At 40.6% G+C, this 57,671-nt stretch carries 57 protein-coding genes and 2 pseudogenes (1 of these 59 running past the window's edge); 44 read left to right on the forward strand and 15 right to left on the reverse strand.

Annotated elements, in window-relative coordinates:
- The first annotated feature begins 231 nt into the window (after positions 1-231).
- From AC1WMD_RS16120 to lhgD, 20 genes are all read left to right on the forward strand, one after another.
- Entirely contained in the window at positions 232-1,056 is an 825-nt protein-coding gene (locus tag AC1WMD_RS16120) for an ABC transporter ATP-binding protein (RefSeq protein ID WP_494257991.1), read from the forward strand.
- Between the two features lie 832 nt (positions 1,057-1,888).
- Complete coding sequence (locus AC1WMD_RS16125; protein WP_043906567.1) at positions 1,889-2,257, forward strand: Na-translocating system protein MpsC family protein; 369 nt, start codon at positions 1,889-1,891, stop codon at positions 2,255-2,257.
- A gap of 306 nt (positions 2,258-2,563) precedes the next feature.
- Positions 2,564-4,096 (forward strand): NADH dehydrogenase subunit 5, encoded by a 1,533-nt coding sequence (locus AC1WMD_RS16130; protein WP_494257992.1) that lies wholly within the window; start codon positions 2,564-2,566, stop codon positions 4,094-4,096.
- On the forward strand, positions 4,071-6,737 hold the full coding sequence (locus tag AC1WMD_RS16135; RefSeq protein WP_494257993.1) for a DUF2309 domain-containing protein: 2,667 nt from the start codon (positions 4,071-4,073) through the stop codon (positions 6,735-6,737). Before AC1WMD_RS16130 ends, AC1WMD_RS16135 begins: the two co-directional genes overlap by 26 nt.
- 165 nt (positions 6,738-6,902) lie before the next feature.
- Positions 6,903-7,202 (forward strand): MFS transporter, encoded by a 300-nt coding sequence (locus AC1WMD_RS16140; RefSeq protein WP_043904791.1) that lies wholly within the window; start codon positions 6,903-6,905, stop codon positions 7,200-7,202.
- A 429-nt stretch (positions 7,203-7,631) separates the two neighbouring features.
- Positions 7,632-7,841: a hypothetical protein gene (locus tag AC1WMD_RS16145; RefSeq protein WP_494257994.1), complete on the forward strand. Its 210-nt coding sequence runs from the start codon at positions 7,632-7,634 to the stop codon at positions 7,839-7,841.
- A gap of 32 nt (positions 7,842-7,873) precedes the next feature.
- On the forward strand, positions 7,874-8,173 hold the full coding sequence (locus AC1WMD_RS16150) for a hypothetical protein (protein ID WP_043904789.1): 300 nt from the start codon (positions 7,874-7,876) through the stop codon (positions 8,171-8,173).
- Positions 8,174-8,293: 120 nt separating this feature from the next.
- The gene (locus AC1WMD_RS16155; protein WP_494257995.1) at positions 8,294-8,590 is read left to right on the forward strand and encodes a hypothetical protein; all 297 of its coding nucleotides are present in this window, start codon (positions 8,294-8,296) and stop codon (positions 8,588-8,590) included.
- A gap of 272 nt (positions 8,591-8,862) precedes the next feature.
- Positions 8,863-9,930, forward strand: a complete 1,068-nt coding sequence (locus AC1WMD_RS16160; RefSeq protein WP_494257996.1) for a PQQ-dependent sugar dehydrogenase — start codon at positions 8,863-8,865, stop codon at positions 9,928-9,930.
- Positions 9,931-10,141: 211 nt separating this feature from the next.
- Complete coding sequence (locus AC1WMD_RS16165) at positions 10,142-10,495, forward strand: DUF3221 domain-containing protein (protein ID WP_494257997.1); 354 nt, start codon at positions 10,142-10,144, stop codon at positions 10,493-10,495.
- 268 nt (positions 10,496-10,763) lie between these two features.
- Complete coding sequence (locus tag AC1WMD_RS16170; RefSeq protein ID WP_494257998.1) at positions 10,764-11,186, forward strand: NUDIX hydrolase; 423 nt, start codon at positions 10,764-10,766, stop codon at positions 11,184-11,186.
- Between the two features lie 528 nt (positions 11,187-11,714).
- Positions 11,715-12,467 carry an SDR family NAD(P)-dependent oxidoreductase gene (locus AC1WMD_RS16175; RefSeq protein WP_494257999.1) on the forward strand — a complete coding sequence of 251 codons (753 nt, stop codon included), beginning with the start codon at positions 11,715-11,717 and terminating at the stop codon, positions 12,465-12,467.
- Positions 12,468-12,613: 146 nt separating this feature from the next.
- Positions 12,614-13,384 (forward strand): SDR family NAD(P)-dependent oxidoreductase, encoded by a 771-nt coding sequence (locus AC1WMD_RS16180; protein WP_494258000.1) that lies wholly within the window; start codon positions 12,614-12,616, stop codon positions 13,382-13,384.
- A gap of 24 nt (positions 13,385-13,408) precedes the next feature.
- Positions 13,409-14,188: an enoyl-CoA hydratase/isomerase family protein gene (locus AC1WMD_RS16185; protein ID WP_494258001.1), complete on the forward strand. Its 780-nt coding sequence runs from the start codon at positions 13,409-13,411 to the stop codon at positions 14,186-14,188.
- A gap of 630 nt (positions 14,189-14,818) precedes the next feature.
- Positions 14,819-15,529: a FadR/GntR family transcriptional regulator gene (locus AC1WMD_RS16190; RefSeq protein WP_494258002.1), complete on the forward strand. Its 711-nt coding sequence runs from the start codon at positions 14,819-14,821 to the stop codon at positions 15,527-15,529.
- 17 nt (positions 15,530-15,546) lie between these two features.
- Positions 15,547-16,650, forward strand: a complete 1,104-nt coding sequence (locus tag AC1WMD_RS16195) for an ABC transporter substrate-binding protein (RefSeq protein WP_494258003.1) — start codon at positions 15,547-15,549, stop codon at positions 16,648-16,650.
- Positions 16,651-16,669: 19 nt separating this feature from the next.
- Positions 16,670-17,770 carry an ABC transporter ATP-binding protein gene (locus AC1WMD_RS16200; protein ID WP_494258004.1) on the forward strand — a complete coding sequence of 367 codons (1,101 nt, stop codon included), beginning with the start codon at positions 16,670-16,672 and terminating at the stop codon, positions 17,768-17,770.
- Positions 17,734-18,672 carry an ABC transporter permease gene (locus AC1WMD_RS16205; RefSeq protein ID WP_494258005.1) on the forward strand — a complete coding sequence of 313 codons (939 nt, stop codon included), beginning with the start codon at positions 17,734-17,736 and terminating at the stop codon, positions 18,670-18,672. The genes AC1WMD_RS16200 and AC1WMD_RS16205 overlap by 37 nt, the downstream gene beginning before the upstream one ends.
- Positions 18,672-19,466 (forward strand): ABC transporter permease, encoded by a 795-nt coding sequence (locus AC1WMD_RS16210; RefSeq protein ID WP_494258006.1) that lies wholly within the window; start codon positions 18,672-18,674, stop codon positions 19,464-19,466. Before AC1WMD_RS16205 ends, AC1WMD_RS16210 begins: the two co-directional genes overlap by 1 nt.
- A gap of 293 nt (positions 19,467-19,759) precedes the next feature.
- Positions 19,760-20,962, forward strand: a complete 1,203-nt coding sequence (gene lhgD, locus AC1WMD_RS16215) for an L-2-hydroxyglutarate dehydrogenase (protein ID WP_494258007.1) — start codon at positions 19,760-19,762, stop codon at positions 20,960-20,962.
- Between the two features lie 276 nt (positions 20,963-21,238).
- On the opposite strand, the gene AC1WMD_RS16220 is transcribed toward lhgD, so the two are convergent.
- Both AC1WMD_RS16220 and AC1WMD_RS16225 read right to left on the reverse strand, forming a co-directional pair.
- On the reverse strand, positions 21,239-22,063 hold the full coding sequence (locus AC1WMD_RS16220; protein ID WP_494258008.1) for a serine/threonine protein kinase: 825 nt from the start codon (positions 22,061-22,063) through the stop codon (positions 21,239-21,241).
- Positions 22,063-22,254, reverse strand: coding sequence for a hypothetical protein (locus AC1WMD_RS16225; protein WP_494258009.1), 192 nt, complete (start codon positions 22,252-22,254; stop codon positions 22,063-22,065). The genes AC1WMD_RS16220 and AC1WMD_RS16225 overlap by 1 nt, the downstream gene beginning before the upstream one ends.
- 86 nt (positions 22,255-22,340) lie before the next feature.
- Here AC1WMD_RS16225 and AC1WMD_RS16230 point away from each other — a divergent pair.
- A pseudogene (locus tag AC1WMD_RS16230) lies at positions 22,341-22,709 on the forward strand (transposase); the annotation flags it as partial.
- 124 nt (positions 22,710-22,833) lie between these two features.
- On the opposite strand, the gene hcp reads toward AC1WMD_RS16230, so the two are convergent.
- Positions 22,834-24,120: a hydroxylamine reductase gene (gene hcp / locus AC1WMD_RS16235; protein ID WP_494258010.1), complete on the reverse strand. Its 1,287-nt coding sequence runs from the start codon at positions 24,118-24,120 to the stop codon at positions 22,834-22,836.
- Between the two features lie 382 nt (positions 24,121-24,502).
- On the opposite strand from hcp, the gene AC1WMD_RS16240 reads away from it, so the two are divergent.
- From AC1WMD_RS16240 to AC1WMD_RS16265, 6 genes and pseudogenes are all read left to right on the forward strand, one after another.
- A complete protein-coding gene (locus tag AC1WMD_RS16240; RefSeq protein ID WP_494258037.1) occupies positions 24,503-25,018 on the forward strand; it encodes a PadR family transcriptional regulator in 516 nt (171 codons plus the stop codon).
- Positions 25,019-25,083: 65 nt separating this feature from the next.
- Positions 25,084-26,097 (forward strand): alpha/beta fold hydrolase, encoded by a 1,014-nt coding sequence (locus tag AC1WMD_RS16245; RefSeq protein ID WP_494258011.1) that lies wholly within the window; start codon positions 25,084-25,086, stop codon positions 26,095-26,097.
- 297 nt (positions 26,098-26,394) lie between these two features.
- Positions 26,395-26,760: an HXXEE domain-containing protein gene (locus AC1WMD_RS16250; RefSeq protein ID WP_494258012.1), complete on the forward strand. Its 366-nt coding sequence runs from the start codon at positions 26,395-26,397 to the stop codon at positions 26,758-26,760.
- A 506-nt stretch (positions 26,761-27,266) separates the two neighbouring features.
- A complete protein-coding gene (locus AC1WMD_RS16255) occupies positions 27,267-28,139 on the forward strand; it encodes an aminoglycoside 6-adenylyltransferase (RefSeq protein ID WP_494258013.1) in 873 nt (290 codons plus the stop codon).
- A gap of 135 nt (positions 28,140-28,274) precedes the next feature.
- Positions 28,275-29,450 carry an RNA-guided endonuclease InsQ/TnpB family protein gene (locus AC1WMD_RS16260; protein WP_494258014.1) on the forward strand — a complete coding sequence of 392 codons (1,176 nt, stop codon included), beginning with the start codon at positions 28,275-28,277 and terminating at the stop codon, positions 29,448-29,450.
- Positions 29,451-29,641: 191 nt separating this feature from the next.
- A pseudogene (locus tag AC1WMD_RS16265) lies at positions 29,642-30,247 on the forward strand (S66 peptidase family protein); the annotation flags it as partial.
- A 429-nt stretch (positions 30,248-30,676) separates the two neighbouring features.
- Here AC1WMD_RS16265 and AC1WMD_RS16270 read toward each other — a convergent pair.
- The 5 genes from AC1WMD_RS16270 to AC1WMD_RS16290 form a co-directional block, all read right to left on the reverse strand.
- Positions 30,677-32,080 (reverse strand): amino acid permease, encoded by a 1,404-nt coding sequence (locus AC1WMD_RS16270; RefSeq protein WP_494258015.1) that lies wholly within the window; start codon positions 32,078-32,080, stop codon positions 30,677-30,679.
- Positions 32,081-32,386: 306 nt separating this feature from the next.
- On the reverse strand, positions 32,387-33,169 hold the full coding sequence (locus tag AC1WMD_RS16275) for an ABC transporter permease (protein WP_494258016.1): 783 nt from the start codon (positions 33,167-33,169) through the stop codon (positions 32,387-32,389).
- Positions 33,170-33,175: 6 nt separating this feature from the next.
- Positions 33,176-33,979: an ABC transporter permease gene (locus tag AC1WMD_RS16280; protein WP_494258017.1), complete on the reverse strand. Its 804-nt coding sequence runs from the start codon at positions 33,977-33,979 to the stop codon at positions 33,176-33,178.
- Positions 33,976-34,953 (reverse strand): ABC transporter ATP-binding protein, encoded by a 978-nt coding sequence (locus AC1WMD_RS16285; RefSeq protein ID WP_494258018.1) that lies wholly within the window; start codon positions 34,951-34,953, stop codon positions 33,976-33,978. The genes AC1WMD_RS16280 and AC1WMD_RS16285 overlap by 4 nt, the downstream gene beginning before the upstream one ends.
- Positions 34,954-35,081: 128 nt before the next feature.
- On the reverse strand, positions 35,082-35,204 hold the full coding sequence (locus tag AC1WMD_RS16290) for a hypothetical protein (protein WP_494258019.1): 123 nt from the start codon (positions 35,202-35,204) through the stop codon (positions 35,082-35,084).
- A gap of 96 nt (positions 35,205-35,300) precedes the next feature.
- Here AC1WMD_RS16290 and AC1WMD_RS16295 point away from each other — a divergent pair, with 96 nt between their 5' ends.
- Entirely contained in the window at positions 35,301-36,539 is a 1,239-nt protein-coding gene (locus AC1WMD_RS16295; RefSeq protein WP_494258020.1) for a TolB family protein, read from the forward strand.
- Between the two features lie 443 nt (positions 36,540-36,982).
- On the opposite strand, the gene AC1WMD_RS16300 is transcribed toward AC1WMD_RS16295, so the two are convergent.
- Both AC1WMD_RS16300 and AC1WMD_RS16305 read right to left on the reverse strand, forming a co-directional pair.
- A complete protein-coding gene (locus tag AC1WMD_RS16300) occupies positions 36,983-37,627 on the reverse strand; it encodes a hypothetical protein (RefSeq protein ID WP_494258021.1) in 645 nt (214 codons plus the stop codon).
- 28 nt (positions 37,628-37,655) lie between these two features.
- Positions 37,656-38,279 carry a LysE family translocator gene (locus AC1WMD_RS16305; protein ID WP_494258022.1) on the reverse strand — a complete coding sequence of 208 codons (624 nt, stop codon included), beginning with the start codon at positions 38,277-38,279 and terminating at the stop codon, positions 37,656-37,658.
- A gap of 295 nt (positions 38,280-38,574) precedes the next feature.
- On the opposite strand from AC1WMD_RS16305, the gene AC1WMD_RS16310 reads away from it, so the two are divergent.
- The 3 genes from AC1WMD_RS16310 (at position 38,575) to AC1WMD_RS16320 (ending at position 41,814) form a co-directional block, all read left to right on the forward strand.
- Positions 38,575-39,120, forward strand: a complete 546-nt coding sequence (locus AC1WMD_RS16310; RefSeq protein ID WP_494258023.1) for a DUF1572 family protein — start codon at positions 38,575-38,577, stop codon at positions 39,118-39,120.
- Between the two features lie 884 nt (positions 39,121-40,004).
- On the forward strand, positions 40,005-40,781 hold the full coding sequence (locus AC1WMD_RS16315) for a MerR family transcriptional regulator (RefSeq protein ID WP_494258024.1): 777 nt from the start codon (positions 40,005-40,007) through the stop codon (positions 40,779-40,781).
- A gap of 1 nt (position 40,782) precedes the next feature.
- Positions 40,783-41,814: a C45 family autoproteolytic acyltransferase/hydrolase gene (locus AC1WMD_RS16320; protein WP_494258025.1), complete on the forward strand. Its 1,032-nt coding sequence runs from the start codon at positions 40,783-40,785 to the stop codon at positions 41,812-41,814.
- A gap of 318 nt (positions 41,815-42,132) precedes the next feature.
- Here AC1WMD_RS16320 and AC1WMD_RS16325 read toward each other — a convergent pair whose 3' ends face one another.
- On the reverse strand, positions 42,133-42,627 hold the full coding sequence (locus AC1WMD_RS16325; RefSeq protein WP_494258026.1) for a DUF6803 family protein: 495 nt from the start codon (positions 42,625-42,627) through the stop codon (positions 42,133-42,135).
- A gap of 318 nt (positions 42,628-42,945) precedes the next feature.
- On the opposite strand from AC1WMD_RS16325, the gene AC1WMD_RS16330 reads away from it, so the two are divergent.
- The 3 genes from AC1WMD_RS16330 to chrA all read left to right on the forward strand — a co-directional run bounded on the left by AC1WMD_RS16330 (position 42,946) and on the right by chrA (position 45,552).
- Positions 42,946-43,635 (forward strand): DUF2278 family protein, encoded by a 690-nt coding sequence (locus AC1WMD_RS16330; protein ID WP_043904785.1) that lies wholly within the window; start codon positions 42,946-42,948, stop codon positions 43,633-43,635.
- A 292-nt stretch (positions 43,636-43,927) separates the two neighbouring features.
- Positions 43,928-44,236 carry a PadR family transcriptional regulator gene (locus AC1WMD_RS16335; RefSeq protein WP_043904784.1) on the forward strand — a complete coding sequence of 103 codons (309 nt, stop codon included), beginning with the start codon at positions 43,928-43,930 and terminating at the stop codon, positions 44,234-44,236.
- A gap of 113 nt (positions 44,237-44,349) precedes the next feature.
- A complete protein-coding gene (chrA, locus tag AC1WMD_RS16340; RefSeq protein ID WP_043904783.1) occupies positions 44,350-45,552 on the forward strand; it encodes a chromate efflux transporter in 1,203 nt (400 codons plus the stop codon).
- Positions 45,553-46,227: 675 nt separating this feature from the next.
- Here the strand turns inward: chrA and AC1WMD_RS16345 are convergent.
- Together AC1WMD_RS16345 and AC1WMD_RS16350 are read right to left on the reverse strand one after the other, a co-directional pair.
- The gene (locus AC1WMD_RS16345) at positions 46,228-46,392 is read right to left on the reverse strand and encodes a hypothetical protein (RefSeq protein WP_043904782.1); all 165 of its coding nucleotides are present in this window, start codon (positions 46,390-46,392) and stop codon (positions 46,228-46,230) included.
- 299 nt (positions 46,393-46,691) lie between these two features.
- Positions 46,692-47,237 carry a GNAT family N-acetyltransferase gene (locus AC1WMD_RS16350; RefSeq protein ID WP_494258027.1) on the reverse strand — a complete coding sequence of 182 codons (546 nt, stop codon included), beginning with the start codon at positions 47,235-47,237 and terminating at the stop codon, positions 46,692-46,694.
- Positions 47,238-47,485: 248 nt separating this feature from the next.
- Here AC1WMD_RS16350 and AC1WMD_RS16355 point away from each other — a divergent pair, with 248 nt between their 5' ends.
- Both AC1WMD_RS16355 and AC1WMD_RS16360 read left to right on the forward strand, forming a co-directional pair.
- Entirely contained in the window at positions 47,486-47,635 is a 150-nt protein-coding gene (locus AC1WMD_RS16355) for an ATP-binding protein (RefSeq protein WP_260676158.1), read from the forward strand.
- Positions 47,636-47,767: 132 nt separating this feature from the next.
- Positions 47,768-48,565: a hypothetical protein gene (locus tag AC1WMD_RS16360; protein ID WP_052351476.1), complete on the forward strand. Its 798-nt coding sequence runs from the start codon at positions 47,768-47,770 to the stop codon at positions 48,563-48,565.
- Positions 48,566-48,928: 363 nt separating this feature from the next.
- Here AC1WMD_RS16360 and AC1WMD_RS16365 read toward each other — a convergent pair whose 3' ends face one another.
- Positions 48,929-49,474, reverse strand: a complete 546-nt coding sequence (locus AC1WMD_RS16365) for a TetR/AcrR family transcriptional regulator (RefSeq protein WP_043904780.1) — start codon at positions 49,472-49,474, stop codon at positions 48,929-48,931.
- Between the two features lie 383 nt (positions 49,475-49,857).
- Here AC1WMD_RS16365 and AC1WMD_RS16370 point away from each other — a divergent pair, with 383 nt between their 5' ends.
- From AC1WMD_RS16370 to AC1WMD_RS16395, 6 genes are all read left to right on the forward strand, one after another.
- Positions 49,858-50,598: an SDR family oxidoreductase gene (locus AC1WMD_RS16370; RefSeq protein ID WP_494258028.1), complete on the forward strand. Its 741-nt coding sequence runs from the start codon at positions 49,858-49,860 to the stop codon at positions 50,596-50,598.
- 97 nt (positions 50,599-50,695) lie between these two features.
- Positions 50,696-51,283: an SDR family oxidoreductase gene (locus AC1WMD_RS16375; protein WP_494258029.1), complete on the forward strand. Its 588-nt coding sequence runs from the start codon at positions 50,696-50,698 to the stop codon at positions 51,281-51,283.
- A 187-nt stretch (positions 51,284-51,470) separates the two neighbouring features.
- Positions 51,471-52,322, forward strand: a complete 852-nt coding sequence (locus AC1WMD_RS16380; RefSeq protein WP_494258030.1) for an aldo/keto reductase — start codon at positions 51,471-51,473, stop codon at positions 52,320-52,322.
- Positions 52,323-52,378: 56 nt separating this feature from the next.
- Positions 52,379-53,548 carry an MFS transporter gene (locus AC1WMD_RS16385; RefSeq protein ID WP_043904776.1) on the forward strand — a complete coding sequence of 390 codons (1,170 nt, stop codon included), beginning with the start codon at positions 52,379-52,381 and terminating at the stop codon, positions 53,546-53,548.
- A gap of 33 nt (positions 53,549-53,581) precedes the next feature.
- On the forward strand, positions 53,582-53,773 hold the full coding sequence (locus AC1WMD_RS16390; RefSeq protein WP_043904775.1) for an aldo/keto reductase: 192 nt from the start codon (positions 53,582-53,584) through the stop codon (positions 53,771-53,773).
- On the forward strand, positions 53,760-54,749 hold the full coding sequence (locus tag AC1WMD_RS16395) for an aldo/keto reductase (RefSeq protein WP_043904774.1): 990 nt from the start codon (positions 53,760-53,762) through the stop codon (positions 54,747-54,749). The genes AC1WMD_RS16390 and AC1WMD_RS16395 overlap by 14 nt, the downstream gene beginning before the upstream one ends.
- Positions 54,750-55,085: 336 nt before the next feature.
- Here AC1WMD_RS16395 and AC1WMD_RS16400 read toward each other — a convergent pair whose 3' ends face one another.
- Positions 55,086-55,943 (reverse strand): oxidoreductase, encoded by an 858-nt coding sequence (locus AC1WMD_RS16400; protein WP_043904773.1) that lies wholly within the window; start codon positions 55,941-55,943, stop codon positions 55,086-55,088.
- Positions 55,944-56,103: 160 nt separating this feature from the next.
- On the opposite strand from AC1WMD_RS16400, the gene AC1WMD_RS16405 reads away from it, so the two are divergent.
- Complete coding sequence (locus AC1WMD_RS16405; protein ID WP_043904772.1) at positions 56,104-57,531, forward strand: FAD-binding oxidoreductase; 1,428 nt, start codon at positions 56,104-56,106, stop codon at positions 57,529-57,531.
- Positions 57,528-57,671 carry the 5' portion of an MFS transporter gene (locus AC1WMD_RS16410; RefSeq protein WP_494258031.1) on the forward strand. Its footprint extends 396 nt past the window's final position, so only the first 144 of its 540 coding nucleotides appear in the window; the start codon lies at positions 57,528-57,530; the stop codon falls past the right edge of the window. Before AC1WMD_RS16405 ends, AC1WMD_RS16410 begins: the two co-directional genes overlap by 4 nt.

Here is a 57,671-nt window from a genome sequence, read left to right on the forward strand (position 1 = left end):
TCTCCCTTTCCAAACAGGAGACTGAATATTCAGTCTCCTGTTTGGAGGAAACTAGTTCCCTATTCATTCCAAATCCATTTCAGAGAAACCCTACCCCATTACATTACACAAAATTCTTGACGGTACCGATTACTAGAACGTTAAAAAGTAGATTATTATATTAATTTAGAATATTTGATAACACTAATTGATTTGTTATAATATTCTAAAAAAATAGAGGTGTCGTGTGAAATGGAAAATATCATAAGTATGAAAAATGTGTCCTTTATAAGAGGAGATCGAGTTATTTTAAAGGATATAAATTGGGAAGTAAAAGAAAAGGAACATTGGGTCATATTAGGTTTAAACGGTTCAGGAAAAACGTCCATATTAAATATTGTAACAGGCTATCAATATCCGACAAAAGGGGAAGTTTCTGTTTTAGGACATCCATTCGGGAAAACGAACTTGCCTGAGCTTCGAAAGCAAATCGGATTTGTTAGCAGTTCTCTTGACCGTTTTAATCAAACTTTAGGATCGGAAACGGTAGAGGATATTGTGATAAGCGGTAAATTTGCTTCGATAGGATTATACGAAAATGTGACCAGTGAGGACCGAGAGCAGGCTGAACAGCTTATGACATCTTTTCGAATCGATCACTTAAAGGGGAAAACGTATGATACATTATCACAAGGAGAAAAAAGAAAAGTACTGATCGGAAGAGCGTTAATGGCAAAACCGAAATTGCTTCTATTAGATGAACCGTCTATAGGATTGGATATTTTAGCAAGGGAAGAAATTTTATCATTAACGAAAGAAATTATTGCACATCAACAATGTCACGTACTATATATCACTCATTATATTGAAGAAATTATAGAAGAAATGACACATGTATTGTTGTTAAAAGAGGGACAAATTGTAGCGGCAGGACGAAAAGAGGAAGTATTAACAGATGAATTGTTATCAGAGACGTTTCAGTTGGCGATAAAAGTTCATTGGGAAAATAATCGACCGTGGGCTTCCATACATAAAAATATTAGTCGGACAGAATTTGCGAAGGCAGAATCAAAATAAAGGAAACTTGGGGGTGCCAAGTTTCCTCTTATTGCGTTATAATGGCAGGATTCACAGGATGGCTCAAGAGCGGTAAGAGAACAAAGCAAAAATAAAAGATTTGTAGGGAATTTCAAGTTCAATATCTTTCTTGATCCATTCTATTGCATCTTCAATGCCGTCCATATAGACTAAAAACGTTTTGAGCAAGTGATGATAAATTTGTTAGAAAATGTATGGAATCACATGGCTTTAAAATGTTAGATCGAGGCTATTTTTGTTTGTTTTAGAAATTAAAAAGTAGAACTATGTGCTAAATAATCAGCTAAATTAAAATAAAAAAGTTCTTTCCTAATTTAATAATCTACATACAAGTTATCATTAGATTATTCAAAAAAGAATTTACACAGTAATGTGGACTTGATCCAAAAAGCCTATATGGAATATTATTGCTTTTTTATGTTGACATACTGTATAATCGAAGGCAAATTATAAATTAGACATAACAACCGAGAGATATTTATTTTATCTTCTATTAAAACTAGGCTCTTTCACATATTGTCAGTCCTTTTTTTATGTAAAAATAACGGTGAGTCCAGGCTGTTATTTTTATGAATCGGCGGGGACAAAATTACTCATGGATGTTCATATTGGCTCTGTATGAAAAAGCATCCTAAGTAAAAAATTAATGTATTTCTTGACTAAGAGACTATATAAGTTGCAGTTTAGCTTTACATCCGACTGTCCGCTACCGCGTTATCCTAGATGAAGGTGGAGACGGAAAGAGAAAATGTTTGTTGCAACTTATGTAGATGAGGAATCTCCGACTTTTTTGCTAGAGGGGAGAATCATGATGAACAAATCAAAAGGCTTTATTGAATCGGAAATAAGTAAAGCATTAACGAAATGGGAGAAAGATTTCCTTGGGCGGGGTTCAGTATCGGTTAAGACAGATATTTTGCGAGATATGATTATTGTTTCTTTGCACGGCATTCTAACCCCTGCTGAATATTCACTTTGTGAGTCAAAAGAAGGAAGGTTATCGGTAAAAAGGAATCGATCCAGCTTGGTTGAATCAGGAGAGGAAGAGCTGAAGGAAATTATCCTAAATATAACTGGGGAAAAGGTGAAGAGTTTTCACACTGATTTAAGCACTCGTACAGGCGAACGGATCATGGTGTTCAAATTATTTAATGATCTTGAGAAAAAACTTTTAAAATAATATAATGATATTATCACTAACATTGATTACATAGTTATGTTGGATAATTGAATAACCAGTTTCAACGTGTCGGTAGACCTTCAAAAAATCCGTGGCTGTCGTGGATTTGTTGAAGGTAAACCGAACGAAGCATTAAGGTTTAAATAAAGAAGGTAGATCTTCAAAAAGTCCATTAAGGATTCGTTGAAGATAAACCGACTATGTGCGATCTATACAATGGGCATTACCTTTTTCGGTTAAAAAGGAGTGCTCTGTATGGATGACATAGTCGGTTTTTTTGTTATTTAAAGAGAGAGGAGAATCGCCTTGAGTGAAACATTGTTCATTGCCTTGTTTGCAACCCTTGTCGTTACTCTAATCAGTTCGGTATTTCTATTACACCCTCGTGTTCCTATCCGTTACGTTCGAATTCATGTCAGTTTGCTTATTTTGCCGATTGCAGTTGCTTTAGCAGGACTTGTTGGCGCCGATAAAAATGTGGCGATCGGGCCATGGCGCTCTGATATGCTTGCATGGTTGATGGCCTTGTATATTTTAATGTTTGGCTGGATGATACAGCGGTTTTGTATACGCTATTTACATGGCGACCGCGCGTATCGAATGTATTTTATGCTTTTAACGTTTACGGTTAGCGCCGCTTCCATCACATGGATGAGCGATGATTTGCGATTGTTTGTTCTTTGCTGGGGAATGCCATTGCTCGGACTTACGTTGCTTGTGATGCAGAAAAAAGAATGGCAGCCGGTAAGAGTAACGGTTATGCAAATGGCAAGGATGTTTTCGTTGAGCTGGATAGCTTTATTGGCAGCCGCCATATGGCTGTGGCAAGCAACGGGATATTGGCGATTATCGCTTGCGCTGTCAAAAGAAAGCCTTGCCGGTCTGGAATGGTGGGAAGCGGCCGGGGTGAACGTTTTGCTCGTATTAGCGGCGATCATTCCAGCGGGGCAGTGGCCATTTCAACGCTGGTTATTGGAGTCGACGGTGACTCCGACCCCGATTTCAGCAGTGATGCACGCTGGTTTGGTCAATGCGGGCGGTCTGTTGTTAACAAGATTTTCTCCGCTTTTTAGCGGTAATGGATCGCAAATGCTGCTGCTTATGATCGCCTCTGTGTCAGTGTTGATTGGCACGGGGATCAGTTTTGTTCAAGTGGACTATAAACGGCAATTAGTTGCCTCCACGATGGCGCAAATGGGAATGATGTTTATTCAATGTGCGTTAAGTGCATATGCAGCGGCAGTGATTCATTTAGTGCTGCACGGCCTGTTTAAAGCAACGTTATTTTTACAATCCGGCTCGGTTGTGCCGCGGCCACATAAAATGTTTCGCCCATCGCTGACGCTATCGAAGGCGTGGCTGCTTGGCGGAGCCATATTCGGATTTGCGTTAGGATTGATGTTTTGGATGACCTCGCCGGAAGAAAACACGAGGTTGCTGAGCGTGTTGCTTCTTGGCTGGTCGCTGGCGTTTGCGTGGGGACGGCTCGCTGTTTTGAAAGAAGGGCGATGGATCGGGTTGGCCGTATTAGCCGGATTGGCGCTGGCTTCCGAAGCGATGCATAGCGGTCTCATGGCGCTTTTATATAAAACGTTGCCGTCAAGTTCGAGCTCATCGATGATCACGGAAATGGCAGCCATTTTGCTGTTCGGGATCGGCGGATTAGCGAGCATATGGTTTTCCGCCCATCGTTCATCAGATTCATTTGCACGCTTATATATGTGGCTCGTCCATATAGGCGAACCGCGCTCAGAGTCGGTGGAAGGCCATCCGCATTATCTTGCAACTTATTTGCAGGAGGAGGGGATAGTGGATGAACAAGGCAACCGTATCGCTTGAACGTCCTAGTGTGCGCGTGCAACAGAGAGAAGATGTTGCAGCAGATATAAACGTAAGCGAGCTCGTCAAAAGCGCTAGCAAAGTTATTGCCCCGCTTTGGCCTATTGCCACTTTCGTCGCGCGCCATCCATGGATGGGGTTGGAACATCTTTCGTTTGAGGAAGTTGCCTATCGCTTCAAATTGTCGCGAAATATTGACCTTTATCCAACCATATCGATGCTGCGTGCGGCGCAACGGAAAGGGGAACTGAATCCGGAGTTTTTGGAAATGCGGCTTCAACGCTGGCTTGATGAACAGCCGCTAATGGTGCCGCGTGAGGAAGCAGAACGTGTTTTTCGCGCGATGCTTTGGCACGAAGAAATTCCGAACGAGGTGCTAACGTCTCCAGCCTTGCAAAGTTTGGCGGCGAAAGTGAAAGAGATGCGATTACGAGGAGATTCCAAACGTTTATTCATCCAGCCGCTAAGCGTTCTCCTTGAAGAACAAGGCGAGGGGAAATGGGCGCGGATGCTTGATCACCAAATGATGAAATGGTGCAAGTTATTTTTAGATGAATCGCAAGCTTTATGGACGATGCCATTTCGGGAAAAAGGGTTTTACTACGCATGGCGCAAGCTTGTGATCAACGATCCATCATTAAACAAACAACAGCGCAAACGATTGAACGATTTGCCGCATGATGCGGAAGACGCATTGCGACAAGCGTTGCTGGCGCTTGGCATACCGCATGGAGCAATGGAAGACTACTTGGAAGCGCATCTTCTTTCCTTGCCGGGATGGGCGGGAATGTTATTGTGGCGCTCGCAGCAATCCGGCCAAGCGCATGTGCTGCTGATGGATTATTTAGCGATCCGCCTTTCGCTTGAATGGGCGTTGATCGCACCACATTTGCCATTGGCCAAACGAAAAGAGGATGACGCAACGGTTCTCCTTCCGCTTCTGGCGGCTTGGATGCACTGGGGAGGATTGACGCCAGAACAATGGCTGCAATTGCCGCAAGCTGAGCAGCAAGCCCGTTTATCTCTTGTTGATCGATTTGACAAAATCGTCCGCAAAAAACTTTGGCTAGAAGCATGGGAAGATACACAAGAGGCGCAACTAAAAAACATGATCACGTCCTCTTTTGCAAACAACGCGCCGAAACAGGCAGCCGCTCAGCTCATCTTTTGCATTGATGTCCGTTCTGAACCTTTCCGCCGACATTTAGAACGGGAGGGCCCATTTGAAACATACGGGTGTGCTGGTTTTTTTGGCCTCCCCATCCGAACACGCGAACTGGACAGCGTCTATACACACGCTTCTTGCCCGGTGATTGTAGAGCCGCAGCATGAAGTTCGAGAATATGCAGCGGCGGTGAACCTAAAGGAATACCGCAGACGGCGGAACGTACTGTTTTCCATTAGTCATACGTTTAAAAAAATGAAACAACATCTGTTTGCAAGCATGTTGCTTCCAGAAGTAAGCGGACCATGGCTCGGTTTGCATACACTAGCCCGAAGCATAGCGCCAAGCGGGGCGGGACGCTTATTCCGCCGCATACAGGAAACATTCAAACGTAAACCGGCGACAGAACTTTCATTGCATCGGAATGACTCCTGGAAAGCAACCGACTTGCCAGTAGGGTTTTCTGCAGAAGAAAAAGTAAAATATGTGAAACAGTTATTAAAAGGAATGGGATTGACGTCTTCTTTCGCGCCTCTTGTTGTTGTCTGTGGTCATGAAAGCATGGCAACGAACAATCCGTATGCCTCGTCTTTAGATTGCGGTGCATGCGGCGGGGCGGCTGGGGGATTCAATGCCCGCGTGTTCGCAGCGCTTTGCAACCTTAAAGAAGTGCGAGAAGGCCTTGCAAAGGAAGGGATCGTTATTCCGGAGGACACCGTTTTTGCTGCGGCAGAGCATATAACAACGGTCGACGAACTTCGCTGGCTTTATGTGCCAACGCTTTCGGAGGCGGCACAAAAATCGTTTAATATGTTGCAAAGCAAGCTCAAAAAAGTAAGCCGTAATGCAAATATGGAGCGGTTGTCGAAGTTGCCCGGCTTAAACTACAAGAAGAGAGACCCGCTTGCCGAAGCATATCGCCGCGCCGAAGACTGGAGCGAAATCCGTCCGGAATGGGGGCTGGCAGGGAATGCAGCGTTTATTATCGGTCGCCGTCAGCTAACGAAACATTGCCATTTAGAAGGGAGAGCATTTCTGCACAGTTATGATTGGCGCGAGGATCCATTTGGAGAATCGCTTGCAAACATAATTGCCGGTCCGGTGACAGTTGCCCAATGGATTAATTTGCAATATTACGCATCGACTGTCGCCCCTCATTATTACGGCAGCGGCAGCAAAGCAACACAAACGGTCACCGCAGGAATCGGGATTATGCAAGGGAACGCGAGCGATTTGCTTGCCGGGCTTCCATGGCAGTCGGTCATGGCATCCGATCAAGAAATGTTCCATTCTCCGCTTCGGTTGCTTGTCATCATCGAAGCTCCACGACAATATATTGAGCACTTGCTCGAAGATGATCCTCATTTCCGTAGAAAAGTGAAAAACGGCTGGCTTCGCCTTGTTTCCATTGATCCGGACAGCGGGGTATGGGAAAAATGGGAACCATCGGCCATCGAAGACAATTACTTTTCATGAAAAGAAGTTAGTGTTTCAGCTTGCCGGCTTAGTCGGCAAGCTGTTTTTGTGCGCCCGGCATAGGTGCAGTCTATAGAGGGAAAGTCCCTAACTGCGAAGGCAGGAAGACAGAAGCAGCAGTTATCCTAACGCAAGGGTGTCTGCGGTGACACGGAATATGTTGGATTGATTGAATCATTGTTTCATGTGGTAATTCTTCTTTTTGAAGTTCCAACGGGCATGGTGGCTGATCTTTATGGGCGAAAACGTACCTTGTTGATCGGGAGCATGCTTTCCCTTTTTTATGCTTTACTCATGATGGTTGGTGGGCATTTCTTTGTTTTTACCCTTGCTTTCGCTCTGGCCGGTCTAGCTGGTACCTTCCATTCTGGTGCTCACAACGCTCTACTTTGCGATACGCTTCTTTATTCGGGGAAAAAGGAGGGCGGGGCATTCTTTGTTTATTTTAGAAATTATAAAAAATAGAACTATGTGCTAAATAATCAACAAACTAAAATAAAAAAACACCTAAACAGTCAAATCAAAAGAACGGGTGCAGATTTACGAGGAACGGATAACAAAAAAGAAATGGAAAGATATTTGGGATAATGTTAAAGTTTTTCATATTGAAAGTTTTTATTAAACAAACGAGTGTCTTCCATGATAATGAAAAAGCCAATAACTCGCAATGTTATTGGCTTTGTGTGTTCCTATTGGGAAAGGTTAGCGGAGGCTCTCTTCTGTCCAGGCTTCCAATAGCTTCGTTTCTCTCTCTAGCGTAATTCCTGCTTTTCTTTCTCCTTCTGTTCTTGCAGTTTCCCATACCAAAATGTCATTTCTTCAAATAAAAATGATGATCAAGTTCTTGTATTAGAGCGCGGCACTATTGTAGAACGCGGTACCCATGAGGAATTAATGAAAAAGCAAGGGAAGTATTATCAAATGTATCCACTACAGCAAGAGAAAAAGCCAATAACAAACAAAGATGAGCTAGCTGCTCTAGCAGGTTGTGCCGTATATTTTAAAGTTCGTGCATTACTTTACTTCTTTCTTTCATGGATAAAAAGCGACAAACCTAGTTTAAATTTTTACTATAAACGCCACTTTTGGACATACTGTAAATGACGATGCTAACGGATGAAAGGTGGAAGTGATATATGACAAAGGAAAACGAAAGGATAAACTCCGTGGATGCTTCTTCCGTGCAGGAAACAATGGAAGACATTTGGCGTAAAACGTGCGGGACATGGAAAAACTGTAATGAATCGAACGTTGAGTCTTTCTTATCCAAGTGCTTGGAGCACAATATTGACCCGCAGTACTGCATGAATTGGATTACACAACACAGTGATCAAATTCCAAACCAATCGGCAGTTTTGGATAAAACTCGTGAATGGGTAAATCAACATACTTCTACCGGTTCACCTATCTCCGCATCAAATCAAATGACAGACTAAAGACTAGGGAGTCAAGTGACTCCCTCACATTTTCTTATTGTCTCTCTCCATTGGAAAATTAAGATATCAATTACAGCGAAAAGGCTAATGAGTATAATCGACAAGAAGGAAGTGTTTTGTATGTGGATCATTAAGACCCAGCATAAGAACGAGGATGGGGCAACCGTTGCGCTTGAATTGGAAAGTGAAGACGGTCAATTCGATGTGAATGTCAGATGGGACGGATGTATGGAAGTTCATGTTTATTCTGTTACGGAAGAAAATCGCGAATTGCATGATACTTTTCACACTTGTGATTTAAAGGGATTTATTGAAAAGTTGCAGTCTCTAAATGGAGTGTGTGCGGAGTTTTTTGGTGAAGGAAGCTATTGGGAGGAAAAAAATAGCGATAAATCAGACGGTAAAAACGAATCATAACAAATTAAATGCGTAGCGTCCGTTTAGATTTACAGATCGCGTTAGGCATATGGTAACGCTTCCTTATTTTTACCATCAAAATGAAAGGTTGTTATCTCTTAAATGAATAACTAAATCTGTTATCCATAGTTAAATGGAAGGAAAGAAGATTATTTAAGTAGAAATTCATTTTTATCGTAGCGGCCAAGTTCGGTGTAGATGATGGGGTGGCGCTTCACCTTTAGCGGAATGACAAAAGCTGTAGATTCATTTTTATCGGGAGGGAAAATGTTATGAAAAAATATCCTCTTATCATGATCAGCATCATTTTTCTTTTAATAGGCTGTTCGAATGAAAAACAGGGAGAAAACAGACCTCAAAAGGAACAACAAACAAATAGCAACGGCAATATGGAAATCATTGCCCAAGATTTAAGTGTGCCATGGGCGATCGACTGGGACGGGACATCTTTTTATATTTCGGAGCGGACTGGCTCCATTGTGAAAATTACAGGTGACAGAAAGATTAGGCAGAATCTACATTTAGAAAAGCGACTTTCAACGGCATCTGAAGCTGGTGTATTAGGTTTTGTGCTTCATCCCGAGAAAAAGAATTACGCCTTTCTTTACTATACATATAAGGATGAAAACGGGCAATTCAATCGTGTTGTAGAAATACGGGAAGAAAATAATGAATGGTTTGAGCAAAAAGTTTTGCTTGATCGAATTCCAAGCGGAAACTTTCATCATGGCGGAAGAATCAAAATTGGACCGGATAAAAAACTGTACATCACAACTGGGGATGCTACAAATTCGATGATTGCCCAAGACAAGACATCTCTTGGAGGGAAAATTTTACGAATGAATCTTGACGGCACCATACCGGACGATAATCCTTATTCCAACTCCCTTGTCTATAGCTATGGACACCGCAACCCACAAGGCTTGGCATGGGATGAAACGGGTCAGCTTTATAGCTCTGAGCATGGCTCCAGTGCACATGATGAAATTAATCTGATTAAACCGAAAGGAAACTATGGATGGCCGCTTATTCAAGGAGATGAAACGAAAGACGGGATGATCGCACCATTGTTCCATTCGGGTGATCATACTTGGGCGCCATCTGGAATTGCCTATCATAATGGGATTTTGTATGTTGCACAGCTGCGGGGGGAAGGTGTTTTAGCGTTCGATTTAAAAAATAAAACATATAAACAAATCGTTTCCAATGTTGGCCGCGTGCGGGATGTATTCATATTGGAAGATCATTTATTTTTTGTCACAAACAACACAGATGGAAGAGGGGTTCCGGCCAATCATGATGACAAATTAATCAAAATTCCGATTCCGAGAGCTTTTTGACACAAAATTTTAAGTTGACACAAAGGAATTTTATACATTAATACTTGAACTCAATGACTTAGCTTTGTTTGTAATATTTTTTTACTGTGATTCTTTCGTTGTGTGTAATAGGGATAGTTAATTATGGTGTTATGTCAAGAAAACGGACACGTTAAACAGGGAGAAATAACCGACAGGTGTCTGTCACCTGTAAGAGCTAGGAGATAAGCGTATGAAAAGATATATTTCAGCGGGTATTATTTTAGGTATTATAGTATTATTATTTTTCTTTAACGAATATAGAACTAACCAATCTCTTAATCAAGAAGCTACTTTGGAAGGTTTTATAATTATCAAAGAAGGCGAAGTATATTTAGTTGAAGATCCAGATTTTGTTCAGGAAGACGCAAATAAATTAACAATACAGGAATTAAGAAGAAAATATAATATGAGTAAGTTATGGATTAAGGGGTTTGGTACTTTAAGGGGAATAGAAAATGGACAAAAGGTAACAGTGTGTTATTCAGAAATTTTAGAATCGTATCCGGCCAAAGTCAAAGTTTTAAAGATTAAACCGAAACCGTAATTAGTCGTTCATTTTAACAGACGCAAAAGTGAAATAAGGGAGTTGTTTGCTGCAACTCCCTGCTTTAAGAACGACGTGGGAGCTATTTATTGTATAGATATAGAAATAGATTTATTTGTAAGATGCTGTTTTATGAATTTAAAATAAATTTAAGCAATACAATAAAAGGTAATGCGACCAATAAATGGTGATCGTTGAAATTGGTAGGGTTATAACTAATTGCGAAAGTAGAGTTAATAAGTTTTATAAATAGAGAAAGGTGCTTCCAATGACAAATGCAAATAAAATGGTTGTAGCTGTAAAAGGTCTTATTTTATATGAAGGTAAGGTATTAATTGTACAACGTGCAAAAGATGATGAAATCGGCGGAGGAACGTGGGAATTAGTTGGGGGTAAAGTAGAATTTGGAGAAGATTTGGAAACTGCACTTGTACGAGAAATCAAGGAAGAAGTTGGGTTAGATGTTACAGTTGAAAAGATTTTATATGCAACCACCTTCAAAACTGACCCAACAAGACAGGTAGTGATTCTTACCTACTTATGTAGGAGCAATAATAGAGATGTCGTTCTCTCAAAGGAACACATTGATTACCGCTGGTCGACTAAAGAGCAATTGAGATTGCTATTGACTCCAGAAATAATTAGTGATTTTGAGAGAAATAATGTCTTCTCTTTGGAAGAATTGGTATGAAAAATTTGAAAAGCGGAGGCAGCGGAATTCTTTTTAGAATATTTAGAAAAGATTTTGAATATTTAATATTCAGGTGTATAATAGTGTTATAACATACCAACTGGTTAGTATTTTTGGGAGAGGGCAATTCTCCCACTCCTAAAGGCGAGAGCTTCTTTTCCTCATCGTTTATGAAAGAATGGCGGGAAAAGGTAACAAACTTCATGGAAGTGTATATGCCTGCTCGAACGAGTGTATGAACAGCAACAGAACCTGCAAGAAAGACGTTGGGGTGCAGCTGAATGTTTTATGTAAGCGTGTTCAAAATTCGTCAATGGCTTTGCTCGTGCGATTCAATCGCATGGGGGTGCAGGATATCTGGGATTTTCCGATTGCCGCTTCATGGGCAAACGCAAGGACATGGAGACACCGCTGACGGCCCTGATGAAGTGCACCGAGCCGAGATGGCCAAGCTAGGACCAATAATATAGGCCAAAAAGTTAATCCACTCTTTTGGCAGAACTAACAAAATAGAAAGGATGTGTATGCATGAGACTGAAAGGAAAGATCGCAATTGTTACTGGTGGCGGAGGAGGAATTGGACGCGCAACAGCCATCCGCTTTGCCAAAGAAGGAGCGAAGGTGGCCGTGAGTGACATAGACTCCTTAAGTGGTGAGGAAACCGTTAGCCTTATTCAGCAATTTGGGGGAGAGGCTATTTTTGTTAAAACGGATGTATCGGACTCCAGTCAAGTAAAGGAGCTAGTTCATATAACAACAAGTACATTTGGCGGATTACACATCATGTTCAACAATGCTGGAATCGCGAATTCTGAAGTGAGAAGTGTTGATTTGACAGAAGAGGAATGGAACCGGGTCATTGACGTTAATTTAAAGGGCGTATTCCTTGGCATCAAGTATGCTGTTCCTGAGTTAAAAAAATCTGGCGGCGGAGCGATCATTAATACTTCTAGTTTACTAGGATTAAAAGGGAAGAAATATCAAGCTGCTTACAATGCATCCAAAGCTGGTGTCATCCTGCTAACGCAAAATGCTGCACTGGAATACGGCAAGTACAACATCCGTGTTAATGCAATAGCACCAGGTGTCATTGATACAAAAATTATCGATGGCTGGAAGCAGGACGCAAGAAAATGGCCAATTATCTCTAAGGCAAATGCTCTTGGTAGAATTGGTACTCCGGAGGAGGTAGCAAATGCTGTTTTATTTTTAGCATCAGATGAAGCTTCATTTATTACTGGTGCTACCCTTTCCGTTGATGGCGGCGGACTCACATTTTAACAAAAGAATAGTTTATCATAAAAGTATTATGTAAATTATAACGAATTCGAAATCAGCGACTTCAGTATTGTAACAAAATCAAGTTCAAAAAAGAGATAAAAGTACTCATCTGTGTAAGTGATAGTAAAACAAAGGGAGGAAGGAAGATGAGATTTTCACAAACCATTGCCTTAGTAACAGGGGCGGGAAGTGGCATTGGTAAGGCAACAGCCCTTCGTTTGGCTAGGGAAGGCGCGAAAGTTATTTTAGTCGGCAGGACAAAAGCGAAGTTGGAAGAGACCGCACAGGAGATTAACCGCAACAGCGGAATTTCAATGGCTGACATTTTCCCTGCGGACGTAACCAATGGAGAAGATGTCCGGAAATTAGCGGAGTATGTAGAGCAGCAATATGGGGATTTGCATGTTTTAGTGAACAACGCTGGCGGTTCTACCCACACGAAGATTTTACAAATGTCCGAACAAGAATGGGATTATGTTCAACGTGTCAATTTAAAAAGTGTCTTTCTTGTCTCGAAAGCACTTGGAAAAGTGATGGCAGAAGGAGCAAAGCGGGAAAAACGTGACCGAGCGATTGTAAATGTTGCTTCCCTTTCCGGACATCAGGCTGGTGCGGAAATTCCCCATTATAGCGCTGCCAAGGCAGGTGTGATTAATTTTACCAGATCGCTCGCCCTTGAGTTATCACCATACGGAATTCGCGTCAACTCCGTATCTCCCGGTTTTGTAGAGACGCCGTTAACAGAAGATGCGCTGCAAAATGATCGTTTTGTTAAGGCCATTCAACGAAATACAGCCCTGCAAAGAGTCGGCACACCAGAGGAAATTGCCAATGTCATCGCTTTTGTGGCCTCGAGTGAAGCATCTTATATGACTGGATCTGATTTACTTGTTGATGGCGGCTGGCTGATAAAATAACGAACGAAAGAGAGGAAGATTGGCATGTCTCAAAATCATTTAGTTATTGAAAAATTAGGACCTGTGTTGTCGCTCACATTAAATCGTCCGGAAAGCTTAAATGCTTTCAGCCCAGAAATGATTTTGGGTTTAACAGAAGCTATCAAGAATGCCGAAAACGATGATGATGTCCGGGTGATCGTCTTATCTGGTGCAGGACGGTCATTTAGTGCTGGCGGCGATGTAAAAACGATGGGGCAAGCAAACGGCGTCCAAGTTTATGAACATATCGGCAGGCTCAATAAACTCATTTTGACGATGAAGAAAATAGAAAAACCGATTATTGCCGCTGTTCATGGCTTTGCGGCTGGTGCAGGGGTCAATTTAGCGTTAGCTTGCGACCTAATTGTCGCAGCGGAGGATAGCAAGTTTGCTTTAAGCTTCTCTCAAGTTGGTCTCGTATCTGATGGCGGAGGTTCTTATTTTCTGCCGAGGTTAATTGGTCCGCATTTGGCTAAACAGTTCTTCTTTACCGCAGAGCCGATTCCAGCCGAAAGGCTCTATCAATTAGGCGTCATCAATTATCTTTTCCCATTAGAAAAACTTCAGGAAGAAACAATCAACCTAGCATTAAAATTAGCGCATGGACCAAGTAAAGCATTCGGAAAACAGAAGAAATTAATTGAACATTCCTTTACGTCTACACTCGAAGAAATACTGGAGGAAGAACGACTGATACAAACATTAATGGTTCAGACAGAAGATCACAAGGAAGGCGTCGCTGCCTTTAAAGAAAAAAGAAAGCCGGCATTTAAGGGCAGATAAGATGTTCAACTAACTGAGCATGGCAGGCCGGAGGGATTAAAAAAGATACCGGTCTCAAAAGGCCGGGATATAAAAGCTTGTTGGTACTTGAAGGATCAACTGATTAGTACTAAATTATGAGAACTGGAGGAGAAATACCTCCAGTTTTTGCTTGCAAAAAAAACACACTCTAATTCTAAAAACCGTACGTGACAGTTTTCCGCACACAGCTCAAGTCGTCTTTTTACCGAATAAGCAGTTAAATTACACATGGATACTAAAATCCTGTAAATCCGCTCCAATAGATGACAGAACGGATTGGCATGCGGAAACTTCAACTATCTCTGCGCACCAGTTTTTTTATAATTAAAAAAATTTTGAATTATAGAAGGGATATTGAACGTTTGGCAGAAATATAAATATACAGATATCAGATTGTCTGATAACAGACCGTCAATGGACAACTTGTTGCATCATCCGCATTTCTGATTGACGAAAAAGTGCTGCTGATTTAAGACGACCTAAATGCGTTAGCCGGTTTTTGTGGCTGAAAAGCGGCACTCTAGGATCAATGACCGCTCTAATGTAACCGCTTTCAAAAAGGTGGTTGCGGTCCCAACAGCCGCTTACCTTGCAGGAAAGGAGGATGACATGAGAAAAGTTAAACCCATCCGCCGAAAAAAAGTTTCGGAAGAGATAGTCGAAGAAATCAAACGATTGATCGAACAGGGCGAGCTTCCGTCAGACAGCAAACTACCTTCGGAAAAGGAATTGAGCGACATGTTTGGTGTTGGTCGCTCCAGTATCCGCGAGGCGCTGAGCATGCTGGCGGCCGCCCGGATCATCGAAACGCGGCAAGGTGAAGGCACCTTTGTGCGTAAAGTCGACCTCAGCGACTACATTCATCCGTTAGCTCTTTCGATCGTTGCGAAAAAGGAACAAACGCTGCATTTGCTTGAGACTCGCAAAATTATCGAATTGGGCACCGTCGAGCTGGCCGCTTTGCGGGCCGATCAGCATGATCTGAAAGAAATGAAGAAGGCGCTGCTTGATTTTGAGTACCAGCTGGAAATGGGGGAAGCTGGAGTCGATGCCGATTTTGCCTTTCATCGCGCGGTTGCTATCGCATCGAAAAACCCGGTTTTGATTCAAGTGATCGACAATCTATCGCCAGTGCTGAAACAAAGTCTGAACTATACTCTCTATCAAAATATGGGAAATTTCGAGAAACGAAGAAGCGTACTTCAGGAGCACAAGGAGATTTTCGCCTGCATCGAAAAACGTGATGTGCAAGGGGCGGTTGCCTGCATGCGGCAACACCTGGAAAACGTTCGAAAAAAACTGTTGGAGCTAAAAGAGTAAAAAATGGGGGGATTGTTATGAAACGATGGATCATGATTGGACTCGTGATGGTGATGGCGGCATTGGCTGGGTGCGGAGTTCCCAACGCGAAACCGCCCGGTGAGGCGAAACCGGCCAACAAGTCGTCGGACAAGGTGACGGAGATTACGGTTGCCGGGAACGGTGGCAAGATTGAAAGAGCGATCCGCGAAGTGATTGCGCCGAAATTTGAAGAAAAATATGGCATCAAAGTGAATTTCGTACCGGGGTTGTCAGGAGAAATTCTGTCAAAAGTCGAATTGCAGAAAAACGCTCCTCAGTACGACGTCGCGATGTATGTACCGCTTGATGTGCAACGAGCGGCTGACAAAGGGTTGGCCGAGCAATTAGATCCATCGGCGATTCCTAACATGGCTAAAGTCGACCCGCGGTTTGTCACGGTGGATAATATTGGAGTACCCGTATTCGGTTTGGTAATTGCACCTGCATACAATACGAAAACCTTCGAGAAGAACGGCTGGGCACCGATTACGTCTTGGAACGATCTGATTCGCCCCGATTACAAAGGAAAAACGGCGTTCGCTGACATCGCCAACGATTGGGGATTCGCTCTTCTTTATAACCTTGCGAATGCGAACGGCGGCAGCCTTGACAATCTGGAACCCGGTCTGAAAAAGGCGAAAGAACTCGCCAGCTATTCGGATACGTTCTACAAAAACTCCACCCAGATGATGCCGGCCGTGCAACAGGGGGCAGCCGACGTAACGGTGATGGGCAGCTATGCGATCGCCGAACTGATCGAGTCTGGAGTGCCGCTGAAAATGGTGATTCCGAAAGAAGGGGCACCGTTACAAGCATTTAGTGCGACGGTGGTGAAAAATGCCCCTCATAAAAAAGCGGCAATGGATTTTGTCAATTTTCTGATTAGCGAAGAGTCTCAGAAACTGATTGCGGAAAGCGGTTTCTATCCGGTTTTGAAAGGAATGAAAGTGGCGCCAAAATATGAAAAGTCGATCGGCTTGAAGGACAGCGATCCTGTTTTCCGACCAGATTTCAAGAAGATGGCTGAAATCCGGGAGCAATGGACAGATCGATGGGCGAAAGAAGTCACACCGGAATTAGGAAAGAACGTGAAAAAATAAGGGAAGAGGAGGCGGATATATGCAAGCGCTTGCTAATGACGTGGAAATACGTGGCGTTTACAAACGAATCGGCCGAAACGTAATCCTAGACGGTATCGATCTGGAGGTCAAGCAAGGTGAATTACTCACCTTGCTTGGCCCTTCCGGTTGCGGTAAAACGTCAACGCTCAACGTGATTGCCGGTTTTCTCGACATCGATCAGGGGGATGTGTTTATCAAAGGACGTCGAGTGAATGACGTTCCCGCCTACAAGCGCGATTTGGGAATGGTGTTTCAAACGTATTCGTTGTTCCCGCATATGACCGTGTATGAAAATCTTGATTTTGGCCTGTCCCTGCGCAAAGTGCCGAAAGACGAGAAAAAACGGCGTATCCAGAAAGCACTGGAACTGGTGAAAATGGACGGGCTGGAAGACCGGTATCCGCGCGAACTGTCCGGCGGCCAGCGGCAACGTGTTGCCATAGCCCGGGCGCTGGTGGTGCAACCGAAGCTGTTATTGCTCGACGAGCCATTAAGCAATCTTGACGCCAAGTTGCGTCATGAATTGCGGGCCGAGATCAAACGGTTGCAAAAAGAAGTGGGGGTCACCACGATTTTTGTCACGCACGACCAAGAGGAAGCACTTTCCATGTCTGACCGGATCGTCGTGATGAACAAGGGTAAAATTGAACAGGTCGGAACGCCGACCGAAATCTATGCTCATCCGCGCACCGAATTTGTCTTTCAATTTATCGGAAAATCAAGCCAATTGCAAGGAAGAGTGAAATCGATCGACAGCCGGATGGTCAGTGTGGAACTGGAGGATGGCGGCCAAGTGCTGGTCGAAGCGGAGAATGTGATGGGATCGGATCGTACCTGTACGGTAGGGGATGCGGTCAAGCTATACATCCGCCCGGAAAAGTTGACGATACATTCGGTGGAAAACCCGACTCCTGACTACAATTTACACACCGCTACCATTGTCCAGATGAATTATCTAGGCTCGGCTTGGGAAATTGAAGTGTCACTGCTAGGTGAACGGATGCAGGTGTTGCATCCTTCCATCGAAGCGGGCTGGACGATAGGAACTGAGGTGATGGTCGGATGGAACCCATCAGATATGATGATCGTCAAGAAATAGCCAGCTTGCGGTTGCAGCCGGCTGTATCAGGCAAACGCAGGAATTTCAAAAAGTATCTGTATGCTGTGCTGCTGTTGCTGCCATTGTTGCTGTTTATCATCGGTTTCTTTGTGGTGCCGATGCTTTATATCCTGTATCTGAGCTTTATTGACACAGAAGGACCGGGTGGGACCAATGCAACCTATAGCATTAGCAACTATGTTCGCTTTTTCACCGATCCCTATTACTTGCATTCGCTCTGGCTGACGATCAAAGTGAGCCTGTATACAGTGATCGTGTCATTGTTGCTCGGCTATCCGGTGGCACTGACGATGGCAAAATGCTCTCCCCGCATCCGGGGATTGCTGACCCTGTTGGTTGCGTCGCCGCTTTTGATCAGTATCGTGGTTCGCAATTTTGGCTGGTATTTGCTTCTGTTGCCAAACGGCACGGTCAATCAACTGTTGATAGATCTTGGCATCACCGAGTCGCCGCTGAAACTTTTGTTTTCGGAAGCAGGGGTGGTTATCGGATTGTCGAACGCGTATATGCCGTTTATGATTTTGTCCATCGCCACCAGTTTGTATAACATTGATCCGTCACTCGAAAAAGCGGCCGCCATTCTCGGCGCCAGTCCATTCCGTTCGTTTCTATCGATCACTCTGCCACTCAGCCTGCCTGGCATTGTGTCCGGTATAGTGCTAGTGTTCAGCATGTCGATGAGCGCTTATGTGACTCCCGCCCTGATGGGGGGAGCGAATGTGCCAATGTTGCCGGTGGTGGCATATGACCAAATCATCCACCTGTTGCGCTGGACGTACGGATCAGCCGTCTCGTATGTATTGCTCGGCATCACATTGGCAATTGTTACGATTTTTACGAGAATGATGGAAAGAGGACGGTACCGGGAGGTGTTTCGCTAATGAAAATTTCTCGAAAAATCAGGGTTGCGGTAGCTGTGATTAGCCTGGTTTATATCCTGATCCCGTTGCTTGTCACGATTCCGGCTTCTTTTACTAGCGCAAGCTATCCAAGTTTTCCACCGCACGGATTTTCGCTAAAGTGGTATATGAAATTGCTAGAACGGCCGGAATTTGTCGAGGCTTTCTGGAACAGCGTCAAGTTTGCTTTTCTGGCGGCATTCTTTTCTGTGCTGCTGGGGACTCTGGGCGCACTTGCGATTGCCAAGTATAACATTCCGGGGAAGAGTTACCTAGTATCGTTGCTGACTGCCCCATTGACGGTACCGCAATTGGTGCTGGGGGTCGCCTTATTGATTTACTTCACGCCGCTTTTGTTGGCAGGAACGCCAACCGGATTTTTGATCGCGCATATTGTCATCTGCGTGCCATATGTGATCCGGTTTGTGCTGACCGGACTGAGCGGTTTTGATTACACGTTGGAGCGGGCGGCAGCGATTCTCGGAGCCAGTCCGGTAATCATTTTTTGGAAGGTGACACTGCCGCTGATCCGGCCAGCGATCCTGTCTGGGGCCCTGTTTTCCTTTTTGACTTCGTTCGATAACGTAACTGTCTCGCTGTTTATGGTATCTCCCGATATGCGAACGTTGCCACTTGAGATTTTTTCGAACATGCAGGATGCGTACAGTCCAATCGTTGCTTCTGTGTCAAGTGTTGTGATTTTGATTTCGGTGGTCCTGATCCTGATCCTCGAAAAAATTCACGGTGTCGGACGCCTGTTAGGAAGCGCCCATTAATCGACGGCGTGCAATCGACAATGGCCGGAAGGTATTTATATATGAAACTGCCTTTGATATGCCCGTTGACGAATAAGCGATTGCAGATGTGGCAGCAAAAGTACGCCGAGAATTGGAAAAAAACGCTTTTTTGACACTCGTCTGTCCTGGGGGCACAATCACCGTGGCGGCCAAGAAGCGGAACTGCTCAAACAAGCATGGTGTATGTCTCTAATCTATTTCAAAACGACAATTTTCCTCAATCCACAATTTGCATTCTTAAAATTTAAAATAGATAAGAAGGGGGGATCTGTATGAGCCACATAGCCGTCATCGGTGGAGGTATCGTTGGGTTGGCTGCCGCATATGCCCTCAAACAAGCCGATTCAAGCGCCGAAGTAACCATCATGGAAAAGGAAAATCAATGGGGGACGCACCAAACTGGTCATAATAGCGGCGTTATCCATTCGGGCATTTACTATAAGCCAGGCAGTTACAAAGCACGATTTGCGAGGTTGGGCGGAGAAATGCTTATCAATTTTTGCCGCCAATATGGCATTCCTTTTGAACGATGCGGAAAAGTGATCGTGGCGACGAATGAACAGGAGCTTCCGCTTTTGAAAAACTTGTATCACCGCGGATTGAAAAACGGGCTCGATCTGGAACTGATCGATCAAGATCGTTTGCGGGATTTTGAACCCCATATCAGCGGCATCGAAGCCATCCGTGTGAAAGAAACGGGCATCGTCGATTATACCAAAGTTTGTGAGACAATAGCGTCATTGCTGAAAGACGCCGGTGCCGAGTTGCTATTAAATACAGAAGTAGAACGAATCGTAGAAGGCAGTCAAAAAGTCGACGTTATTACCAATCGCGGTGCCCGAACCTTTGACTTCGCAGTCAACTGCGCAGGGCTCCATAGCGATCGCATCGCACGTGCCTCTGGAATTATCACCGATTTGAAAATTGTTCCGTTTCGGGGAGAGTATTACAAGTTACGTCCTGAAAAACGCCATCTTGTGAAAAATCTAGTTTATCCCGTTCCGAATCCGCAATTCCCGTTTCTCGGCGTCCATCTTACGCGGATGATCAATGGCGAGGTTGAAGTTGGACCGAACGCCGTGCTTGGTTTCAAACGTGAAGGGTATAAGAAGACAGATATTGACGCGAAAGATGTGCTGGATATTTTTTCTTTTAAAGGCTTTTGGAAGCTTGCCTTTAAGTATTGGCGCGAAGGAGTGGAAGAAATGGTTCGTTCGTACAGTAAAAAAGCTTTTCTGAAAAACCTGCATCGTTTGCTTCCGGAAGTCGAAATCGATGATTTGATTCCAACAACTGCGGGCGTGCGTGCCCAAGCGTTACGCGCTGATGGCACGCTTGTGGATGATTTTTACATTATTAATACGAAACGTACGGTTCATGTGTTGAACGCTCCTTCACCCGCCGCGACGGCTTGTCTCCCAATTGGTGAAGAGATCGCCCGCCGGGTGGCGGATTTGGCGTTGATCGCTGGTTAAGAGGAGAAAATGATAAGACTAACACAAAAACCCGCTTGATTTTCAGCGGGTTTTATCATCGGCTCAACACCTGACGATCAAAAGTTTTTTCGTTTTGATTGGTCTTTTCCACCATTCCATGTAAATCTGGCAGCCGCATAGCATGCGCCAACATAAATAAACGATTGGGCAAAACTGCCCAATCTCGAAAAACATCCTTGATACTTTGATAAAAGGTTGAAATGGACTAGTGATAACGGTTTTTGTTGGTTCACCCACGCGCCAGCATTTATACCACTATGAAACAATAATGCGTTTCGGCCCATTTCCAATCAGCTGATCTACATCGTTTATTAGCGTGTAAATATCATCGTATGGTTGATCAATTTGCAGCATTTTCCGCAGTATGAAACGGGCGTCTTCGGAAATGGACAGCTCCTCTTCCCAACTTTTTTCTTCCTGTGTTTTCGGCTCGTACGAGGAATATAACAAAAATAGGGTAAAGTGCCCTAATGCGTAAAAGTCGCTTTTTGGATGAGTATCGCGCCGCAGCTTTTTTTCGGACACATACGTTTCGATGTGAGGAACGGACTCACCAAAAAAACGCGCTAATCCAAAATCGATCACAAATACGGTACCGTCGCGCAACAAAATATTTGGAATGCGCAAATCGCGATGGACAATGTTGTTGGCATGAATATATTCGACTACGGCGAGCACATCCCGCAGTAATTGAAATGCTTCTCGTTCTGTATACGTTTTTCCCTTTTCGAAAATAAGCGCTTCGACTGTTTCTCCTTGGACATAGTCCATTACGAGATGGGGCGTTCCATTTTCCAGGAACGTGTCATATAACGATGGAATTTGCGGATGCTTAAGCCGCATTAATATATCCGCTTCCCGCTGGAAGGACAGCTCACTTTCTTTCCTTCTTGTTTTTCGGCATTGTTTGACAACGACTTTCCTGCCTGTCTGTAAGTCGTTGGCCACGTAAGCAATGCCATAGCTTCCCATCCCAAGCTCTGCTATAATTTGATAGCGGCGCCGAATAACCTTCCCTTTTCGATACGGCCGTTCGAATAAGCGAGCAAGCGCGGGGTGACGATACAAAAAACGCATCATTAGCTTCCGAAAAAGCTTGAAAAGAAACTGCCGCTATGATGTTTCTTTTTATAATACTTATGACCGTAGTGGGAAGGATGGATATTCGTATAATGCTTCGGATAATGGTCACTGCTGCTGTAATGCATTTTATGGTATTGCTGATGAAGCAAGTGTTCTTTCAACAGTGCTTTGATAATTTTCTTTAACATATGATCTTCTCCTTTACGATAAGATTACTTTATATTTATATACGAAATAGAAATAAGGAAGTTTCATGATTCATGTCCGCATTTCCAGAAAGACTGGCCAAAACTGGAGAACGGTCAAACGCACGTATCACTGTACAGCTTGCATGGGATGCCCGTTTCAGGCCGAGTGCGCGAAAGGAAAAGAAACAAAAACCATCACCGTCTCCCCCTAAAACCAAAAACAACGGCAGGAAATTTGGGAACGGTTGGCAACAGAGGAAAGAGCCACGAAGCAGGTACCGGAAGCGACAAACCGAAGCAGAGCCAGTGTTTGGGTAAATCAAGCATAATCAGCAATTTCATCGGTTTTCACTGAGAGGCCTCCCAAAAATCACCTTGGAGTGGGGTCTAGTTTGTGCTGCCCACAATCTGAAAAGTGGGCGGCAACCACCGATCCGACAAGAAAAAAACAGTAAGAAAAAGAAAGAGTCAGAAGCGATTTTTTTGACAATATCCAATAATATCCAAAAAAGAAAAAAGAAAGAAGAGGCTAGCTTCAAAAGGTTGATTCAGCGACCTTTTGAGCCAGCCTCTTTACTTTTAAGCAAGCATCGCCTGCATATCTTCTTTAACATCACCGATCAGTTTCAATCCGAACATGTCTTGTAATACGCGCAAAACACCTTCAGAAATAAAATGCGGTGCTTTCGGACCGATGCGAATGTCTTGAACGCCCAGACTGAAAAGACCGAGTAAAATTGCAACCGCTTTCTGCTCAAACCAAGAAAGAACAATGCTTAGTGGAAGTTCGTTCACTTCACAGCCTAATGCGTCTGCAAGTGCCATTGCAATTTTTACTGTCGAAATCGAGTTGTTACATTGACCTAAATCAATGTAGCGAGGGATGTTCGTTCCAGGCACTACTCCATAATCAATATCGTTGAAGCGGAACTTTCCGCATGATGTCGTTAAAATAACGGTTTCTGGCGGCAGTGACGTTGCTAATGAACGGTAATATTCACCGCCTTTTCCAGGTGCATCACACCCAGCAATCACAAAAAATCGCTGAATTTTACCGTCTTTTACCGCTTGAATAATTTCTGGAGCGATGCCGATGACCGTCTCATGATGGAATCCAGTTAACAATGTTTCATCGGATTCAATATTCGCTTCAGGAAGTTCTAACGCTTTTTCGATCAATGGAGTAAAATCATCGTTTTCAATTTTTCGGACATTTTCCAATCCAGCGACATCATACGAGAACATTCGATCGGAGTACGTTCCTTTTACGGGCATGACACAGTTTGTCGTCGCTAAAATAGCACCTGGGAATTTTTCAAATAAGCGACGCTGATCGTACCATGCTTTCCCAACATTTCCTTTTAAATGTGGGTATTTTTTTAATTCAGGGTAACCGTGAGCCGGTAACATTTCGGAGTGTGTATAAATATTGATCCCTTTTCCTTCCGTTTGCTTAAGTAATTTTTCTAGTGCAAGTAAGTTATGTCCTGTAACAAGAATACATTTGCCTTCAATTTTATTTTGCGTCACACGCACCGGTTGAGGAATACCGAGTTTTTCGGTATGCGCTCGGTCGAGCAATTCCATGACACGGATCGCTGCTTTTCCAACTTTCATGGCCATATCGAGATGTTCTTGAACGTTAAAGTTTGAATTTGTCAATGTCATATAGAGCGCTTCGTGTGTTGTTGCATCAATGAAAGGATCTGTGTATCCGAGTTGATGAGCGTGTGTACGATACGCTGCAATTCCTTTTAAAGCAAATACGATGGTGTCTTGTAAACTTGCAATTGTTTCATCTTTTCCGCATACACCAACGACGGTGCAGCCTCCCTTTGGCGTTTGTTCACATTGATGGCAAAACATTGCTTCCCCTCCCTAAATAATAGTTTGACACTTTAAAAATACAAGAAAAGGCTTCCAACATAAGTGATTTATATCACACTTCAAATCGAAATATGGAGAAAAAATGAATGATGGCTAACAGTGAGTATATAGTAAGTAAAAGACGGAAGACCAGAGTTGGTCGAACAAATGACAGAGGGATTAAGACAGTTACTTAAGTAAGTCTGCAACAATCAGCGGCGCGATTGTGGGATAAGTATCTATTTTTCACGACTTTATCTTCGTTTCATTTATCAAAAAATTAACAAAATATGTATTGACATAAATAACTAGAACAATTATTATTAAATTATCCAATGTTGGATATCCAAGTTAGGGGGTATGAGCCATTTCAAAGTTAATCATCTTAGGACTTCTACGAAATAAAGAAATGCATGGGTATGAGATACAGACGATTATTCAAGAGAGCAGAGTCGATCAGTGGGCAAATGTACTGTCAGGTTCAATCTATTATGCATTAAATAAGATGGAAGAAGAAGGAACAATTAAGGTCGTAAAAGAAGAACGAACTGGAGCACGAATTCGAAAGGTTTATGCCATCACTGAGTCCGGTGAAGAGCTTTATCAAAAGTTATTAAGAGACAACTTAAAGCTTCAGCCACATTCATTAAAATCTGACTTTATGCTCTCATTGGCAATGATTCATCAATTACCAAAAGAAGAAGCACTGTCCATATTAGAAGAAAACCTAGCTAATTTAGAAAAAATAAAGGCTGAATGGGAAACGGGAAAAGCAAACAAATCAAAAACAACTGCATATAATCCCATTATGGAGTATGCTTTTGATCATACGATACAAATCATTGAATCGGACATTCAGTTAATCAAAAAAACAATTTCGTATTTAGCTAATCACTAATTTTTTTTAAGTAAATATCCAATATTGGATATCCAAGCTATAATAACAGAAAAGGAGATGTACAAATGAATTTATTTGTTAAAGAAAGACTGATTGTTGATGAATCTGGAAACGTAAAAAAGAACAGCATCGTGTCTCTTGAAAAAGTGAAAATAGGAGGCATTGAGCAAGCTATATTAATCCGTGGTGAAAATATAAACAACCCTGTTTTGTTTATGATACATGGTGGACCTGGTCAAAGTGAAATGTATTTATCCCATGTACTAAACAGACCGCTAGAGAAGCATTTTACAATCGTTAATTGGGATCAACGTGGCGCAGCAAAGTCTTACTCCAAACGGATTAAACCTGAGTCAATGAACTTGGCGCAATTTATATCTGATGCCGAAGAAGTGATTCATTATGTTAAAAAGAAATTAAATAAAGAGCACGAGAAATTTTATTTACATGGCCACTCATTTGGTACATTGCTTGGCATGTTAATGATAAAACAATATCCTCATTATTTTCATGCCTACATTGGATTAGCTCAAGCAGTAGGTCTCCAAGATAATTTGATGATTTCTTATGATTATGTTATGAAAAAAGCGATAGAAACCGGAAATCAAAAAGCAATCCGTGAATTAAAATCTATTGGAAAGCCGCCTTTCAACAATTTCTTAAAAGGACTTTGGAAGTATTCTGTCTGGCTTGAAAAGTTCGGAGGTAAAATGCATAGTCGCAATGGTAGAGAAGTATTTAAATGGATATTTTCCGCACCTGAATACAGCCTAGTCGATAAAATCAATTTCTTCAGAGGCGCTCTCTTCAGTGTAAAACATCTTCATCAAGAACTTCTCCAAACAGATCTACGTCGTCTCGTACCAAAAGTTGAAATTCCAGTCTATTTTTTCTTAGGAAAACACGATTACTCTTGTCCATTTGAACTCGCAGAAGACTATATGAATCATCTTGATGCACCGTATAAAAAGATCGTTTGGTTTGAAAATTCCGGTCATATGCCTCATTATGAAGAACCCGAACGCTATTACGAGCAATTAGTTCAAGTTCTAGCAAATGAAAACAAAAAGGCGGGATAATTACCAATCTGTTGAGTGACCAAAAAGTCGTTTAATTTTCTTACTCTACTAAGGGCAGTTTAGTTGAACATGGATTACCAACCAGATAGAATAAGATAAAATTGGTACACTGAATGGGGGAAGATTATGGAACGATGGCTTGATGTTCAAACACTTATTTGGCTATTTCCAATTATGTTTATTCTGCATGATTTGGAAGAAGTTATTATGATTGAAAAATAGATAAAAAAGAATTCAGATGTCATTTATGAAAAATTGCCAAGAAAAATTGCCAACAGAGTAATTAAGCAATTTTCAATGTCAACAGCACAATTTTCTGTTTCGGTATTGGTTATTTTTCTATTTGTTAGCAGTTCTACTTATATGGCAAGTCAATATGTTAATCAAGGTCCATTTGCCAACATTCATTTCTTTACTGTTTGTATAATGATTTTCTTTCTTCATGTATTTACTCATATTGGCCAGTCTATTTTTTTCCGTTCCATTACTCCTGGTGTTATAACATCAATAGTTATCGTTTTTCCATATAGCATAGTATTGTTTCACTCATTATTCGAAAATCAAGTCATAACTTGGGATACTATTTTTGTCAGCTTTCCTTTTTGTTTCTTAGTTTTCCCAATTGTACTTATTGCTCATTGGATTGGAAAAAAAGCCGTATAAAATTCTATATACTTATTGTGCTAACGGGAATCGTAAGTTAAACAAAAATTTCGGATTACTCATTAACGAAATGCGATACTTCAAGAAGGGGATATCGCTTTTTCCCCATGGGAGAACAGAGTTTCTTCCATCATCTGTGGTGCCGCGGAATGCGGCATGGGTGGCTAACAGATGCGATTACTCAACAAGGTAATTTCTTTTTATGTACTGCATTGTTCGTTGCAGACCCAGTTCGAGAGTTACAAGAACAAATGAGAGTACAAAAACCCTATATTGACTGGTTATTGTCTGATGATGGAAAATCAAAGAATACGGAAAAAATCAGAAGAATTTAAGAAACGACCAGCTTTCATCGTAAAATATCCCACGGTAATGTTAACCAAAAATTATAAGTGAGGAGAAGTTGGTCGTCAAAGCCTTACAAAAGGTTCTCAACAGCGAAAAACCGACGGGGTGAGTCATTCACCACTCGTATCGAGGATAAAAAAAGGGTGATATATGTGAAAATGAGAACAGAACAAGAAATGTTGGATTTAATCATAACATTTGCTAAGCAAGATCATCGTATACGTGGAGTACTAATGAACGGTTCTCGTGTTAATCCAAATATAAAAAAAGATATTTTTCAAGATTATGATATTGTATATTTAGTTACCGATGTTGAACCATTTAAAGAGGAAAACTATATTTTACCTCACTTTGGGGAAGTAATGCTTATGGAAAAACCTGAAGATAAAATTTTTCCACCTCCCATCGGCGATGGTCGTTATACATATTTAATGCAATTTATGGATGGAAACCGAATTGATATGCATTTTATTCACATCAGTAAAGTGGATGAACTAATTAAGGATAGTTTGACAAAGGTTTTACTTGACAAAGACCACAATATTCCAGATATCCCACCTCCAAGTGAACAAAGTTATCTTATTAAAAAACCAACGGAAAAATTATATAACGATTGTTGTAATAGTTTTATATGGGGATTAGGATCCCATATTCCAAAAACCATTTGGAGACAAGAATTACCATTGTTAATGCGTTTAATAGATGTTGTTTTACGCGAGCCATTAATTCAAATGCTTGAGTGGCATATAGGAATTAAAACAGATTATAAATACTCGATTGGAAAAGGAGGAAGGCATTTAAAAAAGTTCTTGGAGCCTGAAATTTGGCATGACTTTGAGAAGACATATACAGATGCTAATTATGATAATATTTGGAGTTCATTATTCTTATTTCATGACTTATTCAAAAAAACGGCTGAACATGTTGGACAAGTATATGGTTTTCAGTTTCCTGAAGAAGAATGTAAAAGAGCATTAGAGTTTCTAAAACACGTAAAAGAATTGCCGCAAGACGCAAAATCAATTTTTTAACATATTTACCGAGAAGTCTCCCTTCCTCTAAACGGAGTGAAGGAGGGAGATGAATCGGGAAGTTGTTGATTCCCAAAAACGAACATATGTGCTATAATCAAACCATCCATCAAACAAAGAAAGAAGGGAATGCTCATGCTTCGTGGCCAAAAAGTGTTCTTCCGGGCATCGAAAGCGGATTTGGACCGATTGTATGCCTGCAATCGGGAATCCGCCCGTGTTTGGAATGAATGTCTCCACTTAGCCAAAGAACACTTCCTCCAGCATGGGTGCTGGATTACCAAAAGCGAGCTGCAAAAACAAACGAAAAGAAAGTTCCATCTTCACAGCCAATCGATTCAAGCCGTCTGCCGCAAATACCTCTTCGCAAGACAATCTGCTCACCACGCGATCCAACAAGGACATGCTGCCCGCTACCCCTACAAGAAAAAGAAGTACTTCCCAACGAAATGGGCGAAAGACGGTTTCAAGGTTTACGAAAACGGAAAAATCGAACTGTCGATGGGCATTCATCACGGAAAACGGGAAAAGCCGATCGTCGTGTATGCGTCGCATCTGCCCAAGGGAACGATCAAAGAAATCGAATGCTGCTGGGATCAAGGTCTTTATTTGGCCGTGACGTATGAAGATGGACAAAAGGCAAAAGCGTACAAACCGGGTTTCTCCGTCGGAGTCGATCTTGGGGAAGTGCATACCATAGGTGCGTTTTGCGAAAACGGTCAAGCCCTCCTTATCACCGGAAGAAAAATACGCTCCCTTCACCGGCTGCGGAATAAAAAACTGGCCGAGATCCAGCGCCGTCAATCGAAATGTCAAAAAGGATCACGCCGATGGAAAAAGTATGAGCGGGCGAAACAATACGTGTTATCGAAATCCGAAAGACAGCTGCGGGATGCGCTCCATAAAACGACCAAACAGTTTGTCGACTGGTGCCGTGCCCAATCGGTTTCCGATGTGTATATAGGAAATGTTGAGGGAGTCGAGCGGCACACGCGAAAGAAAAAGCGGGTAAGCCGGAAACAAGCACAGAGACTCTCGAATTGGTCATTCGGGAAAGTGAAGCAGTATCTCACTTATAAGCTGGCTCCACATGGCATTCGCTTGCATGAAATCGAGGAGTCATATACCAGCCAGACATGTCCTGTCTGCCAAAAGAGAAAAAAAGCATCTTCCCGCCAGTTTGTGTGCCGGTGTGGGTATGAGGAGCATCGGGACGTTCATGGAGCGCGAAATATCTTAAGCAAAGCGCTGCATGGTACCTTTGTTCATTGGGACGTGCAAACGAAGCTGACGTATCTACGGATTGCGTAAGCAAGAAGTAGTAGAAGGGTTGGACCGCCCCATCGGTGTGATGCCGATGTTGCTTACTGAACCCATCAAGAAGGCTTCCGATGAATTCGTCGAGTAGAAGGAGACCGCCTTCTTCTACGCAGAAGCTTCTTTGATGGAGATGGTAAGAAACTCCCACCTCTTAACGGAGTGTAGGTGGGAGAGGTTCATGAGGCGAATACTCCGATGATACAACAGCAATGTGGGAAACTGTTTTATCAACGGAAACAGGAGCTTCAGTTACCCAATACTCTTCGAGTAAATATCAAAAGAAATGGCAACATGATAATCCATCTCCATGTGTTTTTCATCTAACAGAAGATACATATTGGAAAACGATTCCGAATGAAAAGGTAAAAATCAAAGGCCGATTGCTTGGTGGTTGTATTGATGTCATTAGACATCTTATTGGTACTCCATATGGCAGAGTACAAGAGTTTAGGAAGAAACATTTTGATAACGAGCCTTTAATATGGTACTTGGAAAACTGCGAGCTAACTACTACCGATTTGCGACGTTCATTAGTTCAAATGAAACTAGCAGGTTGGTTTGATCATTGTTCAGGTATACTATTTGGACGTAGTGCGGCAAACCATCCAGTCGATGATTATACTGTTGAGGATGTATATAAAGACCTCGCTGATGAGCTTCAAATTCCAATTATTTATGATATAGACTGTGGTCATGTACCTCCGCAAATCACATTTATAAATGGAGCGTTTGCGGAAGTGGAAGTTGAAGATGGTAAAGGAGTAATTGTGCAGCATTTTAAGCCGTAATTATTTGAAAAAAGGGAGTTGTGAATGGAATAATTGCAAGACAGCGGATCTTCAGTAAAATCACCAAATAGAAAAATAAAACAGATAGCCACTCTTTTTTAGAGTGGTTATTTTTTATGTAAATGAAAACGTGTGGTTAAACGACAATATAAAAAAAAATAGAACTATGTGCTAAATAATCAATTAAACAAAAAATACACAAACAGCCAAAAAGGGAAGAAAAAACGAAATGTGCTAAGAGTTCTCCTGCATAACGACCAAGAATTCCAGTATACCGACTGCCAATACCATACTAGTACAATATGGGGACTAAAGTTATGGGGCGATTTCCGGTGAACTGTGTACAAATATGAGAACAGCCAAGGCTTTCTTAAAAGCGCTTGGCTGCTTGTTTATCTCTTGTGATTGATTTTTGTACCAGAATCTATTTTAGTTTGCTTTTTTCATCATATACGCTTGCTCTTGGTGTGAATCTTTTCGGCGCTTCGTTCTATAGATAAAATAAATGCTTAAACCTATCATCATCCAAATGCAGAAATACAACCACGTTTCAAACGCAAGACGAGTCATTAAGAAGATACAACACGCAATCGTCAATATTGGCAGATATGGAACAAGCGGAGCCTTAAATCCTCTTTGCAGATTTGGATGTGTTTTGCGCAGTATAATAACGGATAAGGCAACCATCACAAATGTTAACAAAGCGCCAATATTAATTAAGTTGGACAATGCTCTCAAATCAATAAATCCAGCAATTGCCGCTCCGGTAAATCCTGCAATCCATGTCGAAAAAACAGGCGCTTGAGAGTGTGAATGAACTACGGAGAACGGTTTTGGCAGTAAACGATCGCGACTCATAGAGAACAGAACGCGCACGGTTGCGTAAAGATAAACAAATATAACTGTTGTAATGCCGGCAATGGCTCCAACTGATATAACTCCTGCAACAAAATTTTGTCCGACTGCATGAAGGGCAAATGCCATCGCGTCGGAAACATTTAATAAATGATACGGAACCATTCCGGTTAAGACTAAGCTAACAATAACGTATAAAAGAGTGCACACCACTAAAGAAACAATAATGCCGATTGGCAAATCACGCTGCGGTTTTTTCACTTCTTCTGCCGCAGTTGCAACTGCATCAAACCCTAAAAATGCAAAGAACACCGTAGCAGTTCCCGCGAGAACTCCTTTCCATCCAAACGGCATGAATGGATCCCAATTTTCTGGTCTAACATAGAATATTCCGACAATAATAAATAATAAAATGATGGATAATTTGATAGCTACCATCGTATTATTCACTTTCTTGCTTTCCTGCACACCTTTTGACAGCACCCATGTCATCAGTAAAATAATGCAGATAGCCGGCAAGTTCACCATTCCGCCTTGCTGGGGTACTGCGCTTAGCATTTTCGGGATATGCAAATGAAATCCTTCTAACAATGAGCAAAAATACGCAGACCATCCATTTGCCACTGCTGCAACGGACAAAACATAAATTAAAAGTTGTGTCCATCCTGTTAAATACGCAACTACTTCTCCAATTGTCACATACGTGTATGTATAGACACCTCCGGAAACAGGAAGAGTCGATGCTATTTCTGCATAACAAAACGCTACAAATCCACACACCAATGCTGCCAACATGAACGAAAAGATAATCGAAGGACCTGCATCATTTGCTGCCGCGACACCTGTCAACACAAGAATGCCGATCCCAACAATCGCTCCGATACCAAGCAATATTAAATCATAGGCGCCTAATGTTTTCTGCAATGTTTTCTTTTGACTTAACAAATGAGTAATTGACTTTTTTTGAAGTAAATTCATGACGTCTCCTCTCTCTTATGCAAATAGTTTAAAATGCCAAGCAATTTGCTATTATATCATATTTCTACTTTTTTCGACATATTTTTAAAATTTCCTATAATTGACTAATTGACTAATTGACACCAATTAGTTTTTCTATTTGTTTTTATGACAATGGATCATTCAGACTGTTGACAAAATAGGCTTCAAACGAATGTCTGAAGCCTATTTTTATAAAATGGTCAACCAGAAATTCGGTCAATTTTGGATTATGATATCCAATACACGAGAAGCCCCACCTCCAAGCGAAGTGTAGGTGGGAGAGGTTCATGAACCCGTTGATCGATAATGTTTTACTCCGATATGCCATACAAATAGACAAGGAACAATAAAGACGCTTCCCATTACGGGAGTTAACATAGAAAGCACCTCATTTCCTTCACTCTTACCGAGAATATACATGAGTGGGATGTAATTGACAGTACCGAACGGTATGACATAAGTAAAGAATTTCGCAATCCACTTTTGATAAATATTCAGCGGATATTGGGCCATCTCCCTGCCACCATCGGTAAAGATGTTTGTCACTTCAAGGCCTTGAATCGTCCAAAAGCACATGGTCGCTGCAAGGATGTAGATTCCTGTAAAAATCAGTACCCCACTCATCACCATCAGGCAAAGGGTAATCACTTTCATCAGATTCCAGTCGATCGATAGATTCGTTAATGCCCAAATCAAAACGATGATACTTTGCAGCAATCTTCCGAATCTCGTAAACTCAAATTTCGATCCAAGTACTTGAACGACTGTGCTTCTCGGTCGCACAAGCAGACGATCAAATTCACCATTCACGACCAGGCTAGAAAAAGCATCAAATCCCCGCGCGAAGCATTCGCTAATGGAAAATGCCATATGAATGACAGCAAAACAAAGAGCAACTTCAAAAAAATGCCATCCTTTGATTTGGCCGAACCGCTCAAACAAGAAATAAAGACCCGCAAACACAGAAAGCGGGATAAAAAACTGACCGAATGTTAACAGCCAAAACGATGTACGATATTGCATTTGTGATTTAAATAGAATTTGTAAGTATTTAAAATAAAGGCTCAACGGATATTACCCTCCTTGCACGACAACTCTTCGCAACACTTTGTTCATCGCAATTCTTCCCAGCCATACGAGAATCATAAGCCAAACCAACTGTTCGAAGATTCCTATGATCGCTTCATTCTGCGGAATATGTCCTGAATAAACCCGAAATGGAAAATCAGCTGTCAAGCGAAACGGAAGCAAATAGGCAATGTTTTGAAGCCATTCTGGCATAAGAGGGATCGGAATAATCAACCCAGCAAAAAATTCCCCAATTACCCCAAACACCAATAGAGAACCAACAGGGGACATCGTAATAAATACGGAAATATATATAAACATTGAGATCGCAACAAGAAGAAGTAATCCTAAAATTAATGACAGTAGAAATAACACACCTGCTGCAAGATTTGGTGGAATGGTCATTCGGTAAGGTTCAGACAAAAGAAATGCGACAATCAGAATCGGGAAGCATCGGAGTAATGCGCTTGACAACCGCTGAGCAAGAAGCTTTGCATACCAAAATCCGTACATATCACAAGGTCGGCAAAGCTCATAGGCGATATTCCCACTGGTTATAAGATTAAATAGCTCGTTATCACGAAACCATAGCATAATAAATGCTAAAAAAGCTTGCTGTAACCATATGTATGTGATTAATTCCTTTAATGAAATAGGTGGAGTATAAAGAGAATGATCGTAAAACGCTTCAAATATCATAATGTACATAAATCCCCAGAAAAATTGCGTAGCCACTCCAGCCAAAGCCGCAGCCCTATACTGCAAACCATAGAGTAAACGCAACTTTAATACCGAATAATATACTTTCATATTTGATACTCCTTATAAAGCTCAACAATAATTTCTTCAATTGGTCTTGTTTCGATGGCCACATCAATAAGTTCTACCTTATTGGACAATTGTGCGATCACCTCGGAAATCAAGATGGACTCGGTATCGACACTTAAAACAGCACGTTCGGGTGACCAAGAGAGCATGGTTGTCCCTGGTATATGAAAAGGATGGGGATTTTCCTGATACTCGACCGTAATCGTTTTTTGCGTGCCAAATCGTTTGCGCAATTCAGCCAAACTTCCATCGTATAATAATGTTCCTTTTCCAATTAAAATCACCCTTTCCGCTAATGCTTCGATATCACTCATGTCATGAGTCGTAAGGATGATCGTAACGCCTTTTTCTTGGTTTATTTTTTTAATGAACTGGCGGACGGCGATTTTCGACACGGCATCGAGGCCGATCGTCGGCTCATCCAAAAATAAAATTTTCGGACTGTGCAACAGGGAGGCAGCAATTTCACAACGCATGCGTTGTCCTAAGCTTAGCTGGCGGACCGGCGAATTCAAAATGTTTTCAAGCTCGAGCGCTTCAACAAGCAGATGGAGATTATGTCGGTATTCCGCTTGCGAAACTTTATAAATATCCCGTAACAGCTCGAAAGAATCAATCACAGGCACATCCCACCATAACTGTGACCGCTGGCCGAACACGACTCCAATATTCTTCACATATTGCACTCTGTCTTTCCACGGGGTAAATCCCATAATATTGCAATTGCCTTTGTCAGGTACCAAAATACCACTCATTATCTTAATGGTAGTCGATTTCCCAGCACCATTCGGGCCAATATATCCAACAATTTCCCCTGGTTCAATCGAAAAAGAAATATCATTTAGCGCCGGAACAATGGTATGCTCCCGATAAAAAAGTGCTTTCATTGCTTGACGAAGTCCCGAAGCACGCTTGGCAATCTTATAAGACTTACTGATTCCTTCTAATTTAATCAACCTATATTTCCCTCCTAACACGTTGAGTCAAGAGAGAACATCTTAACATCGAGGATTGATTTTTGTCAATAATTTTTTGAATATTAAATATGTATTTCAAAATAACGTTTTGTGATTTAACCATTGAACTAAATCGACACTTCTGCGAACAGATAGATATAAATATCGATATGAGAACCGATTTCAATAGCATCGAGAAGTTTTGCCGATTTGGATGCATACACTTGATGCATAATCGAGTATACATCCACATATAATCCTCGCCGCAAAATAAACCCAATCAATACATATTATCAAACCCCATGGAAACATTAGAAGTAGACGTTGCGAAATGGTGGTGTATGAAAATGTACAGGTTCTTGGTTCTTGCAGTTATATTGCTGTTTCAATTTCCATTGTTCATACATGCAAATGTAGACAATATCAATGATCTAAAAGCAGCTTTTATCCGCGAAGGGAATCTTTGGATTCTCAATAATGGAGAGGAAAAACAAATAACCAAATCAGGTCAAGTATATGCCCCCAAATGGTCCCGCGATGGAAAATGGGTGTTATACCAAAAGCAAGTTCCATCAGAGATACCAAATGAGAAAACAGAATCAGAAATTTGGGCTTACAACATTGAAACCAATGAAACAAAGAAAATATTTGACAATGGATACAATCCGCAATGGGCACCTCATCGAAATATCGTTGCTTTTCAAGATCATAGGACACTTGATATCTCGACATTTAAACAATTTTATAACATAGCATTAGGAGTAAGCAGTTATACATGGTTGCCAGACGGAAGCGGTTTTCTTCTATCATCAAGTGCAGTTCTTCGTCCTGATGGCTGGACGAATCCCATCCTGTTTAAAAAAGAACTTAAAGATGATTGGGATAAAATCAAGCTAATTGGTGAAGTTGAGCCCTTTTTTACGATTCCAAAGGAACTAGGAGAAGGAGACAAAAAAATTATATCGATCAATGCAAATCATTTCGAGTTTTCCCCCAGCAGCAAATGGATATCTTTTATCGTTTCACCGACTGCTTCATCGTCGATGGACAGTAACATGCTCTGTGTAATTTCCTCTGATGGGAAAAACTTTGAAGTGTTAGGTGAGGTGATTTTTGGGGTAGGTTTACCAAAATGGGCACCAACTAAAGATATTTTAGCCTATATTGCAGGAGGGGGGAGAATTGTTTTTGGATTTAAAAACAAAGATTTGAAAGTACGAGAATTTCCAGTTTCAGCATCACTTACTCCGGAAAATTATGCCGAACTAAATTTTACATGGAAAGATGATCAAACGATTATTACTTCAAGAGTGAGGGAAAGCGAATGGTCTAATGATTTTTCAAAACACCCGTTACCATCTCTTTATTTCGTAGATATTAAAAACAACAAACAAATAAAAATAACCGATCCTCCGAAGGGAAAAGGCGATTATGATCCTTATTATATCAAAACCATCGATCAACTCGTCTGGTTTAGATCAGAATCCATCGTTGGAAAAAAGGATCTTTGGGTTGCGAACCCTGATGGGACAAAGGCTAAAGAATGGATGAAAAATGTTGATGCCATTGTGTTTTATGAAAAATGAAGTACAAACTATCAATAACAATCCACTTAGGAGGGGCATTGAATGAGTTCCTCAATAATTGTCTTAATTATTGTTTTGGTTGTTCTTGTTGATTTCTTTTGGCTTGATTTCAATGGAAGATGAAAAGTTGGAGTAAAATCCAAAAGATTATATTCTTTGTATTTTTTATTGTTATTTCACTAGCTATATATTTGGGATTAAGTACAGAATACTTTTAACATATTTACCGAGAAGTCTCCCGCTTCTTAACGAAGTGTAGGTGGGAGAGGTTCATGTTGGAATTTGTACTGTATTTTGGTTGTTACAACGAGGGGCATTAATGGAATAAAAAATAAGGTAAGCAAACATATTAAACACAACTAATATGTGCTTACCCTTAATTATTTTAGGTCTTGATAAACGTCATTTCCAAGTTCCTTATTTATATTATGCTTTAGAACTTACTAAAAGGTCTTGTGCCATTCTTTATCATCTAATGGTACACCTTTTTTAACATAACTAATGGAAATCATTCCATGTTTTAATCCAGCATTCTTTTGAATAAATGATACAATCTCGTTAAAAATTTCTTCATCCTTTTTAGCCGGCTTTCTAGGTACAGATAGGATAATAGTAGGTGCCGCATCGTATTCTTTATAACTACTTGGCTCATTTGGATTAACGTTATATGTTATTCCAGTTCTTTCATCATAATCTACCCACAATTTGTCCAACGCTCCAAGTTTTTGCTCAATATAAGGACGTATATTGTTTTCTAATTCCTTTTCCCACTTCTCCGCAATATAGGAGTCTTCCATCTGTTTTGTTTCTTCATTGTAGTAGACTAAAAACTGTGTATGATCCTTTTTGTTCTCTGCTTTAGCAGCGTAATCAAATGTTGGGAAGTTGCCCATATTATCAAATAGTGTATCATAAATAACAATTTCATCTTTAAATGTATTTTTTATATATTCCTGCGCTTGTATTTTTACCTTTTTCACTTCATCCTCATCTGGCTTCATGCTTTGTACAAATGCGAAAATAAGAAACGCTATACCGAATGAGAATATGCCGAACACGCCGATACCAATTTTTATTTTTTTATTCATAATAATCCTCCATTACATTCTAACGATTTTATTTTTCGCTAAACGCAATCTGTATTCCAATAAACCCTAATAACGAGCCTTTTATAATGTTCATTCGCTTTGCAATAAACGAATTAGCAAGCAAGACATGGCGCAGCTTCTCTGAAAACACGCTGACAGCGACAAAAATTACTAAAGCCTGAACCAGAAAAATCATCCCTAAAATAAACATCTGCAACGTAATATGTCCCATCGATTTATTCACAAATTGAGGCAACAATGCTAAAAAGAACAATGATACTTTTGGATTAAGCAGATTCATGAGAATTCCTTTTTTATATAATGATGGATACTTTAGAGGCTTGTAATGGTTAATAGCAAAGCCTGTTTCTTTTTCCTTAAATGATTGCCATGCTAAATACAGCAAATAAGCTGCGCCCGTATATTTTACGACGGTAAAAGCCAAAGCGGATTGATAAATGATTGCTGAGATCCCAAGCGTTGCAGCCGTGATATGTACAATAAGTCCTGAACAAAGTCCCAGCGCCGTTGCGATTCCCGCTTTTTTATCCTGTGAAATGCTTTGAGCAATCACAAACAGAATATCTGGCCCGGGCATTAACGTCAGCAATATCGCCACTCCTAAAAAAGACATGACTAGTGCGAAATCCATTTACAACACCTCTCTTATGTTCCTCTCTCTAGGGAATGATATTGAACATTAAAAAGCTATATGATCAAACATGACTAAACATTCAATGTATCATATTAGAATAAATACCAAAAATTATAATTCCCCTTGATATATTTTATCAAAACATTTAGATTATTGTGTAGATATTCGATAAGTTGGAATTGGCAAGCTGCATGGAGTGTTGCTGATGCAGTGTTGAATAAATAAACTAACATTTCTTAGGGATTCAAACTAATGTTAGAGGATTTCATTTGTGTAGTAAACAAAGGGAGGGATGGCTTTGGGGAATTTCGAAAAACAATATCTTTCAATCGTAATTGAGCAATTTAAACATTTCAAAGAACGAGCAGAAAAGGCAATTGCACAACTGTCAGAAGAAGAATTACATTGGAAGCCTAATGAAGAATCGAATAATATTGCAATCATAATTAAACATTTAAGTGGCAATATGCATTCCAGATGGGTTGATTTTTTGACGACTGATGGAGAAAAGCCTTATCGAGATAGAGATAGTGAATTTATTGATGATTTCCAAACAAAAGAACAACTCATGCAAAAGTGGGAAGATGGATGGAAATTACTTTTTAATACTATTGAAAATCTGAAAGAAAATGATTTACATAAAACTGTAACTCTAAGACAACAACCTATAAGTGTTCTTCAAGCTATTCAAATTGAAGTAGCCCATATCAGTTACCACTTAGGTCAAATAATTTATATTGGAAAACAAATAAAAGATAAGGAATGGACAATTTTAAGCATCCCTAAAAATGGTTCAAAAGAGTTTAATAAGATGGTTGCAGAAAAAAATTCATACTAAGTCTTGTATAATACGAAGAAGCGGTCTTTGATAGTTCTGTCTGAAAGCCACAGTAGTAAATTGAACATCACGGATACAACTTATTTTATCTGTTGAAGCCGCGGAACAATTCGGTCCATATTTACTGATGCCCTCCCCCCCGGAGTTTATCGAAAGGATTGATAGGATAAAGAAGAAAGGAGAAAGAGAGCTGTACTACTACCGATTGAGAAGAAGCTCTTTGTCTTTTTTTACAAAATCTGCATCAAGATTGATTTCAAAGGTTCGATTTATCGGCGTGTCATTTAATAATAGTCCTTTTGACAATGTTTAGTTCATTACAGAGTTAATGAGCATAAACTGTATTCAATAGCATATTTTCTGAAACATTTTAACGTTATTTCATGTCTAATAAATGTTACAAAACAGGTAAGAAAATCTCCTCACATTTCGGACAAACCTGTTTCAAGCTATTCGATGATCATTTAGGCTCAAGCGATTTGATTGATGGGGCACATTTTGAATTTTTGGAAATGTAATATTTAAGAATCTATGAAAGGATTGGATTCTTCCCAATGTTGGATATGGAGAAAGTATTGTAATGAGTAATTTTTCTTCCAAGAACGAGAGCTTTAATCAAAGACCACAATAAATGCGTTGAAGGAAAGAATCGAATCTAAACGCCAGCGTCTGTCTAAATGACAGGCGTTTTTATTTTGCTCCGGAGTGATGAACGTGAAAAAGCAGAAGAAAAAATGAAAAGAGAAATTGAGCCGTCGGGAACTGATCGACTTGATGGGAATGAATCGTCCGACGTACAAACAAGTCTTTTTTAAATTTTTATATTTTTCTTGACATTAAAGTTACTTTAAGGTGTAACTTTTATTACAAAGGATGTGAATGAGATGAGCGAGTTCATGACGATACAAACTTTTTCCAAAAGGACTGGTATTTCAAAAAGTGCTTTGAGATATTATGAGTCAGAGAATTTACTGAATCCAATCAGAAAGGAAAATGGTTATCGTCTTTATTCCGAAGACCAGATAACAACCGCAAAATTGATTTCAAGCTTGCGCCTAGCCGGTATACCAATAAAAGATATTCAAGTGTATTTAAAAGAAAACGAAATGGTCCGTCAACAAATGATAAAAAATTGGATTAAGACTTTAAAGCAAAAACATCATCTTTTAAGTGTAAGTTTACGTTATTTAGAAAGTTACCAAGAAAGTGGCCAAGTTTACCTGCTAGAAAAAAATGCTGAAAAAATAATATGGTTTGTTGCTGAATCGAATCCCGGTAAATTTGGGAATCATTTTAGACAAAGAAAAAGGGAATTGGAGCGCTTGAACATTCCCATTAATAATGGTTATTTGAGGTATTTATCAGGCAAGGAATCCATTAAAGCGCAAATTGGATTTGGTGTATCTGGCGATGTAGAGATAGAGGGACTATCCGAAATAGACTCTATTGAGATAATGCCTCCATGTCTTTGTATAGCATTGCCGTACACTTCTCCCATAACAGAAATACAAAAAGGATATGCACAATTAATGAATTATGCAATGGAACATGGCTTGATTCCCGCAGGGCCAATTATTGAATGGTATCGCGGGGAACACTTTGAAGATTTGGATTTATTAATGCCTGTTGCGCACATTTCAAAGATGGAAGGGAGAAGCTAAAGTGGGCAGAAGCGAGGAGTTAGTTATACAGGTAATTGAGTTGAAAGGCAGTTATTATCAAATAGGATTTGAACAAGGGCGTCAATTAAAATCTAAAATATTGGCAGATGTAAATGATCTTGATCATTTTAGTAACAAAAAATCCCGAATTTTTAAAGCAAAGAAATTATTAGAAAAGTTCTCGCCTAATTTGTTAAAAGAATTAAGAGGTTTAGCAAAAGGTTTAAATATGTCATTAAACGCAGCAATAGAACGGTATAGTGGTTACGATGTATCATTTCCAGAAATGGGATGTACTACATTAGTACAAGACTCATATTATGTGCGTAACTATGATTTTAGTCCAACATTATATGATGCAAGACTTGTATTTACTCATCCTGTAGATGGTTATGCGAGCGTAGGTTTTAGCCAACAAATTATAGGCAGGCTGGATGGGATGAATGAGAAAGGGCTTGTGATAGGACTGCATTTTGTGAATCATATGCACAACCAAGAAGGATTTATTGCTACAACGATTGTTAGAATGATTCTCGATCAATGTGCTAGCACGGAAGAAGCCATAGAACTCATTACTAAAGTTCCACATGGATTTTGCTACAATTATTCCATTACAGATGTTAGCGGGAATAGCGCCATTGTCGAGGCATCCCCACAACAACAAATAATAAAATATACCCATCCGCTTATATGTACCAATCATTTTGAGGCAGAAGAATTGAAACAGAAAAATAGAGTAGAGATACATGGTTCTATTCAACGTAAACAATATCTTCAAGCATTATTGAAGGAGAAACTAGATCCTTTGTCTGCTTTTCATCACTTTAATAGCGAAAAATCACCTTTATTTTTCGATGATTACAAAAATTATTTTGGTACGTTGCATACGGTTTTATATTCGCCAAAGGATTTGAATGTCATCATCGGTGTAGGAAAAAATAGTAATCCTTTTATCTTTTCTTTTAAAGAATGGTTACAGGGGTCACTGAATCTCCCTAAAACGATAAGTGGGACAATCGCGCAAGGAGAATAACCTTGGACTTGGAATATTCCGCAATTGAAACCAGGTAATTTTCTTCTGTACGATTTTACGATTTAAGGAGAAAACCGCTCATTAACAAGCAAATAAAACAAAAAAGTATGCACTGGACTGCTTTCATTTTAACAGCTTAGTATAAACTCAATAAGGAGTTGGTGCGATTGACAACAAAAATCATTTCTTCAAATGTTTCAAATTTGCAGATTGACCTTTTATTTCTTTGCACGTTCGGGAATCGTTTCTGCAATAAGTTGAATTAGAAATGTGGGGAGGGTGTCCCAAAAGTGATTGCTTTTGGACACCCTCCTTTTTTTACATATGCATATGCATCTGATGAGAATGGTTGCCCCCGATTGATGGATCGAGCATTCCAAAAATCATAGCAATATGAGCCACTACTAAAAATACGCCAACGAAAGTGGAATGATATTTCAACTTTTGTTCCTCGCTCCATCTCCGTCCGATTATGCCTAAATCGATTAGACTTAATCCCAATAACGGAATAACTCCCATTAAATAAAATCCTACCGCAATGATATCAATCCATCCGCGCCATTCCCCATTCAATGTAAATGGAATGACGGCATTGACAAATAAGTAAATAAAAATTCCTAAAAAGTAGACACCAACAATGATGCTGCATATTTTGTTGACTTTACGGATCATTCCATCGAAACGGCGAGTAAAAAGAATTGCCAGCTCCGTTATTGCAATGGTCTCCGCAAGAGCAACAGGAATAGCCATAAATAAAATCAAATTCCAAGGTTGATTCACCGCTAACAGTTCCATGTAATGCGTCATGTTCATCCAATCACCCCTGCATTTTGTTTATACATCCACGTCTATTAACATTAATCACAATTTGTGCATTTTCTTTGGAAAATTTAAGAATATTTTGTGGCAAAATTCACTGAATCTATCCGTGTTTTCAGCAAAGAAAAAATGGTTCTTACATTCTTTTGGTGAATGAAAGGCTTTTTCTGTTTTTTGGAATTTGTTGAAGGTTTTTATAATGTAAATGCTGAATTTTGATTATTAAAGGAAATTGGAGTTACATTGTTTCAATTAACACGAAAGCAGCGCTAATAGGAGTTCCAAATATAAATGAACAGGAGATGATGGAATTTGTCTTTAAAAAATTATGGAGTTCTAAAGGGGAAACCAGTCGACTCTATGATGGGAAGAGGACAAAATCCTCATTATCAAGTTCTTGTCAAGGATGAGGAAGGTATTAAGTATCGAATCGCTATTAATATTAAATCACAATCTTATCCTTCAGAAGTATTATATTTTGTTGGTGAGGATTTTCATTCGGAAGATATTACAAAGTTACCTGACTTAGAGTTTGGTTTTACTCCTATAAAAAATAATAATCCAGACATTGGGCTTGATTATATAAGAGGAAGTTTATTCGATCCTAGAAAAATGATTCCCCTCCCAGCTGATGTAGAGGGTCCAGATAACGATTTGAACGAAAAGATTCAACATTATATTAAGCAAGCTATTGATAAGAAGGCAATCATATACGCTTTTGGAGAGAGATGGGGCCCAGAGCAAAATAAGCCTGATAAGTATTTTGGTTTTTCACCTGGTAATGGTATACATGATATTCATATGAACCAAGGAAATGTGGGGAGATGGAAAAAAGATAACGGGATATGGCAAGATGGGGGGATTCTCATACATTTTGAACAAGAGAAAAGGTGGGTAGCAATTTTTCTAGCTTTCCAATCTCAATCCTGGTGTACAGATGAAAAGGGGAATGCAATCAAACCGGTAGAAGAATGCAACCATAAAAATGTTAATAATCAGTAAACAATGTCTTAATAAAAAATGTTTTCGACTGGACAATACTATCTAAGTTGGCAACAAAAAGTGTTTACTTTTTTAGAGTAAACACTTTTTGTCATATATCCGACCCACGATTAAGTAGATCATCAATGATATGAACGACATCTCTTGCATTAGTAGTAATGACTTTTACGCAAAAGGTTGTTATAAGAAAATTAACATTACCTTAATATCGTTTTTCTTGAAAAACACCGCATAGACGTAATACAATGATATCGATTTTCGATATCGAAAATTGATAATGAAGGGGATCACGATGGAAAATAAAGTGTTACGTAAATTGTTTCTTGGTTTTATTCAAATACACATTTTACATCATGCGAAAAAAGAGCCCATATTTGGTTCATGGATGTTAGAAGAACTAAAGAAACATGGTTATCAGATGAGTGCTGGAACATTGTATCCTTTACTGCACGATATGGAGTTAAACGGTCTATTAGAAAAAGAAGAAAAAAATGTTGAAGGAAAGATTAGAAAATACTACAGAGCAACTGAAAAAGGAAATGAGGTACTTATGAAAGCGAGAGAAAAAGCTTATGAACTATTTAAAGAAATAAAGGATTAACGAGCTTAAATATTTTGGTGAAATAATCGTACACGCTTTGGGTTTGGCGATATTTGTAACATATATCGGAGTAAGAAGATATTATACTATTTATCATTAGGGGGGAATAAGAGATGGACCAAGAAAATGAGATGCAGCGGGAACAAAGAGGTTCTGTTTGGGAAGTATTGAAAACAGCTACTCGACTAGGATTGACGTCTTTTGGTGGGCCTATTGCTCATTTAGGATATTTTCGAGAGGAATATGTGAACCGGCGAAAATGGTTAGATGAAAAAACATATGCTGATTTGGTAGCGCTGTGTCAATTTTTGCCAGGTCCAGCGAGTAGTCAGGTTGGAATGGGGATTGGGTTTATACGAGCCGGTTTTTGGGGCGCTATTGCCGCTTGGATTGGATTTACTCTCCCTTCTGCCATTGCGCTTATTTTGTTTGCCTACTTTTTAAAAGGAACTTCCTTCCGCGAGACAGGCTGGCTCCATGGATTACTGGTTGTGGCAGTTGCTGTAGTCGCTCAAGCGGTGTGGGGCATGGCCAAAAACTTTGCGGCCGATCGGACGCGTGCCACCATTGCAATCGCAGCGGCTATGTTGACTTTAATGATTCCAAGTGTTTTTAGTCAAGTGGGAATCATCGTAAGTGCTGGTATCGTAGGATGGTTTTTGTTCCGAAACACGCCAGATTCAAAACCAGTTCCGATTTCTATCTCGTCTAATAAAAAGGTAGCCAGTACCTTACTCATTTTATTTTTTGCTTTGTTAGGGTTGCTTCCTGTAGTCCGACAGTTCACTGGCTCTAATCTGGTTGCACTCTTTGATAGCTTCTATCGATCTGGCGCTTTGGTATTCGGCGGAGGACATGTTGTGCTTCCCTTGCTACAAGCAGAAGTGGTTCCTACAGGATGGTTAACAGCCAATCAATTTTTAGCTGGGTACGGAGCAGCACAAGCAGTACCCGGGCCATTGTTTACCTTCGCATCGTACTTAGGAATGGCTAGTTTTGGATGGAAAGGAGCTGTAGTGGCAACTCTTGCTATTTTTCTTCCTTCTTTTCTGTTAATCATCGGAGCCCTTCCTTTTTGGAATTGGCTTCGTCATCATCCCCATTTTCAAGCAGCACTGTACGGCATCAATGCAGCGGTTGTGGGCATCTTACTTGCAGCACTATACCATCCTGTATGGACGAAGGCGATTAAAAGCCCGTTAGATTTTTGCCTTGCTTTAGCTGCCTTTGGATTATTAACGGTCTGGAAGTGTCCGCCTTGGATTGTCGTTGTATTTTCCGCCGCCACAGGGGCTCTTCTTTCCTTTGTTTCGTAAAATATCCACCAGCAAAGCCGGATTCGCTTTTAAGGGAACCCGGCTTTTTTCTAAATTTATTCGATCAATTCAATTATATTCTGGGAACAACCTATTGAACGGCTAAAAGAGTTACGGAATTGGTTGAAGCCAAACGGGCTGATTGCCATTACACTCCAGCCTCGCTCCAAGGGGCAACTAATAAAATGGCGCGCCAAGAAGGGGAAAAATTAGTACAGTATCTCAAAGAGGCAGGGTTCTCACCAATTCGACTGGAAGTGAAAAAATGAAGCCGGTTTCATCTGTATGCGCTATCGGTGTTAATCCATCGAGTAAAAGATCCAATGGCAAATAGTTTTTTGGTGCTTACGCAATTTCGGTGATAGGGAGCGGCTCATGGAGAAAATTATTTTTTGGTTCTCTTCATTATTTCAAACGAACGACTATCCGTTTCAGCTCTTCGGAATAAGTGTTAAAGTTTGTCCTTTCTTCGCCATAAAAAGTCTCCTCCCAAGTAGACTCTTAGGAACATCAAATCAGATGTCCTTTTTTTGTTGTCTACTTGTAGGGGAGAATACCACTTCTCGTTAAAGAATGACTTTGAATGAGTACAATTATTACATGTTACACGTCCTGGTATGTAAGTGAATGAATTCTTCATGCATATGCTTTATCTAAGAAGAACCGTGTTTTATTTTATAATTCACTCATCAGTATCGTTAAAGCCATCCCAAAAAATCCAAAAACCATTCCTATGAGCCATCCGATTCCGGGACTTCCTAACCAAGCTCCCAATCCTCCGCCGAGAAACATGCAGCCAACAAACACTAAACCTCCAACGGTCCATTTTCGCTGCTTCATAATTCCCCCCCTTTTTTAATTAAAATATGTAGCTAAATAACCTTTCTTGCACATAATACGTTATAGATATTAGAGTCTCTTAAGGTTATATGAACAAAATATCTCTTCAGCAACCATTTAATTGGGGACGCTTACAAGAGGTATGTAATGAGTATTTCCGTTCGCAGCCAAGTGAAGTGGGAGAAGGAGGGGAGTTGCTTCTTTATACATAAGCGGCAAGGCACTGTTATGGGAGAAGTTATAGTAAAAGAGAGGGAAAATTCCCTCTCTCTACGAACAGCATGAAAAAGAAAGCATGTTTAGTGCGTATTCCTTAATACTGTAATAAACCCATCCAGTATTTGATGACTGATGTTAAACCCTTTTCGGAGATAAAATTTTAGCGCATCGTCATTTCCGTTTGATACAAAAATAAATATGTCCTTGATGGATTCAAATGAACTTAGCCACTCCATCGATTTTTCGAATAAAACGCTGCCAATTCCTTGATTGCGATATCCTTCTTTTATATAAAACTGCGAAAGACAGCCAACATTATCGGTTGGGACAGAATCAAAATCAAAAAATGCTTCACACGGCAAAGTTGCAAAATTATTGGAATAGATTGTTTTTGGAGAAGTATTGCTATATGCATATCCAATAATTTCATTGCCATCTTTCGCTACAATGATGTAGTTCGCTTTAGCTTTTTCGATCGATGGAATCATTCTCGTTTCAAAACACATACCGTCAAACCACTCTGGATGGATCGATGCTTTAGATTTTTGATAGGCCATTAATTCATTGCATAAATCTTTAATACAAGTAATCTCGTCTTCGGAAATCGTTTCATAACGAATACTCATGTTCCAACTTCCTTTCGAAGAGATTAAGTAAAAAATAAGGAGAAAGGTATGCCTCTCCTAGAAAAAAATTTGTGAGCAGTTCAGAAACAGATGTCGTTGAGGCTCAGTAACTACCCGTCACCTGCGCTTCGCCTAGAGGTGGGGGCTTTAAGCGACTTGTATGTTTTCGCCGAACGATAAGCAACATACAAGAACTCTTTACGCTTCCCTTCGTTCCGAAGGAGTTCGTTCTACCATAATGATAGCACATATATTCGCTATCACCAACCGAAGTTCATCTTGATGAGCTAACAGTAAATGTCTTTTTTCAAGTCGTATCAAAACGATATGAACAGGGCTCAATGATTCTCACATCGAATAAATTCTATATCGCTCGAATAGGGGAAAGTATTCGGTAACGATTTATCAACGACTACGATTTTAGATCACGCCATTACTTCTAAAAACATTAAAAACAAGATTATGAAGGAATCCCAAGCGTATTTGAATTTCATCAGCCCCGTAGTGGTCCAAGGTATTGGGAGGTTGTGGTGGATGACGTTGAATTCTCTATGCCAGAGAATATTATTAATGAGAGATTTTCTAATAGGTGGTTTGTAATTTATTATCTTCCTCACTATAAGTTTATTCTTGATTATAAAATCTTGACAGAAGAAGAAACACGAAAAAAGCTACAAATGCTTAAATATGACTTATGTTATTGCACTGACGAGGGCAGATTAGTTAATAAGAAAGTGGGGTTGACTATGGATAAATCTAAGTGGAAATATCCAGCTTTAATACGTCAAGAAAAGGACGGGGACTTCGGTGTATATTTTCCAACATTATTTAGTGGTGTTGGGTGGGATTATCCACTAAGTAGAGGGAATACAAAAGAAAAAGCAATTGAGAAGGCAAAAAAAGATTTAGCTTATACAATTGCAGGTATTATTTACGATAATGATGTTGTACCCGAACCCGTTATGATTCCTACCGAGCAACTTAGTGAAGACATGGAAATTATTGAAATTGAAACTTGTTACGAAGATTATAAGAAAGAAATTGAGGAACATTTACTCGGAAGACACTGGCACATTGATTATTGGGACGAAGAATTTGGTGTCATCAGTACATTTGGATTCAGAAATGAACAAGGTACATGGAATATCTATTTTTCCGAACATACAAGTGATGATGAAGCAAAGTTCCTGGATAAGCATTACAAGAGAACTTCAAATTCATCCAATGAGTGGCTTCTCTTCACAGTCAAATCAAGAAGCGAAGCTGAAGAAAAGGTATATAATTTCATAGAAAATGTACTACTTCCTATTCGTCGTGTTAATAAATAATTTTTCTTCTTGTTAAACTAACAGGGGCTTGAGATTAAGAAAAGAGGTTGTTGTAACTAAGGGGTTCACTTGCGGGAGAGAAAATCCTAAATAACACATCAAGCAACATATGAATTAGCATAGGTTTTAACAATAAATTAGCAGTACAAATAGCACGTAAAAAGGCTCGGTTTATAATCCGAGCCTTTTTTGGTCATACTTTCATTGTCTTCTTCAACGCACCCGTTAGTTGAAGTACAATCCTTCACAACCTGCATTTTAATTGAATAGTAAAAGACAATATTCCTAAGTTAAAGCATCTTCCTAAAGGAATTATCCTCTTTCTTCCTCACTAAAATGAGGTAGGTTTTTCATAGGAGATCACTATAGATTCCTCTCTAACAAAATCCCTACTTGTTCTGCCATGACATGAGGAGGATAAGGCATTCCATTCGTGATCCACCATTCCACGATTCCTACATAAGAATTCACAATAAATTGAAGAATAACGTCTTCATTTAATCCTTGATTTTTTTCTTTTGTTATATCCACTTCATCCTTGAACTCTTCGATGAGAAACTCAATGAACTTACTACGAAATTGAGGGGCGCCTTTGCTCGTTAACATCGTTGAAAAAAACAAATAATGATGCTCAAGATATTCGAACCAAGGAAGATTCGCCTCTTTATATTCCGCTTCAGCCGTCGATTCACAAATTTCTCTCATATTGTTAATATGTTCTTCAATGAGCTTATCCAGTAGATCAAATTTGTCCAAGTAATGAAGATAGATGGTTCCTCGGCTAACATTTGCCCTGTCGGCAATATCCTGTACCGTAATGTCATCAAAATTTTTTTCAGACATCAATTCAATAAAAGCTTTTTTTATCGCTTCTTGAGATTTGAGTATTCTTCTATCCACTTTAGACATTGTGAGGATCACCCAACTTTCTTAAAGATAATTAACAATTTTAATTGATTTGTTCACTAATGAACAAATCGTGTTCATTTAACCATTGTAAGCATCCTGTACACGTTTATAATTATAGACAGATGTTAATTAATATATCAATGTTTATTATTTATTAATTCAATGTTTAATGAAGAAAGGGGAAAAGAATACGAATACAGCTCAACAAAAACTGAAAGCATTCAGAAAAGTGTGGTTCATCGAATGTCTGTCTTTACGGTTGCAAAAGAATTGTTTTCGAAAAAAAGTAAAAATATAAGTAGCCCAAAAGGTATGCATTTTTTCAATGTTTAAGGCTTTTTGTTACTTGATTATTAAATTATTAAGAAAGGATGTTATGTAGTATGTCTAATATTCAAGATAAAGTTGTCATTATTACAGGTGCTTCTAGTGGGATTGGCGAAGCTACAGCAAAAGAACTTGCATCTAAAGGTGCGAAAGTGGTTTTAGCAGCTCGTCGTGAAGATCGTTTAAAGAAAGTACAAGAAGAGATTCAAAAGAATGGCGGGCAAGCTATTTATAAAGTAACAGATGTGACTTCATATGAACAAATGGAAGAGCTAGCTGAGTATGCTCTTAAAGAATTTGGAAAAATCGATGTAATGATCAATAATGCAGGATTAATGCCACTATCACCTCTTTATCAGAAAAAAATCAATGAATGGGATACGATGATCGATGTTAACATCAAAGGTGTGCTTTATGGTATTGCTGCTGTTCTTCGATCCATGAGAGAACGCAAATCAGGTCATATTATTAATGTTTCTTCCGTAGCAGGACATTTAATAGGACCAGCGGGTTCAGTTTATAGTGCTACAAAATTTGCTGTACGTGCTATTACGGAAGGTCTTCGTAAAGAAGAGTGTGTCAACAATATTCGTACAACCATCATCTCGCCAGGAGCCGTTACTAGTGAATTGCCAGAAACGATTTCAGATCCAGAACTAAAATCTGCAATTGATGAATTCTACAAAGTTGCGATTGATGCTAAGAGCATCGCTCGTGCCATTGCTTTTGCCATTGAACAACCATCTGATGTAGCCATTAACGAGATGATTATTCGTCCAACAGTTCAAGAACTCTAAAAAGAAAACTTACGTTATTTAGATTGCCCCATATTATTGTTTTCGGAGTAATCTATTTACATTTAATGATTAGAATGAATGAAAGGGAGTTTTGAATTTGAAAAATGTTTTAATTCTTGGAGCAAATGGTTCAATTGCTCGCATTGCTATTGATTTATTCCTAAACGAAACCGATGTTCAGTTGACACTTTATCTTCGTAATTCACACAGACTAAAAAACATCAATTCAAATCGAGTACGAATAATCGAAGGTGATGTTTTGGATATTGAAAACTTAAAAGAAGCCATGGTTGGGCAGGATGTCGTCTATGCCAATCTGGCTGGCAATCTCGAACAAATGGCAAAAAACATCGTGGAGGCAATGAACGCGACGGGTGTGAAACGTTTAATTTGGATTAGTTCAATGGGAATTTATGATGAGGTCCCAGGAGAAAAATATGGTAGTATCTTAGATCCATATCGGAAGTCAGCTGCTATTATTGAAGAATCAGACCTTGATTATACAATCCTGAGACCTGCATGGTTTACCAATCAAGATGAAATTGACTATGAGACAACTCAGAAAGGCGAACCATTTAAAGGGTCGGTTGTATCACGTAAGAGTGTTGCGGACTTGGTTGTTAAATTAGCTGTAACGCCTGAATTGGAAGTTCGTCGTAGTTTGGGAGTGAATAAACCTGAATAAGAATTGTATTTTTTATTAACAGTTTACAAGGATCTCGTTCCTATTTTAATAGATGTACATCGAAGGGACAATACCCATTATGTATAATCAACCGGGTATGGGAATTCAATGTGCATCCAAATCATTTAGTGTAAAAAAGAAGGATTGTGACTTGACACTTAATATTTAAAACACAGGAGGATTTCATATGCAAAAAGTAATTTTGAACAATGGTGTTGAGATGCCTATATTGGGCTTTGGAGTTTATCAGATTACAGATGTGGACGTATGTGAACAATGTGTTTATGACGCCCTTATGACAGGCTATCGTCTGATCGATACCGCTGCCGCTTATCAAAATGAAGAAGCGGTTGGCAGAGCAATCAAACGGAGTGGCGTGCCAAGAGAGGAAATATTTGTTACCACAAAACTTTGGATTCAGGATGCCGGTTATGAGAGCACAAAGAAAGCATTCGCAAAATCACTGGAAAGATTGCAATTAGATTATTTGGATTTGTATTTAATTCATCAGCCATTTGGTGATGTATATGGCTCTTGGCGTGCTATGGAGGAATTGTATCGTGAGGGAAAGATTAGGGCAATTGGAGTTAGTAACTTCCAGATGGATCGTCTGGTAGATTTGATTATTCATAATGAAGTAGTTCCTGCTGTAAACCAGATTGAAACGCATCCTTTCTGCCAGCAAATAGAATGTGCAAAACTTATGAAAGAGTACAATGTTCAGATAGAATCCTGGGCGCCTTTTGCTGAAGGAAGAAATAACATCTTCCAGAATGAAGTTTTAGTATCAATAGCTCAAAAGTATAATAAATCCGTTGCTCAGGTGATTTTACGTTGGTTGACACAAAGAGGAATCGTTGCGATTCCAAAGTCTGTTCATAAAGAAAGAATCATCGAAAACTTCAATATCTTTGACTTTGAATTAAGCCAAGAGGATATGGAGATGATTGCTACGTTAGATACGAAAAAGAGCTTGTTCTTTTCACATAACGATCCTGAAATCGTGAAATGGCTATGTAACCGTAAATTTGATATTTAATGCTCTTTTTAGGACAAAAGGGATTAAATTATAGATTGAGGAGTAGATAGAACAACGTGAATAAAACCTGGAAAATTTACATGCTAACTCTTATCAGCTTTTTAGTGGGCACGTCACAATTTGTCATCTCGGGCATTCTGGATCAAGTCGCTTCTTCTGTCGGCGTATCGGTATCGGCAGCAGGACAGCTTATTACCGTATTCGCGCTTGCCAACGCAATCGGCACGCCAGCCGTCATGGTGGCGACTGCGAAGATGGATCGGCGCAAGCAACTGCTACTAGCTCTTGCCATTATTTTACTCGGCATCGTTTCGACGCTCGCCCTTCCGGGTTTCGGCTTCCTGATGGTCTCTCGCGTTATACTCGGGGTCGGAACGGGTGTTTTCGTAGTCACCGCCTATTCCACCGCTGCAAATCTGGCGCCTTCCGGGCGACAGGCTGGAGCGATGTCTAACATTGCATTGGGCTTCAGTGCCTCTCTCGTCCTCGGCATTCCCATTGGGCGCGTGGTCGCTGCGGCATATGATTGGAAGGTGATCTTCTGGGGTATTGGAATCTTCACCCTGCTGGGAATTTTCGCTGTCGCAAAGACGATTCCATCCACGGAAGGCGAAGCATCCGTCCCTCTTGGCAAGCAACTCGCCCTGTTAAAGAAGCCGAAGATAGCCTTCGCCCTCGGCGTGACGTTCTTCGTGTTTATCAGCTATTCGATGGTCAATACGTATATCACCCCATTCCTGATCTCTGTCATGTCGATGAGTGAACAGGAAGTGAGCGTCATCCTCTTCGCCTTGGGCATCGCGAGCTTGATCGGCTCCAAGCTTGGCGGCTTCTTGGCGGATCGGACCGGCACCGCCCGCACACTTGTCGGCAGCATGGTCGTACAAGCCCTCGCTCTCGCGTTGCTGTCCATCGTCGCCCGAACGACCATCGTCGCCATCCTGTTACTCATGCTTTGGACGATTGCTGCTTGGACGTTCGGACCGACCCAGAACTACAACCTACTCTCAATCGCTCCGGAAGCCTCCGGTATCTTGCTTAGTCTGAACAGTACCTTCGTACAGCTCGGCTTTGCAGCAGGCGCTGGTATTGGAGGAATCGCCGTGGGCGAATCGTCGATACTGGCGATCTGTTGGATCGGCGCCGCTACAGTCTTCGTCGCAGTCTCCGTTGCATCCGTTTCCTTCGGGCTTACACGAACTTTCTCAAAGTGCGCCAATGGTTGAGCTTTTCTGGTATTAAAATTAGGAGAATTTATTATGAAATATCGCACAGTAGGGAAAACAGGCATTAAAGTCTCAAGTTTATGTTTTGGTACGATGTCTTTTGGTGGAAACGCTGATGAAGAAACATCTAAAGCAATGTTTAAACGTTGTCGTGAAGCCGGTATTAACTTTTTTGATACGGCAAACGATAAAAAAGAAAGGAAGATAAATTATGCAAAAGCGTAAATTAGGAAAAAGCGGACTAGAAGTTTCTGCTATCGGGCTTGGTTGCATGGGAATGAGTTATGGTTATGGTCCGGCAGCAGACAAGAGGGAGATGATTTCGCTGATCCATGCGGCGATTGATCGGGGTGTTACTTTTTTCGATACCGCCGAAGTTTATGGTCCATATGTGAATGAGGAGTTGGTAGGTGAAGCGCTTGCCCCATTCAAGGGAAAGGTGGTCATCGCCACAAAATTTGGTATTAAAATGGTAGATGGCAAGCAGGTGCTTGACAGCAAGCCGGAGACCATTAGGCAATCCGTCGAAGGCTCGCTCAAACGCCTAAAAGTTGAAGCCATTGATCTGTACTATCAGCATCGTGTTGACCCAAATGTACCGATTGAGGAAGTAGCCGGAGTAGTACAAGACCTAATCAAAGAAGGTAAGGTTAAGCATTGGGGACTTTCTGAAGCAGGGGTGCACACGATTCGTCGCGCACACGCGGTTCAGCCGCTCACTGCAGTTCAAAGTGAATACTCAATGATGTGGCGAAGTCCTGAAGAAGAACTGCTCCCTACGCTCGAGGAACTCGGAATCGGCTTCGTTCCGTTCAGCCCGCTAGGCAAGGGTTTCCTTACCGGAAAAATTGATAAGAATACAACATTCGTTAGCTCCGACTTCCGCAGTATTGTTCCTCGCTTCAAACCGGAGAATCTCGAAGCAAATCAGGTTTTGGTCGAACTGATAAAGAAGGTTGCTGCAGAGAAAAACGCAACACCGGCTCAAATCGCACTCGCATGGGTGCTTGCCCAGAAGCCATGGATTGTTCCGATTCCCGGCACGCGTAAATTGGAGCGCTTGGAAGAAAATCTTGGCGCAGCGGACATTGAGCTGACTCCCGACGAACTAAAGGATTTGAACGACGCGCTCTCGAAGATCGAGATTTCGGGGGATCGCTATCCGGCAGGTTCAGAATACGCAAATAGAACGGGCAAATAACTGATCGTTCTCCGTGTGGGATAGAATAAGGTATGAAAAGTGCAAGGTAAATCACGAAAATCGTGAAAAAACTTGCACTTTTCATTTAAAGTGAGGTGAGCATCATTGCATCAAAAAACCAAAGCTGACTTATTTAGACAAGCCTGATTGGCTTGACTATCAGGAAATCTTTACCATTAATTGTGATACGGTTCACCTTAATTAATCTTAAACTGTTCAACAAATTCAATCCCTTCCCATTAGTGAAGTAACAAAAAATATCGTCGAACTGTAATTTTACTGAACCGTAAACGCCGACTCTCGTCTCCATATTTTTGAACTAAAGTCCCACCATCACTATCTCTTCCACAACCGTTTTGTTATCATCCGCTCCCACCACTTCCACGGCAGCACATGTTTCAAGACAATTCCTAATTTCACACCTTTGCCAACCGGATACCGCAATTTCGGAGAGGGAGACTTTGCCACTTGCACAATCTGTTGGATCACTTCATCCGGAGCAGGTGCCGTGTCGGCAACCTGGTTGACATATTTCAACATTGCCTTCATCTCTTTCACATAAGGAGAATTCGGATGGATCGTTACCGCTCCCAACCCTTTTGACCAAATATCCGTTTTATAGGATCCCGGTTCAATCAAAACTACATGAACGCCATACGGCAGCATCTCTAAACGCAAAGACTCACTGAATCCTTCCACCGCAAACTTAGATGCCACATAAGGCCCCATAGAAGGGAATCCGATCCGTCCGCTGATACTGCTTATATTCACAATCTTGCCGCTTCTGTGTTCCCTCATCGACGGCAAAACCGCTTTCGTTACTGCCACCAAACCGAAAAAATTGGTTTCAAATTGCCGCCGCCAATCTTCAACAGAAAGTTCCTCCGTGAAGCCGCCCGCTGCATAACCCGCATTGTTCACCAATAAATCAATTCGCCCGTAACGGTGAATCACATCCTGAATCACCGTTTCCACGGCAGAAAAATCGGTCACATCCAATTGGACAATCTCAATCCGATCTGATACACCCGCTTCTTTAGCCGCTGCTTCCAGCCGTCCTTTGTTATTCAAGTTTCTCATTGAAGCCAGCACGCGATAGCCTTCGCCGGCAAGTGCCACACTTGTCAGCAAACCAAAGCCGCTTGAAGCTCCTGTAACCAACGCAACAGGTTGTTTATCAAAAGTCTGATTCACAAGATTCCCTCCAGCTATTCATTATTTCTCACTATTGGAATGGTATCATAAAAATAATGGAATAAATTTCGCGAAATTTATTTTTGGAAGGATAATTGTATGCGAATGGTCGAATTGTATCTTCAGTAAGAGAAGCGATGAAAATAGATAGGTGGTTTGGATGAACAGATCTTGGATTATATTGGTAGTCGTTTATATCCTTAGCTTTTCTTTTTCGGTACACCGCTACACACAACTTCCGCTGATAGTCGAGGATTCGGGAAAACTGCTGCCAACTTCGATTAAACAAATTCGCTCAGCTACGGATGAACGGTCTCTTCAAGAATGGATTCAAGCGGCTGCCAAACAAGGAGAAAAAATTTCTGTGGCTGGCATGCAGCACAGCCAGGGCGGACATACATATTACCCCGGTGGGATCATGATTGACATGAAATCGTACGATAAAATCTTAGCATATCACCCAGAAGAAAAAATGATACGCGTTCAAAGCGGAATCACTTGGGAAAAAATCCAACAACACATAAATCCTGATGGTTTGGCGATACGCGTCATGCAATCGCAAAATATTTTCACTGTTGGCGGTTCATTGAGTGTGAATGTCCACGGTCGAGATATTCGCTATGGTTCTTTGTTGGATTCTGTGGAATCATTCCGTTTGTTGCAGGCCGATGGTTCTATTATTGAAGTAAGCCGAACGCAACATCCGGAACTATTTAATCTTGTCATCGGCGGCTATGGGTTATTTGGGATTATTCTAGATGTGACACTGAAATTGACAGATGATGAGCTTTACCAAATGTATACCCATAAAATAGATTATAAAGATTATGCCTCTTATTTTAAAGAGAAAGTACGAGCCAATCCTGCCATTCGGATGCATATAGCTCGCATTTCCGTTGCTCCTGAATCTTTCTTAAAAGAAATGTATGTGACCAATTATTTATTGTATGAAGACCAATCCCTTCGTGAAAAATATCAGCCATTGAAAAAAGAAACGATCATTGCCTTGCCAAAATTTTTGTTAGGATTATCACGATACAGTGATTGGGGGAAGCAAATACTTTGGGATACACAGCTTGCTTATTTCCAAAGCAAAAATGGCGACCTCATTACTAGAAATAACGTGATGCGCTCCGAAAGCCAATTCATGGAGTATGAAAACACGAACAGAACAGAAGTCCTTCAAGAATATTTTGTTCCTGTTGATGAATTCGCTTCTTATATCGATGATTTACGGAAACTTCTGAAAAGAGAGGACTTGAATTTATTGAACATCACTATACGGTATGTGGAAGAGGACGAGCAAGCGGTTCTTTCGTATGCGAAAGAAGACATGTTTGCCTTAGTGCTCTTAATCAATCAGGGGCGAAGCGCAAAAGAAGTAGAAAAGACACAAAAGGTCTTGAGGCAGATGATTGATGTTACTTTAGATCACCGAGGTTCTTATTATCTCCCTTATTATCCGTATCCAACGAAAGAACAACTGCATAGAGCCTATCCAAGAGCCAAAGAGTTTTTTGAAAAAAAACGCCACTATGATCCCGACGAGGTTTTCGTCAATCTCTTCTACAAGGAGTATGGAAAATGAATTATCAACGATTTGTAGCGTCGCAAAGTTTCGTTATGACAGCAGGCAGCATTGTGTTTCCATTTTACTTATTATTTATTCGAAATATCGGTGATAGCTATTCGCAATTCGGCTTGGCTTATGGTTTATTTGCTTTGACA

This window comes from Parageobacillus sp. NEAU-HV-2 (genome assembly GCF_059115485.1).

Bases quoted from the DNA above. Each gene is read 5' to 3' on its own strand.
- AC1WMD_RS16120 (WP_494257991.1), top strand. From the start codon at position 232: ATGGAAAATATCATAAGTATGAAAAATGTGTCCTTTATAAGAGGAGAT.
- AC1WMD_RS16125 (WP_043906567.1), top strand. From the start codon at position 1,889: ATGAACAAATCAAAAGGCTTTATTGAATCGGAAATAAGTAAAGCATTA.
- AC1WMD_RS16135 (WP_494257993.1), top strand. From the start codon at position 4,071: ATGAACAAGGCAACCGTATCGCTTGAACGTCCTAGTGTGCGCGTGCAA.
- AC1WMD_RS16145 (WP_494257994.1), top strand. From the start codon at position 7,632: ATGAAAAAGCAAGGGAAGTATTATCAAATGTATCCACTACAGCAAGAG.
- AC1WMD_RS16150 (WP_043904789.1), top strand. From the start codon at position 7,874: ATGACAAAGGAAAACGAAAGGATAAACTCCGTGGATGCTTCTTCCGTG.
- AC1WMD_RS16155 (WP_494257995.1), top strand. From the start codon at position 8,294: ATGTGGATCATTAAGACCCAGCATAAGAACGAGGATGGGGCAACCGTT.
- AC1WMD_RS16160 (WP_494257996.1), top strand. From the start codon at position 8,863: ATGAAAAAATATCCTCTTATCATGATCAGCATCATTTTTCTTTTAATA.
- AC1WMD_RS16165 (WP_494257997.1), top strand. From the start codon at position 10,142: ATGAAAAGATATATTTCAGCGGGTATTATTTTAGGTATTATAGTATTA.
- AC1WMD_RS16170 (WP_494257998.1), top strand. From the start codon at position 10,764: ATGACAAATGCAAATAAAATGGTTGTAGCTGTAAAAGGTCTTATTTTA.
- AC1WMD_RS16175 (WP_494257999.1), top strand. From the start codon at position 11,715: ATGAGACTGAAAGGAAAGATCGCAATTGTTACTGGTGGCGGAGGAGGA.
- AC1WMD_RS16180 (WP_494258000.1), top strand. From the start codon at position 12,614: ATGAGATTTTCACAAACCATTGCCTTAGTAACAGGGGCGGGAAGTGGC.
- AC1WMD_RS16185 (WP_494258001.1), top strand. From the start codon at position 13,409: ATGTCTCAAAATCATTTAGTTATTGAAAAATTAGGACCTGTGTTGTCG.
- AC1WMD_RS16190 (WP_494258002.1), top strand. From the start codon at position 14,819: ATGAGAAAAGTTAAACCCATCCGCCGAAAAAAAGTTTCGGAAGAGATA.
- AC1WMD_RS16195 (WP_494258003.1), top strand. From the start codon at position 15,547: ATGAAACGATGGATCATGATTGGACTCGTGATGGTGATGGCGGCATTG.
- AC1WMD_RS16200 (WP_494258004.1), top strand. From the start codon at position 16,670: ATGCAAGCGCTTGCTAATGACGTGGAAATACGTGGCGTTTACAAACGA.
- AC1WMD_RS16205 (WP_494258005.1), top strand. From the start codon at position 17,734: ATGGAACCCATCAGATATGATGATCGTCAAGAAATAGCCAGCTTGCGG.
- AC1WMD_RS16210 (WP_494258006.1), top strand. From the start codon at position 18,672: ATGAAAATTTCTCGAAAAATCAGGGTTGCGGTAGCTGTGATTAGCCTG.
- lhgD (WP_494258007.1), top strand. From the start codon at position 19,760: ATGAGCCACATAGCCGTCATCGGTGGAGGTATCGTTGGGTTGGCTGCC.
- AC1WMD_RS16220 (WP_494258008.1), bottom strand. From the start codon at position 22,063: ATGATGCGTTTTTTGTATCGTCACCCCGCGCTTGCTCGCTTATTCGAA.
- AC1WMD_RS16225 (WP_494258009.1), bottom strand. From the start codon at position 22,254: ATGTTAAAGAAAATTATCAAAGCACTGTTGAAAGAACACTTGCTTCAT.
- hcp (WP_494258010.1), bottom strand. From the start codon at position 24,120: ATGTTTTGCCATCAATGTGAACAAACGCCAAAGGGAGGCTGCACCGTC.
- AC1WMD_RS16245 (WP_494258011.1), top strand. From the start codon at position 25,084: ATGAATTTATTTGTTAAAGAAAGACTGATTGTTGATGAATCTGGAAAC.
- AC1WMD_RS16250 (WP_494258012.1), top strand. From the start codon at position 26,395: ATGTCAACAGCACAATTTTCTGTTTCGGTATTGGTTATTTTTCTATTT.
- AC1WMD_RS16255 (WP_494258013.1), top strand. From the start codon at position 27,267: ATGAGAACAGAACAAGAAATGTTGGATTTAATCATAACATTTGCTAAG.
- AC1WMD_RS16260 (WP_494258014.1), top strand. From the start codon at position 28,275: ATGCTTCGTGGCCAAAAAGTGTTCTTCCGGGCATCGAAAGCGGATTTG.
- AC1WMD_RS16270 (WP_494258015.1), bottom strand. From the start codon at position 32,080: ATGAATTTACTTCAAAAAAAGTCAATTACTCATTTGTTAAGTCAAAAG.
- AC1WMD_RS16280 (WP_494258017.1), bottom strand. From the start codon at position 33,979: ATGAAAGTATATTATTCGGTATTAAAGTTGCGTTTACTCTATGGTTTG.
- AC1WMD_RS16295 (WP_494258020.1), top strand. From the start codon at position 35,301: ATGTACAGGTTCTTGGTTCTTGCAGTTATATTGCTGTTTCAATTTCCA.
- AC1WMD_RS16300 (WP_494258021.1), bottom strand. From the start codon at position 37,627: ATGAATAAAAAAATAAAAATTGGTATCGGCGTGTTCGGCATATTCTCA.
- AC1WMD_RS16305 (WP_494258022.1), bottom strand. From the start codon at position 38,279: ATGGATTTCGCACTAGTCATGTCTTTTTTAGGAGTGGCGATATTGCTG.
- AC1WMD_RS16310 (WP_494258023.1), top strand. From the start codon at position 38,575: ATGGCTTTGGGGAATTTCGAAAAACAATATCTTTCAATCGTAATTGAG.
- AC1WMD_RS16315 (WP_494258024.1), top strand. From the start codon at position 40,005: ATGAGCGAGTTCATGACGATACAAACTTTTTCCAAAAGGACTGGTATT.
- AC1WMD_RS16325 (WP_494258026.1), bottom strand. From the start codon at position 42,627: ATGAACATGACGCATTACATGGAACTGTTAGCGGTGAATCAACCTTGG.
- AC1WMD_RS16335 (WP_043904784.1), top strand. From the start codon at position 43,928: ATGGAAAATAAAGTGTTACGTAAATTGTTTCTTGGTTTTATTCAAATA.
- chrA (WP_043904783.1), top strand. From the start codon at position 44,350: ATGGACCAAGAAAATGAGATGCAGCGGGAACAAAGAGGTTCTGTTTGG.
- AC1WMD_RS16345 (WP_043904782.1), bottom strand. From the start codon at position 46,392: ATGAAGCAGCGAAAATGGACCGTTGGAGGTTTAGTGTTTGTTGGCTGC.
- AC1WMD_RS16350 (WP_494258027.1), bottom strand. From the start codon at position 47,237: ATGAGTATTCGTTATGAAACGATTTCCGAAGACGAGATTACTTGTATT.
- AC1WMD_RS16365 (WP_043904780.1), bottom strand. From the start codon at position 49,474: ATGTCTAAAGTGGATAGAAGAATACTCAAATCTCAAGAAGCGATAAAA.
- AC1WMD_RS16370 (WP_494258028.1), top strand. From the start codon at position 49,858: ATGTCTAATATTCAAGATAAAGTTGTCATTATTACAGGTGCTTCTAGT.
- AC1WMD_RS16380 (WP_494258030.1), top strand. From the start codon at position 51,471: ATGCAAAAAGTAATTTTGAACAATGGTGTTGAGATGCCTATATTGGGC.
- AC1WMD_RS16390 (WP_043904775.1), top strand. From the start codon at position 53,582: ATGAAATATCGCACAGTAGGGAAAACAGGCATTAAAGTCTCAAGTTTA.
- AC1WMD_RS16395 (WP_043904774.1), top strand. From the start codon at position 53,760: ATGCAAAAGCGTAAATTAGGAAAAAGCGGACTAGAAGTTTCTGCTATC.
- AC1WMD_RS16405 (WP_043904772.1), top strand. From the start codon at position 56,104: ATGAACAGATCTTGGATTATATTGGTAGTCGTTTATATCCTTAGCTTT.